This is a genomic window from Ruegeria sp. BHSB172, from assembly GCF_059613165.1.
This window is the reverse complement of record NZ_JBXWRZ010000028.1, coordinates 1-40,823: the sequence shown is the minus strand read 5'-3', so window position 1 is coordinate 40,823 and position 40,823 is coordinate 1. Positions and strand designations below refer to the sequence as shown.

Below are 40,823 nucleotides of genomic sequence, written 5' to 3'. Positions count from 1 at the left end.
CAAAAACACCGCCATTCCGGTCAGGTCCTCGGCCCGGCCCATCCGGCCGAAGGGCACCGCTTCGCCCACTTCCTTCTTCTTCTGTCCCGGCGCCTTGCCCTCGTATTTGGCAAAGAAGGCATCGACGCCGTCCCAGTGCTCGCCATCCACCACGCCGGGGGCGATGGCATTCACGTTGATCCCGTGTCGGATCAGGTTCAGCCCGGCCGATTGGGTCAGGCTGATCACTGCCGCCTTGCTGGCGCAATAGACCGCCACGAGCGGCTCGCCTCGGCGGCCGGCCTGGCTGGCCATGTTGATGATCTTGCCGCCGGTGCCCTGGTCGATCATGTGTCGCGCGACCGCCTGCAAGGTGAACAGGGTACCGGCGACGTTGATGTCGAACACGCGCTGGTAATCCGCGCGGGTGATTTCCACGATCGGGGCTGCGGTGAAGATCGCGGCGTTGTTGATCAGGATGTCGATCCCGCCCATCCGCGCCACGGCGTCGGCCACGCCCGCCTCGATGCTGTCCTGCTGCGAGACATCCATTTCGACCGCAATCGCCTGCGGCCCGATTTCCCGCGCGGCCTTGCGCGCCTGCGGCACGTCGATATCGGCCAGCGCCACCTGCGCGCCCTCGGCGGCATAGGCCCGGGCAAAGGCCAGCCCGATACCCCGCGCCGCCCCGGTGATCAGGGCCCGTTTTCCAACCAGCCGGTTCATGCGATCCGTAGCCCCGCCGCGTCGAACCGGTGGATCTTGTCCTCCTCCGGCGTCAGATGGATCGTGTCGCCGTGGCGCAGGCCGACCTCGCCGCCGGCGCGCACGGTCATCGGCTCGGCGAAGCCGTCCACATGCACGTGAAAGAACGTGTCCGAGCCCAAATGTTCGGACACCCCGACCGTGCCCTTCCACAGGCCCTCGCTGGGTGAGGCGGCAATGTGTTCGGGGCGTACCCCGATCGTGTGGGCGCCATGCTTTTCGGCCTCGGAGCCTTCGATGAAATTCATCTTGGGCGAGCCGATGAAGCCGGCCACGAACTTGTTGCGCGGCGCGCGGTACAGTTCGAGCGGCGAGCCCACCTGTTCGATCACCCCCGCCTGCAGGACCACGATCTTGTCGGCCATGGTCATGGCCTCGACCTGGTCATGAGTGACGTAGATCATCGTGGTTTCCAGCCGGTTGTGCAGCTCGGATATCTCCAGCCGCATGCCCACGCGCAGCGCTGCGTCCAGGTTCGACAGCGGTTCGTCGAACAGGAACGCCGCCGGTTCGCGCACGATGGCGCGGCCGATGGCGACCCGCTGGCGCTGGCCGCCCGACAACTGGCCGGGGCGGCGGTCCAGATAGTCGGTCAGGTTCAGCACCTCGGCCGCCTGTTCCACGCGGCGGTCCTGCTCGGCCTTGTCCAGCCCGGCCATGCGCAGCGGAAAGGCGATGTTCTTGCGCACGGTCATGTGCGGATACAGCGCATAGGACTGGAACACCATGGCCAGGCCCCGCTTGGCCGGCGGCACCGCGGTGGCGTCCTGATCGTCGATCAGGATGCGGCCGCCGCTGACGTCCTCCAGCCCCGCGATCAGGCGCAGCAGGGTGGACTTCCCGCAGCCCGAGGGGCCCACGAACACCACGAATTCGCCGTCGTTGATTTCCAGATCCAGCGGCGGAATGACTTCCACGTCGCCAAAGCTCTTGCTGACTTTCTCAAGTACGATGCGTCCCATGTGTCTTTCCTTACTTCACGGCGCCGAAGGTCAGGCCGCGGACCAGTTGTTTCTGACTGAACCACCCAAGGATCAGGATCGGGGCGATGGCCATGGTCGATGCCGCGCTGAGCTTGGCGAAAAACAGGCCCTCGGGGCTGGAATAGCTGGCGATGAACGCGGTCAGCGGGGCCGCGTCGACGGCGGTCAGGTTCAGGGTCCAGAACGCTTCGTTCCAGGCCAGGATGAAGTTCAGCAGCACGGTCGAGGCGATGCCCGGCACCGCCATCGGCGTCAGGATGTAAAGGATTTCCTCTTTCAGCGTGGCGCCGTCCATGCGCGCGGCTTCCAGGATGTCGCCGGGGATTTCGCGGAAATAGGTGTATAGCATCCAGACGATGATCGGCAGGTTGATCAGCATCAGCACCACCACCAAGCCGGCGCGGCTGTCCAGCAGGCCCAGTTGGATGAAAAGCAGGTAGATCGGGTACAGCACCCCCACCGCCGGCAGCATCTTGGTGGACAGCATCCACAGCAGAATGTCCTTGGTGCGCGCCGAGGGCACGAAGGCCATGGCCCAGGCGGCGGGAACCGCGACGATCACGCCCAGCAGGGTGGACCCGCCCGCGATGATGATCGAGTTCCACAAAAACCGCGTGTAGTTCGAGCGTTCCTGAACCACCGCGTAGTTTTCCAGCGTCCAGTCGAAGTTCAGAAAGATCGGCGGGCTGGCGATGGCCTGGGCCTCGGTCTTGAAGCTGGTCAGGATCGTCCAGAGGATCGGAAAGAAGATCAGCAGGCCGACAGCCCAGGCAAAGGCGGTGTTGATCAGCTTGCGTTGTGTGGTGACGGTACGGGCCATGTCGTCGTCCTCCTCACGCGTCCAGGTTTTTGCCGACGATGCGCATCAGGAAGATGGCGACGATATTGGCAAGGATGATGGCATAGACCCCGCCGGCCGAGCCCAGCCCGACATTCTGGCTTTCCAGCACACGCTGGTAGATCAGGTAGGTCAGGGTTCGGGTGCCGAAAGCACCGCCGGTGGTCACGAAGATCTCGGCGAAGATCGACAGAAGGAAGATCGTCTGGATGAGGATGACGATCGTGATCGCGCGGCTCAGATGCGGCAGTATGATGAAAAAGAAGCGTTTCAGCGGCGGCGCACCATCCATTTCGGCGGCCTCCAGCTGTTCGCTGTCCAGCGACTGGATCGCGGTCAGCAGGATCAGGGTGGCAAAGGGCAGCCATTGCCAGGACACGATCATGACGATCGATGGCATCGACGCCTCGGACAGCCACGAGATCGGCTCGGCCCCGAAGAACCGCCACAGATGGGCGAACAGGCCGTTGACCGGGTCCATGAACATGTTCTTCCATACCAGCGCCGAAACGGTGGGCATCACGAAAAACGGGGCGATTACCAGAATGCGCACGACGCCCTGACCCCACATCGGCTGATCCAGCAGCAGAGCCAGCAGGATGCCCAGAACTACGGTAATGGCCAGCACGCCACCCACGATCACGAGCGTCGCTTGAACGGCGGGCCAGAATGAACTTGAAGTCACGAAGCGGACGTAGTTGTCGAACCCCACCCAACCCAGGTCGCCGCCGCGCAGCGGCAGGTATTTCTTGAAGGAAAAATACAGCGTCATCGTCAGCGGAACCAGCATCCAGCCCAGCAACAGGACCACGGCGGGGGCCATCATCAGGCGTGCGACGGATCGGGAGTGTTGAGTTGCCATGACGCAAGACCTCTCTGTTCAGGCGGCTTGTTGCCTGCGAGACTAACACGGGTTGTGGAAGGGGGAGAGCGGGGGACAGAAACCTGCCCACCCGCCGGGAGGAGGCCTCAGTACCCTGCGGCTTCCATTTCTTCGGCCGTGAAGGCCTGCGCCTTGGCCAGAGCTTCGTCAACCGACTGCTGTCCGGCATAGACCGCCGAGAATTCCTGGCTCACCTGGGTGGCGATGCCCGCGAATTCGGGGATGGCGACGAACTGGATCCCGGTATACGGCGTCGGCTTGACGCAGCAGTTTTCCGGATCGGCCGCAAGGATCGACTTCAGCGTCATCTGCGCGAAGGGGATGTCCTTGTAGTCGGGGTTCTCGTACAGCGAGGTGCGCGCACCCGGCGGAACGTTGGCCCAGCCCTCGTTCTCGGCGACCAGCTCGATATAGTCTTTCGAGGTGGCCCATTCGATGAACTGCTTGGCGGCGTCCTCTTTCTGGGTGCCGGCGGGGATGGCCAGAGCCCAAGCCCACAACCAGTTGGCGCGTTTGTCAACGCCTTCCGAGTTCGGCGCCAGCGCAAAGCCAACCTTGTCGGCCACGGTCGAGTCGTTGGGGTTGGTCACAAAAGACGCCGCAACGGTGGCGTCGATCCACATGCCGCATTTGCCCTGCTGGAACAACGACAGGTTCTCGTTGAAGCCGTTGGTAGCATACCCGGCGGGGCCGGATTCGCTCATCATGTCGACGAAGAAGGTCAGCGCCTCTTTCCACTCGGGCTGATCGAACTGGGGTTTCCAGTCTTCGTCGAACCAGCGCGCGCCGAACGAGTTCGCGGTCACGGTGATGAAGGCGCCACCCTCACCCCAGCCGGCCTTGCCGCGCAGGCAGATCCCGTTGATGTCGTTCTCGCGGTCGGTCATCTTGGCCGCCGCCTCGCGGATGAACTGCCAAGTCGGCGCCTCGGGCATCTCCAGACCGGCCTTCTCCATCAGGTCGGTGCGGTACATGATCATCGAGCTTTCGCCGTAGAACGGTGCCGCATACAGCGTGCCGTCGTGGCTGAGGCCGCCGCGCATCGCGGGCAGGATGTCGTCCACGTCATATTCTGCCGACATGCCGTCCAGCGGCACAAGCCAGCCGTTCGCGCCCCAGATCGGCGTTTCGTACATGCCGATGGTCATGATGTCGAACTGGCCGCCCTTCGTCGAGATGTCGGTGGTTACACGCTGGCGCAGAACGTTTTCTTCCAGCGTGACCCATTCCACTTCGTGGCCGGTCGCTTCGGTGAACTTGTCGGTGTATTTCTGCATGCGGATCATGTCGCCGTTGTTGACGGTGGCGATCGTGATCGTTTCGGCAGACGCCACGCCGGCGGTCAACGCCGCGGCACTTGCCGCCCATAGAACGGATTTCAGGTACATTCTTTCCTCCCTGGTGTCGAATTACCTAAACGAAAGCATCGTGAATTAATTGTCGCGCGTCAACTAAAATTTTACGCGCGTAAAATAATGTCGAAAATCAGGCCGAACTCCGCAATATCAGGCGCGCGGGAAACAGCGTTTCGGTGCGCGCGCTCAGCCGTCCGCCGCCCTCGACCAGTTGCGTCAGCGTCTCAACGGTGCGATTCGAAACCGCGTTGTAGTCATGCGCCGCGGTGGTCAGCGACGGGCAGGTGAACTTGGAAAACGGATGGTCGTCATGCGACGCGACGCGCAGGTCGCAGTCGTCGCCCAACCCGACCCGCAGGCCCTTTTCATAGCAGGCAGACAGGAACCCGATGGCCAGCCGGTCATTGCTGCACAGAATGGTGCGCGAGGGCAGGCTAGGCTGTTCCAACAGTTTGAATGCGCCTTGGCGTCCGATTTCCTCGAATCCCCAGCCGCGACCGTCGACCTTGATCACCTGCGGCTCGAAGCCCAGGCTCTCCATCTTCTTGACATAGGCGATGCGGCGCTTGTTGGCGTTGGGGTTGGCGGGGTGCCGCATCTCGAAGAACGCGGGCGGCTCGCCGCTGCGGCACAGGTAATCGACGGTCTGTTCGATGAAGCTCGCGTTGTCCGACCCGACAAACGCGGCGCCCATGCCTTCCAGGTTGCTGTCGAACAGGATGGTGGGGATGTCCTTGCAGAATTTCTCGATGAACGACCGGTCGGAGTCGCGCCCCAGCGGCGCCAGCAGCACGCCCGCCGGCTTCAGCGCGCGCAGGCTGTCGAGAATCTCAGTCTCCTGCACTGGGTCGCCATAGGCGCTGTAGAGCGTCGGACGGAACCCGGCCTCGATGCATTTTTCCTCGATGTTGCGGGCGATCTCGGCAAAGAACGGGTCGGCTAGGTAGGGCACTACAATGCCGACATTCTTGGTCAGCTTGCGGTTCTGGTTCATGGCAAAGATGTTGGGGCGATAGTCGAAACGTTCCAGCGCCTGTTCGATCCGTTCCCGGGTCGACCGCCGGACGCTGTCGGGATCGTTGAAATATTTCGAAACCGTCGGGCGCGATATCCCGCTGACCGCCGCAAACTCCTCCATGTTCCGGATTTTTCTGGGTGCCATGCCTTGCCTCTGGCGCGGGGCCAGGCCCGCGCCACTGTGAATTTGTCGGTGTTTTACCTTTTCTTATCGCGCGACAAATTTCAACGGCAGAGTTCCGGGACGGCCATTCGGGTCAGATCAGCATCTCGAGCCGGGCGCCGGGGAAGCGTTGCAGAGCCGATGCGATCCGGTCCGCAGACAGCAGGCACAGCGCGGTCGACAGCCCGTCGGTGCGGCTGTCGATGGCGGCGATTTCGCCCATGTCGACCAGCTCATCGGTCAGCCCCTGCGACCTGCGCGACGCCATTCAGCGTCAGCGCCGCGCGGCCCGGATGGGGCAGGCGAATCGCCTCGGCCGAGACCGAAACCCCATGCCAGCCGACCAGCGCCCGCGCCCGTTCCACCTCGGCATCCGGTGCGCCGGCGGCCAGCGCCATCCACAGCGGTTGAACGGTCGGGTCGAATGCGCCGCCGGTCGCGTCATGTAGGGCGGCGCTTTGGGTCAGCACCTGTAGCAGTTCCGGCGCCGGGGTGGGCAGGGTGCCGTCGCGGTTCAGGCGGCTTAGGTGCGAGTCGGGACGGTACAGGCTGAAGATGTTATCCAGCCGGTCCAGTTCGGCCTCGAGCGCGGCAATGATCGGCGCGGCTTGCGTGTCATTCAGTCCGACCAATTGCAGGCCGGCGGGCGGCTCCAGAGCGGTACCGCGCCAGCGGGCAACCGGTGCGGCGCGCGCCACGGTCGGCAAGGCCGCACAGGCGGCCGAGATGGTCAGGAAACAGCTGCGGGACAGGCGGGTCGTGCGCTGGTGTCCCAGCTGGAACAGCTCAAGGTCCAGACCGGGGCACAACGGGTGGCCGAGTTCCTTTTGAACCTGTGTGACTGCGACGAGGGCGCCTGCGTCGTGGAATCGCTTTATGACAAGATGCTGATCGCCGGTCGTCTGGGCATGAATCCCGACAGCGTGGGCCGTGCGTTTTCACGGCTCAAGGCGGTGGGGTGAAGATCAACCGCAACCACGCGGAAATCTCGGATATTCCGCTGCTGCGCGACTATGCCGACAGCGATCCGGCCGAGAACTGGGCGCGCTAGGTCACTGCGTTGCGACCCGGCCCGAAGGCGCGCCGGTTCGGCGCGTCTTATTTTCTGCAAGATTTTATTGTACACAAATTGTATTCTATTGTAGCGTCCCGGAAAAGCGCCATGCACAAGGGACGACGATGACACCCGTGTTCAGATTTCAGGGGATCTATGCCCCGGTGGTGACGCCCTATGCGGATGATTTCAGCGTCGATTGGGATGCGCTGGCCGAGGTGATCGAATACCTGGTCGAGAATGGCGTGCACGGGATGATCTCGGGCGGGTCCACGGGCGAAAACTATGCCCAGACCGTTGATGAAAGGCTGGAACTGGCGCGTTTTACCCACCAGCGTCTGAAGGGTCGTCTGCCTTTGGTGGTCGGGACCGGCGCGATGTTGACGCCGGATTCGATCGCGTTGGCCCAAGGCGCGCGCCAGATCGGGGCCGATGCCATCCTGCTGGCCAGCCCGCCCTATTCGGTGCCGACAGGCCGGGAAAACGCTCTGAATGCGCTGGCCATTGACAAGGCGGCCGATCTGCCGGTGATGCTGTATAATTATCCGCATCGCACCGGCACGATGATGGGGGCCGAGTTCCTCGACCGTGTGGGGCGCAGCCGCAATTTTTGCGGCATCAAGGAAAGCTCGGGCGACATCAACCGCGTACATATGCTTGCGCGGGACTATCCGCATATTCAGCTGGGCTGCGGCATGGACGATCAGGCGCTGGAATTCTTCGCCTGGGGTGCGCCCTTCTGGGTCTGTGGCGGGTCGAACTTTCTGCCGCGCGAGCATGTGGCGCTGTATGAGGCCTGCGTGCTGCAGGGCGATTTCACCAAGGGCCGCCGGATCATGTCGGCGCTGATGCCGTTGATGCGGGTGCTCGAACAGGGCGGCAAGTTCATCCAGACCATCAAGCATGGGGTCACGATGAACGGCATCCCGGCAGGCGCGGTACGGCCGCCTCTGAAGGGGCTGAACAAGGATGACAAGCGCGCGCTGGAACAGGTGACCCGCGTGCTGAAACGCAAGATCGCAGACATCATGGCGGAGGGCTGAGGCATGGGCTTGCTGACACGGGACGAATACGCATCCATCGCCGCCGGGCTGGACCTGCCCACCGGTGCCTTCATCGATGGTGGCTATCGCCCGGCGATCTCGGGCGCGGTGTTTCCGACGGTGAACCCGGCTACCGGCGCGGTGCTGACCGAGGTCGCGGCCTGCGACGCCGCCGATGTGGACCTGGCCGTGGAAAAGGCGCGCGAGTCCTTCGATGACGGCCGCTGGTCGCGCCTGCATCCGTCCGCGCGCAAGGATGTGTTGATCCGCCTGGCCAAGCTGATGACCCGTAATGCCCGCGAACTGGCGGTCATGGAAAGCATCGACAGCGGCAAGACCATCTTTGACTGCGAAACGGTGGATGTGCCCGAGGCGATCCACTGCCTGAAATGGCATGCCGAGGCGATTGACAAGATTTACGATCAAGTCGCGCCTGCCAGCGACGACCACATCGCGATGATCCTGCGCGAACCGATCGGGGTGGTGGGGCTGGTTCTGCCATGGAACTTCCCCTTGTTGATGCTGGCCTGGAAGATCAGCCCGGCGCTGGCGGCCGGGTGCTCGGTGGTGGTGAAGCCGGCGATGGAAACCCCGCTGACTGCCCTGCGTCTGGCCGAACTGGCCGTCGAGGCCGGGCTGCCGCGCGGTGTTCTGAACGTGGTTCCGGGTGGCGGCGCCGAGGTGGGCGAACCCATCGGGCGGCATATGGATATCGACATGGTGTCCTTCACCGGCTCGACGGTAACGGGTAAGAAATTCCTGTCCTATGCGGCCGAAAGCAACGCCAAGGAGGTAGTGCTGGAAATGGGCGGCAAGAACCCGGCCATCGTCATGGAGGATGCCGAGAACCTCGATCGGGTTGCCGCCCATGTGGTGAACGGGGCGTTCTGGAACATGGGCGAGAATTGCTCGGCCACGTCGCGCCTGATCGTGCACCGCGCGGTCAAGGCCGACCTACTGGAGCGCATCGCCCACCACGCCCGCCAGTGGACTGTGGGCGATCCGCTGGACCCTGCAACCCGGCTGGGCGCGCTGGTCAGCAAAGACCATTTCAACAAGGTCTGCGGCTATCTGGACAAGGCGCCTTCAGTCCTTCTGGGCGGCAAGGCTGAAAATGGGTTCGTCGAGGCAACCGTGGTCGAGCTGCCGGACAATGACGCGCCGCTGGCGCGCGAGGAAATCTTTGGGCCCGTTCTGTCGGTGATCGAGGTCGCGGGGTTCGACGAGGCCATCGCGATGGCCAATGACACGCCATATGGGCTCTGCGCGTCGCTTTTCACCGCCAACGCCAAGCGCGCGCTGCGCGGCGCCCGCGCGATCCGGGCCGGGACCGTGACGGTGAACAGTTTTGGCGAGGGCGACATCTCGACCCCGTTCGGCGGCTACAAGCAGTCGGGTTTTGGCGGTCGGGACAACGGGCTGCACGCGCATGACCAGTACTCGCAGCTGAAGACGCTGTGGATCGACCTGTCGGATGATGCCGACGAGGCGGTGGATTGACGCGGTTCACCGCTTGCCGCCTGCCGGTGCAGCGCGGACCGGCTGCGTGGAATGCCCTGCTGGGCCCGCAACCTCCCGCGCGGCAGCTTTCGGGCAATATCACCGCAGATTTCACCGTCGTGGGCGCAGGCTTTGCCGGCCTGTCTGCGGCGCGGCGTCTGCGGCAGCTGGTGCCCGATGCGCGGATCGTGGTGCTTGAAGCCGGGCGCGTGGCGGAAGGCGCGGCGGGGCGCAACTCGGGCTTCATGATCGATCTGCCGCATGATCTGGCCTCGGACGACTATGCCGGGGCGGGCGATGACCGGGCGATGATCGGGTTGAACCGGCAGGCAATCGCTTTCGCTCACGCGGCGGTCGAGGAGTACGGCATCGACCCCAACTATTTCGATCCAGCGGGCAAAGTGAACGGCGCGGCCAGCCCGGCGGGACATGCGCACAACCAAAGCTATGCCCGCCATCTGGACAGCCTCGGCGAGCGGTCCGAGATGCTGGATCGGCATCAGATGCAGGAACTCACCGGGTCCGGGCACTATGTATCGGGGCTGTTTACGCCGGGCACGGTCATGCTGCAGCCGGCGGGCTATGTGCGCGGTTTGGCGGCGGGGCTGGCGGCCGATGGGGTGCAGATTTTTGAACACGGCGCGGTCACGGGGTTCCAGCGCGACGGGGCGGGCTGGCGCGTGCAGACCGCGCGCGGGCAGGTCTCGACCGGCCGGCTGATCTTGTCGGTGAACGGTCACCTGGAAAGTTTCGGTGTCGAACGTGGTCGTCTGATGCAGCTGTTTCTGTTCGCGGCGATGACGCGAGAACTGGACGCTGATGCACTGGCCCGGCTGGGTGGTCAACCGCGCTGGGGCGTGACCCCGTCCGATCCGATGGGCACCACCATGCGCCGGATCGACACCGGGCAGGGTGGCAACCGGATCATTGCCCGCACCTGTGCGGTGCTGCGTCCGGGCATGGAGGCGCGGGCATCGGACCTGCGGCGCGCGGCTGCGGTGATGCGGCGCAAATTCGACCGGCGCTTCCCGCCGTTGCGCGGCGTCGCGATGGAGTACGAATGGGCCGGTCATCTGTGCCTGAGCCTGAACGGAGTCTCGGTCACCCGCGAGATCGAGACCGGCGTTTATTCAGCCTGCGTCCAGAACGGGTTGGGCACCGCGCGCGGCACATTGACCGGGATCGCCGCGGCCGAAATGGCCTGCGCCGTGCGGTCCGGGATCAGCGAGCATTTCGGAGCCGAGGATCGGCCTAGACGCCTGCCGCCCCGGCCGTTGTCTGAGATCGGGGCCAACATGGTGCTGCGCTGGAAGGAATGGCGCGCGCGCGACGAATGAAAAAGGCCAGCCTGACAGGCAGGCGGGCACGTGGTGTGTTTCCTAATAGTACTGGTTCAATTCGTCGGCGGCGGGAATTTCCCGCTCGCGCCGGGCAATGTAATCGCTTAGCGCCTCGTCGATGGCCGGGTCCAGCCGGGGCTCTTGATACTCGGCCAGCAGCTTGCGGGCGTGGTTCAGGGCGCGCTCGGTGATCTCGACCTCGCCCTCGGCCACCCATTGCTCGATCGAGTTGTTGTCGAACAGTTCGGGCATGAAGAACGCCTCCTGGAAGTTCTCCTGCGTGTGCGGATGCCCCAGATAGTGCCCGCCCGGGCCGATATCCGACACCGCCGCGACGGCCTGGTCGAAATCGTCCCATTTCGGCCCCTCGGCCATCCGATGGGCCATGGCGCATTGTTCGGCATCCACCACGAACTTGGCCACGGAACAATGCATCCCGGCCTCGTTCCAGCCCGCCGAATGCCAGATGTAGTTTGCCCCGGCATGGATCACCGCCGACAGCGTGGTCGCGGATTCGTACCCCGCCTGCGCATCGAATGTCTTGGCCCCGCCCAGCGTGTTCGAGCTGCGCCACGGCACGCCGTAATGCCGCGCCATCTGGCCGATCATGAAGTTCATCAGGCTGATTTCGGGTGTGCCCGCCATCGGCGCGCCGGATTTCATGCTGACGGTCGACAGGTAATGGCCGTAGATCGCCGGACAGCCGCGCCGGATCACCTGCGTGTAGGCCAGCGCGCTCAGCGCCTCGGCGTTCAACTGGGCGACGGTGGCGGGCACGCTGGCGGGCGTGTTTGCCCCGCCCAGCACGAAGGGCGAGCACAGCACCGGTTGATTGCGGCGACAGAAGGCGCGCATCGCCCCCAGCATGGTCTCGTCCCAGACCAGCGGCGAGTTGCCGTTGCAGTTGCCGGTGGTGACCGGGTGATCCTCCATGAACTCCTCGCCGAACAGGATGGCGCACATCTCCATCACGTCTTCGGCGTTCTTGGGCGAGGTGGTCATGCCCATGAAGGTCTTGTCGGAATATTTCATCGACGAATGGGTGATGCGCAGATGGCGCTGACTGATCGGGTGGTCATAGGGCTCGACGATGTGGTGGGCCGAGGAATGCAGCGCCGGCAGCATGTGGCTGAGCTTGTGGAACATCGCCAGATCGTCCAGCGTCGGGTTGCGCCGCACGTCATCCAGATCCCGCAGGAAGGGCGCCCCGGTCATCGGCACGAAGATAGCGTGCGGTCCGCCCAGCCGCACATTCTTGCGCGGGTCGCGGGCGTGATAGGTGAAATCCAAGGGGATCGTCGCGATCAATTCGCGGACCAGCCCGCGATCAAGATACACCCGCTCGCCGTCGACTTTGGCACCAGCCGCCTTCCAGTCGGCCAGCGCGATCGGGTCGCGGAACTGCACGCCCACGTTTTCGAGGATATCCATAGAGGCCGCGTCGATCCGCTCGACCTGTGATCCGTCCATCACTTCGCACAGCGGGATGTTGCGGGTCAGGCCCGGCAACATGTCAAAGCTGGGTGCGGTGCGCAGGGCGCGGCGGGCGGCGCGGCCTCCGTTGCGGACGCGGGTTGCGGTCTGGGTCATTCTGGGCCTCCTTTGATACCAGTCTGACCGCCGACCGGGGGCGCGACCTGCAGGATTGCGAAATACTGTTGCGGAATGCGACATCTGACCCGTGCATTGCCTGCAACAGCTGCTAAGCTGCGCTCCGCAGGATCAGGAACAATGCACAGAGCAGACCGAGAATGAATTCCGCCACATCTGAAACCGCCCGGCTTGAGGGTGAATACGACTATATCATCATAGGCGCGGGTACCGCGGGCTGCGTGCTGGCCAACCGGCTGACCGAGGACCCCAAAACACGGGTTCTGCTGCTCGAGGCGGGCAAGTCGGACAATTACCATTGGGTCCACATCCCGGTGGGGTATCTGTACTGCATCGGAAATCCGCGCACCGACTGGATGATGAAAACCGCGCCCGAGCCGGGTCTGAACGGACGGTCGCTGGTCTATCCGCGGGGCAAGGTGCTGGGCGGGTGCAGCTCGGTCAACGGGATGATCTACATGCGCGGGCAGGCGGCCGACTATGACCATTGGCGGCAACTGGGCAATGCGGGCTGGGGCTGGGACGACGTGCTGCCCTATTTCCTGAAATCAGAAGATCACCACGCCGGCGATAGCGAAATGCACCGGGCCGGCGGCGAATGGAAGGTTCAGAAACAGCGGCTGAGCTGGGAGATCCTGAAGGCCGTGCAGGACGGCGCGCGCGAGATCGGCATCCAGCCGCGCGCCGATTTCAATGACGGCAACAACGAAGGCTCGGGGTTTTTCGAGGTCAACCAGAAGAACGGCGTGCGCTGGAACACGGCCAAGGGATTTCTGCGCCCCGCGATGAAACGGCCCAACCTGCGGGTCCTGACCGAGGCCGAGACGCTGGGCCTGATCCTCGAGGGCAAGACCGTGCGCGGCGTACGATTTGCCCGTGGCGGCACCGAATACCGGGCCTTGGCCAGGGCAGAGGTTCTGTTGGCGGCGGGGTCGATCAACTCGCCCAAGCTGCTGGAACTGTCGGGGATCGGCGACCCCCAGGTGCTGGCGGCGCACGGAATCGCGGTCCAGCATGAAAGCCCGGGCGTGGGGGCGAACCTGCAGGACCATCTGCAGATCCGTACCGTGTTCAAGGTGCAGAACGCCAAAACTCTGAACACCATGGCCAATAGCCTGTGGGGCAAGGCGCGCATCGCAGCGCAATACGCCCTGACCCGGTCGGGTCCGATGGCGATGGCGCCCAGCCAGTTCGGCATGTTCACCAAATCCGACCCGATGCTGGCCACGCCGGATCTGGAATATCACGTGCAGCCGCTGTCGACCGACCGGCTGGGCGATCCGCTGCATCCGTTTCCCGCGATCACCGTCTCGGTCTGCAATCTGCGGCCCGAAAGCCGGGGGCACTGCCACATCACCACGCCCGATCCGAAGGCCCAGCCCGAGATCAGGTTGAATTACCTCTCGGCCGAGCGTGACCGGCAGGTGGCCGTCAAATCCGTGCAGCAGGCACGGCAGGTGATGGCGGCGCGGGCTCTGGCACCCTATAATCCGCAAGAGGTTCTGCCCGGCCCCGAGATCAACGACCAACAGGGTCTGCTCGATGCGGTGGGCGACATCGCCACCACGATCTTTCACCCGGTCGGCACCTGCCGCATGGGCAGTGACGCCGCCGCGGTGGTCGATCCACAGTTGCGCGTTCGGGGGCTGGAGGGGCTGCGGGTGATCGATGCCTCTGTCATGCCGAAGATCGTGTCGGGCAATACCGCCTCGCCCGTGATCATGATCGCGGAAAAGGCTGCCGACATGATCCGCGGACGGGCATGATAAAGGTACATGGGGAATGCGCCACGGCTCGCCGGACATAAATGAGCGCCTGCCTCATCAACCGGAAATGCTGAACCGACGCAGGGCACATTGATTTTTGAACGCCGCTCGCAGAACGCAGAAAAATGGGCCAGCCTGTTCATGGCAGGCGCAGGGGGTGCGGCCGGGTTGCTGGCAAACTCCGACGCGTTGTTGCTGGACGGGCTGTTCTCGGGGCTCAATTTCGCAACGGCTCTGGTGGCGGGATGGGTCGCCGCCCCGATCCGGCGCGCCCCGGACCAGAACCGCGCCTTCGGATACGAGATCGACGAGTCCGTCTACGTGATGTTCCGCAGCCTGTTGTTATTCGGGATCATCGTGATGGCGGCCGGTTCGGCGGTGAATCGTCTGCTGGCCTATGCCAAGACGGGCGAAGCCGCGCCGGTGGTTCTGGAATGGATCCTGATCTATGCCGGGGCGATGGCGGCGATCTGCCTGGCGTTGTTCGCCTATCAGCGCTGGAACTGGCGCCGCACCGGCAAGACCAGCGATCTGCTGCGGGTCGAGGCCCGGGCCGCGATGGTCGACGGAGTGCTGAGCCTTGGGGCCGGGTTGCGTTGACATTGGCCTCTGACCCGCACCTTGGCCCGGCCCCGCGCGCTCAGTAATCGGCGACCAGCAGGAATTCGGGCGCGGTGTCTTCCTCGATCGTGGCAAAGCGCGGTATGGGCTGTTCGAACACGTTGTCGGTGCGGTCGTCATTGACGGTCGAGACCTCGCCGATCAGACAATCGCCCTTTTCCGCCCAGAAGGCGTGCCAGATGCCGGGCATCAGCGTGACGCTTTCGCCCGGCTTCAGGCGCAGATGCTCGCCCGGCTGGATGGTCACCGGGCAGGCGTCGCTGGGTACGGTAACAGGGGTGTCGCGGTCGATGCTGCCATCGGGGGCCGAGGCGTAGATCTCCATCACCAGATCGCCGCCGCCGCGGTTGATGATGTCCTCGGCCTTGACGATGTGGCGATGCATCGGCGACAGCTGTTTGTCACGCGAAATCAAAAGCTTCTCGGCATAGAGCATGCCCCGTCCTGCGCTCAGGTCCTTTTCGTCGCCATTGCGCAGGGTGAACAGGAACAGGCCCAGCTCGTCGAACTTGCCCTGGCCGTAATCGGTGATGTCCCAGCCAAGGCCGCGGGCGCGGATGCCGGCGGCCTGCGGGCTGCGCATCTGCTCGGGCGTCCAGTCGGCAAAAGGCGGCAGGGCAAAGCCGAACGAATTGATGAAGTCCTGTGCCTCTGCCTTGATGCGGTTGATCTCGGATCGTTTCATATCGGTGCTTTCGATGACTTACAGCTCGTGCGCCCAAGGCGGGTTGGCCCCGGCGCGGGATACGGTGACGGCGGCGACCTTGCCGCCCAGTTCCAGCGCGGCGCGCAGGTCGTCGGGCGAGATCGCGCGGAGCGCCTGTTTGGTCAGCAGCCCGGCGCGGTGCAGTTGCGCCAACACCCCGGCGTTGAACGTGTCGCCCGCGCCCACCGTATCGACGACCTGAACCGGCGTGACCGGCGCCGTAACCGTGCGGCCATCGGCCAGATACCCGGTCGCGCCCTGGCTGCCGCGCGTGACGATCACCACGGCGGGGCCGGCCTGCAGCAGCAGCGGCACCTTTTCTTCCAGCGTTTCGGGGCCTGGGACGATCCAGTCCAGATCTTCGTCCGAGACCTTGACGATATCGGCCTGCGCGATCATCCGGTTCAGCCGGGTGCGATAGCGGGTCTGATCTTGGATGAAGCCGGGGCGGATGTTGGGGTCGATCATCACTGCGCGCTCGGCCCCGTGGCGGTCCAGCAGGGCGGCATAGGCATCGGCGCAGGGCTCGCAGGCCAGGCTGATGCCGCCGAAATACAGCGCCGAGGTCGCGGTCAACTGGTCCGGCATATCCTCGGGGCGCAGCATCCGCCCGGCCGAGTTTTCATCGACGAAGGAATAGGTGGCGTGCCCGTCCTGCAGTTGCACGAAGGCCAGCGTGGTCGGACGATCCGAAAGAACAACCTGCGAGCCATCCACATGACTGTCTTTCAGAGCCTGCGCCAATTGCTGGCCGAACATGTCGCTCGACAGCCCGGTCAGCATTCCGGCAGGCGCACCCAGCCGGCCCAGGGCGATGGCGGTGTTGAACACCGCGCCACCCGAATGCGGCACGAAACCTTGCGCGCCCGAAACCGTCGGCTCCGCGATCATGTCGATCAGGGCTTCGCCACAGCACAGGATCATGTCCCGGCTCCTTCCTTCTGCAAAGATCAGGCGGTGAATTTACCGCGCGAGCGCATTTTTGCAGAAGTTGTTAGCGCCAACAATGCCAAATTCGGCCTGTTTCGAGACATAAATGCCAAAGCCCTGCCGCAGCGCGTCGAACCGGCCTCCGGCGTTGAAGGTCGTCAGGAAGTCGTCACCGAACAGCCAGCGGTTCTTGTCGGCCACGCCGCCCACCAGGAAGACGCCGCCGGTGGGCATCACGGTCACGGCCATGTCGCCCATTACAGCGCCCAGATGGGTGGTGAACATCTGCGCGGCGCGCGCGGCCAGCGGGTCGGATCCGTCGCGCGCGGCCTGCAGGATGTCCTTGGCGGGCAGGACGGGCGTTTCGGGCTGGCCTGCGGCCATGCCCACAGCGCGATACAGGATCGGCAGGCCGGTGCCGCTGAGGAACATCTCGGCCTCGAGCGTCAGGCTGTCGCCAAAGAAACACTCGGGCGCGATCCGGCGGGCGGCTTCGAACACGTCCACTTCATCGCGGGTGCGGGGCGACAGCCCGACATGGCCACCCTCGCCCGAGACGGTGTGATAGTGGCCTTCGGAATACAAAAGTGCGCCGACGCCCAGCCCGGTGCCGGGGCCGACCACCAATCGGGTGCCCTTGGGCGGGGTCGGTTCGCCCTGCAGGGCCTGCACGTCATCGCCCGTGATCTCGGCCACCGACCACGCGGCGGCAGTAAAGTCGTTGATGACAAAGGTGTGGTCCGCGCCGGTGGCCGTGGCGATGTCGGCCTCGGACAGGTCCAGATTGGCATTGGTCAGACGGATCGTGCCATTGCGCACCGGGCCCGCGCCCGCGGCGACCACGGCGCGCGGCGGCGTTCCGATCTCGGCGCACAGGTCGTGCAGGGCGGCCAGAAACTCGGGCAGGGTGCCGGTGGGCGATTTGCGCAGATCGGTGAGCGTGCCATTGGTGACGACCCCCAGCCGCGTGTTGGTGCCGCCGATATCGGCCACGAGGTTCCAGTGGTCGTGCATTGCGCCCCTGGGCTGCGCCATCGGAACCGAGACCGGATCGCCCTGGGCCAAAGCGGCCTGCATCGCCCGGAACGACGCCTTGGGGCGCCGTTCCAGCGTTTCGAAATCGACATCGACCAGGCCGAACCGCTTTTCGTATCCTAGCGCCCATTCGTAGTTGTCCAGCAGTGACCAGATGAAATAGCCCTTGACCGGAACGCCCTGATCCAGCGCGTCCTGCACCGCAGCCAGATGCTGATTCAGATAGTCGATGCGGTCGTCATCCTGCTGCCGCTCGGGGCTGGCCATGCCGTTTTCGGTGACATAGATCGGCAGATCGCCTGTGTAGTCCCGGGCCGTACGGGTCAGGAACCGGGTCAGCGCGCTTGGCTCGATCTCCCACCCCATCTGCGTCTTGGGCAGGGGGCCGGGCACTTCTTGCAGGCTGGGCCAGGGCGTGTCGGCGGGTGCGATCAGCTTGCGGGTATAGTAGTTCAACCCGCACCAGTCGACCGGCGTGCCGATCGTGTCGAAATCATCCTGCCACCCGTCGGGCAGGTGGGCCTGCAGCCCCTGCAGGACGTTCTCGGGGTAGGCCTTGTTGAACACGCCGCCCAGGAAGAACCGGTTGTAGATGCTGTCATACAGATCGGCGGCTTCTCGGGCCTCGGGGGTTTCATCGGCGGGTTCGGCCCACTCCAGGTTGAACACCGCGCCCAGGTTCGACATGCCAAGGCCCCGCATCGTCTGAATCGCGCGGCCATGGGCCAGAAGGACGTGATGCATGGCGCGGGCCGTGGCGCGGATGTCGCGCAGGCCGGGGGCGTGGTGGCCTTCGAAATGGCTCAGCCAACTGACGCACCAGGGCTCGTTGATCGGCGCGACGCTGTACATGCGGTCGCCGATGCGGCCCATGATGATCTCGGTGAAATCGGCGAACCAGTTGGCGATGTCGCGGTTGCGCCAGCCGCCCAGGTCGGCCAGGGCTGAGGGCAGCTCCCAATGATACAGCGTGGCGCAGGGGCGGATGCCGCGTTCCAGCAGGGCGTCGGCCAGACGGTCATAATAGTCCAGCCCGGCCTGGTTCACCGGCCCGCGCCCTTCGGGCAGCACGCGCGCCCAGCTGGTGGAAAAGCGATAGCAGTCGAACCCGGCCTCGCGGATCAGGTCGAAATCCTGTTCGAACCGGTGCAGGTGGTCGCAGGCCAGATCGCCGTTTTCGGCGCGCACCACGTTGCCGGGCGTGGCCGCGAAACTGTCCCAATGGGTCGGGCCGGCGCCGCCCTGTGCGTGGCCTTCGATCTGATAGGCCGAGGTTGCGACACCAAAGAGGAAGTCTTTGGGGAAATCAGCGCGGGTGTATTTCATGTTCAGAACCTGTTGGGGGCGGGACCAGTCGAGCCGCCGACTACCAGTTCGGCCTCGAGCAATCTAGTCTTGGTCGGGTCGTGGGGCGCGCGGATGCGCTCGATCAGCATCTCGGCGGCCAGTTCGCCAGCGTGGCGCACCGAAGACCGGGTGGCGGTAAAGATCGGAACGTCCTGCCCGTTCTTCAGATAGGACAGGTCGTCGTCATGGGCGATCACCGATACGTCGCGGCCCATCTTCAGCCCGGCCTCGTCCAGCGCGCGCCGCACCCCGATCGCCGAAATCATCGATGAGGTCAGGATCGCGGTCGGCGGATCGTCCAGCCGCAGCATGTCTCGGGTTTCGTGGTGGCCATAGACTTCGGTCATCTCGGCGCTGCGCATCAGGGCCGGGTCGGGCGACAGGCCGGCCTGTTTCAGCGCCTCGAGATACCCGTCGCGGCGCCTTTGGGCAAAATCCATGTCCTCCAGCCCGTTGATCAGCGCGATCCGCCGGTGGCCCAGGTCGATCAGAAAGCGGGTCGCGCGCTGGAACGAACTTTTGTTGTTCACGTCGATCCAGTCATAGGGCAGGCTGACGCCGGTCGAGCGGCCATGCACGATGAACGGCACCTGCATCCGGGTCAGAACCTCGATCCGCGGTTCGTCCACTTTGGGGCCCTGCAGCACCACGCCATCGACCGCGCCGCGCTGGAAGAGGCTGCGATAGGCGTCCTCGATCGAGGTGTCGTCGGCATTTGTGAACATCATGTCATAGCCGTGCTCGGCATACTTCTTGACCGCGCCGGCGACGAAATCGCCGAAGATCGGGTTTACCATCTCGTGCCGGGCCGAGCTGGGAATCACGTGGCCGATCACCATCGACCGACCCGTCGCCAGCCCCTTGGCGCGCGCGTTCGGACGATAGCCGTGCCTGGCCGCCGCCGCCTGAACCCGCAGGCGTGTTGCCTCGCTCACCTCTGGGTAGCCGTTCAGCGCGCGGCTGACCGTCGTCTGTGACAGGCCCAGGATCTGAGAGAGCTGTTTGAGGTTCATAGCGGCTGTCAAAGCGCCTTAAATCTGCGGTTCAGTCCCTGTTGTGTGGCCAATTTTTGCTTGCGTCAAGCTGTTTCATTTTTTCTGCGACTGCATCAATAAAACATGGGGCTTACAGAAAACAGACGATTGACAGCCGCATTCCGTTAGCGGATAACAGCGGGCATCCAAAGCGCTTTGAAAACCGAGTCTCACATGCGCCAGATACAGTTGGGAGGAAAATCAATGCAACACTCGCTTTTGGCAGGTGCGGCCACGTTTGCCCTGATGGCGGGCGCGGCCCAGGCCGAAAAGGTAACCGTGTTCGGCCCTTGGCTTGGCCCGGACCAGGAAAATGTCGAAAAGGTGCTGGACGGCTTTGCCGCTGCCACCGGGCATGAATATGCCTATGTCGGCTCGGACAGCTTCGAACAGCAGATCCGCATCGACGCCGAGGCCGGTTCGGCACCGAACATCGCCGTGTTCCCTCAGCCGGGACTGGCGGCCGACATGGCCAAGGCCGGGTTCCTGACGCCGCTGGCGGACGGAACGGCGGATTGGGTGCGCGACAACTATGCCGCGGGCCAGTCCTGGGTCGATCTGGGCACCTATGCCGGCCCGGACGGTCAGGAGCATCTCTACGGCTTCTTCTACAAGGTCGATGTGAAATCGCTGGTCTGGTACGTGCCCGAGAATTTCGAGGACGCGGGTTATGAGGTCCCGACCACGATGGAAGAGCTCAAGGCCCTGACCGACCAGATCGTCGCCGATGGCGGCACGCCTTGGTGCATCGGTCTGGGGTCGGGCGGCGCGACCGGATGGCCGGCGACCGACTGGGTTGAGGACATGATGCTGCGCACCCTGTCCCCGGCGGACTACGACGCCTGGGTTACCAACGACCTGAAGTTCAACGCCCCCAAGGTCTTGGCCGCAATCGAGGAATTCGGTGCATTCGCCCGCAATGACGACTATGTGGCCGGTGGGGCCGGGGCGGTTGCAACCACCGATTTCCGCGACAGCCCCAAGGGTCTGTTCAGCTCACCGCCGCAGTGCTACATGCACCGTCAGGCCTCGTTCATCCCGGCCTTCTTCCCCGAAGGTACGGTCGTGGGTGAAGATGCCGATTTCTTCTACTTCCCGGCCTATGAAAGCAAGGATCTGGGCAGCCCGGTTCTGGGCGCGGGCACGTTGTGGGCGATCACCAACGACAGCCCCGCCGCGCACGACCTGATCGCGTATCTGCAGACCCCCGAGGCGCATGAGACCTGGATGGCGCTCAGCGGTTTTTTGACCCCACACAAGGGTGTCGATACCTCGGCCTTCTCGGACCCGACGCTGAAGAAGATGAACGACATTCTTCTGGGCGCGACCACCTTCCGCTTTGACGGGTCCGACTTGATGCCGGGCGCGGTGGGCGCTGGTACGTTCTGGACCGGCATGGTCGATTATGTCGGTGGCAAATCCGCGCAAGAGGTCGCCGGCGAGATCCAGGCGTCCTGGGACGCGATCCAGTAAACCCGTGAACCAGGGGCAACCCGTGCATGCGGGTTGCCCGACCCATCGTCGCCACGGAGGGTGACATGCATCCCGCAATCCAAGGTCTGTTGACGATCGCCATCGGCGTATCCGCCTGCGTCGGCTATTTCTACCTGTCCAACCAGTTTCTGGACAAGGTTCTGTTCCCGCCGCGCGGCCCGAATGCCGGGCGCAACATCAACAGGGCCAACATGATCCGGCCCTGGCTGTTTCTGCTCCCCGCCCTGGCCGCGCTGGGGCTGTACCTCGCCTATCCGGTGGTGGAAACGTTGCGCCTGTCCCTGACCGACCGCGTGCCCGGCGGCGGGTACGAGTGGGTTGGTCTGGACAACTATGCCCAGATGGTCGCCGAGCCGAAATTCTGGGAAGCGATGCGCAACAACATGCTGTGGCTGATCGTGGTGCCGGCGCTGTCGACGGCATTCGGCCTGTTGGTGGCCCAGCTGACCGACCGCATCCGCTGGGGCAATATTGCCAAGTCGTTGATCTTCATGCCGATGGCGATCTCGTTCGTGGGCGCTTCGGTGATCTGGAAGCTGGTTTATGACACCCGCCCGATCGAGCAGGACCAGATCGGCATGCTAAATGCCCTGTATATCTTCTTTGGCGGAACCGAGCCGCAGACCTGGCTGACCATTCCGTTCTGGAACAATTTCTTCCTGATGATCGTTCTGATCTGGATCCAAACGGGCTTTGCCATGGTGATCCTGTCGGCGGCCCTTCGTGGAATTCCCGAAGAAACGGTCGAGGCCGCCATTCTGGATGGCGCCAGCCCGCTCCAGATCTTCTTCAAGATCAAGGTGCCGCAAATCAAGACGACGATCCTAGTGGTGTGGACAACGATCACCATCGTCGTGCTGAAGGTCTTCGACATCGTGTTCGCCATGACCAACGGCCAGTGGGAGACACAGGTGCTGGCCAACTACATGTTCGACAAGCTGTTCCGCGCCAACGACTGGGGCGTGGGCTCGGCCTCGGCCATGGTGATCATGCTGCTGGTGACGCCGATCCTCGTCTGGAACGTCCGCAACGCGCGCAAGGAAATGGAATAGGGGGTCCGCCATGAGTGAGATCGCAGGAACCCGCCCGGCGCTCAGATGGGCCGTACATGCCTCGGTTCTGTTTCTGGTGGTGCTATGGGTGGTGCCCACGCTGGGCCTGTTCATCTCGTCGTTTCGCACGGCGGACCAGATCGCAACCAGCGGCTGGTGGCGGGCGATTTTCCCGTCCGAGCAGAACCTGACGCTGCGCAGCGCCGCGCCCGATACCCAGGTGCAGGAAAATGGCCTGTATGTGATCGAGGGCAATCTGTTCGACGCCGGCACCAACGCGCGCATCTCGAAATGGGGCATCAGCTCGCGCGAGATCGATGCATTTGAGCCGGGCCAGACGGCCGAACTGCGCAAGGGCGGCACGATCACCGTTCAGGTCAATGGCGATTACCGGATGGAGAACACCGAGGAATTCACCGGCAGCAGGGGGTCGCGCGTCTTCGTGACCGCCGAACTGCCGCCCGAGTTCACTTTGGACAATTACCACAAGGTCCTGCTGGCCGAGGACAGCACCGACAGCATGGCCAAGGCGTTCTTTAACACGTTGACGGTCACGATTCCGGCCACGATCATCCCGATCCTGGTGGCGGCTTTTGCGGCCTATGCGCTGGCCTGGATGGACTTTCCGGGCCGTGCGCTGTTGATCGCCGCGGTGGTCGGTCTGCTGGTTGTGCCTTTGCAGTTGGCGCTGATCCCGCTGCTGAAATTCCATCTGAACATCGGCATCGGCAAAGGGTATCTGGGCGTCTGGCTGGCCCATACTGGCTTTGGCATGCCGCTGGCGATCTATCTTTTGCGCAATTACATGGCCGGTCTGCCCCGCGACCTGATCGAGAATGCGCGGGTCGACGGCGCCACCGAGTTTCAAATCTTCACCAAGCTGATCCTCCCGCTGAGCTTTCCGGCGCTGGCCTCGTTCGCGATCTTCCAGTTCCTGTGGACATGGAACGACCTGTTGGTGGCCAAGGTGTTCCTGATCGACGCATCCGGAGAAACCACCGTGATGACCAACAGTATCGTCGAGCTTCTGGGCACCCGTGGCGGAAATTGGGAAATCCTGGCGACGGCCGCATTCGTGTCGATCGCGGTGCCGCTGGTCGTCTTCTTTGCAATGCAGAAATACCTGGTCCGCGGATTGCTGGCCGGTTCAGTCAAATAAGGGCGTGTGATGAACGTGCAGAACAACGTGGACCTCAAGCACTCAACCAAGACGGCGTCCGACTGGTGGCGCGGCGGGGTGATCTATCAGATCTATCCGCGCAGCTTTCAGGACAGCAACGGCGACGGCATCGGAGACCTGCGGGGCATCACCCAGCGGCTGGACTACATCGCCGGTCTGGGGGTCGATGCGATCTGGATCTCGCCCTTCTTCAAGTCCCCGATGAAGGATTTCGGGTACGATGTCAGCGACTATCGCGCCATCGATCCTATGTTCGGCACGATGGAGGATTTCCAGACGTTGCTGGACCGCGCCCATGGTCTGGGTCTGCGAGTGATGATCGACCTGGTGCTGTCGCATACCTCGGACCAGCATCCGTGGTTCGTCGAAAGCCGCAGCAACCGCGAGAACCCCAAAGCCGACTGGTATGTCTGGGCCGGCCCCAAGCCCGACGGGACCCCGCCCAACAACTGGCTGTCGATCTTCGGCGGCTCGGCTTGGCAGTGGGATACGCGCCGGCAGCAGTATTACCTGCACAACTTCCTGACCTCGCAGCCGGACCTGAATTTCCACAACCCCGATGTGCAGGACGCGCTGCTGGACGTCGCGCGGTTCTGGCTGGACATGGGTGTTGACGGGTTCCGGCTGGACACGATCAACTTCTACTTCCACGACGCGCAACTGCGCGACAACCCGGCGCTGCCTCTGGATCAGCGCAACGCCACCATCGCGCCGATGGTCAACCCCTACAACCATCAGGACCACCTGTATTCCAAGAGCCAACCAGAAAACATCGCCTTTCTGGAACGGCTGCGCGCCCTGACCGATCAATATGACGGCCGCGCCTGTCTGGGTGAGGTGGGCGACGCACAGCGCGGGCTTGAGATCATGGGCGAATACACCCGTGGCGACAAGCGCATGCACATGTGCTATGCCTTTGAATTTCTAGAGAAACGCCGCCTGACGGCAGAATACACCAAGCATGTGTTCGACCAGCTTCTGTCCAAGGCCGGCGACGCCTGGCCGTGCTGGGCGTTCTCCAACCACGACGTGCAGCGTCACGCCTCGCGCTGGGATCTGAACGAGGCCGGCATCCGGCAGCACGCGGTTCTGATGATGTGCCTGCGCGGCTCGGCCTGCCTGTATCAGGGCGAAGAGCTGGGCCTGCCCGAGGCAGACGTGGCCTTTGAGCACCTGCAGGACCCCTATGGCATCGAATTCTGGCCTGAATACAAGGGCCGCGACGGCTGCCGCACGCCCATGGTCTGGGCCGCGCAGGCCGAACAGTCGGGCTTTACCACAGGTGCGCCATGGCTGCCCGTCAGTACCGCGCAGGCTGAACGCGCCGTGGACCGGATGGAAGCCGACACGCAGTCGGTGCTGAACCACTATCGCCGCGCCATCGCTCTGCGCCATGAGTATCCGGCGCTGATGTCGGGCACCCAGTCGCACATGCGCGAAACCGGCCCAATCCTGAGCTTCCTGCGTGAGGATGATACCCAGCAGGTGTTCTGTGCCTTCAACCTGGGCGATGACACCGCGGAAATCGACCTGCCCGAGGGCAACTGGCGCTGCATCGGTCAGGATCTTGGCGCAGTCGACGCGCAGGCAAGCGCCACGCTGGCGCCGTCGCAATTCTGCCTGATGGTCCGAGAGAAAGGGTAACCCATGTCCGAACTCAAGCTGACCGATGTCGCCAAGACCTATGGCAATGTCGATGTCCTGAAGGATATCAACCTTGAGATCGAGCGCGGCGAGTTGATCGTGTTCGTCGGCCCCTCGGGCTGCGGCAAGTCCACCCTGCTGCGGATGATCGCGGGTCTGGAACGCATTTCGGGCGGGACGCTGGAGATCGAGGGGCAGGTGATGAACGACGTGCCCCCGGCACAGCGCGGCATCGCCATGGTGTTCCAAAGCTACGCGCTGTATCCGCACATGACCGTGCGCGAGAACATGGCCTTTGCCCTGAAAATCGCCAAGATGCCCGCCGATCAGATCGACGCGGCGGTGAACCGCGCGGCGCAGATCCTGCAGCTGGAACCGTTTCTGGACCGGCTGCCCAAGGCTCTGTCGGGCGGTCAGCGTCAGCGGGTCGCCATCGGCCGGGCCATCGTGCGCGACCCCAAGGTCTATCTGTTCGACGAGCCGCTGTCGAACCTGGATGCTGCGCTGCGGGTGGCCACGCGGATCGAGATCGCGCGCCTGAAAGAGGCGATGCCCGACAGCACGATGATCTATGTCACCCACGACCAGGTCGAGGCAATGACCCTGGCCAGCCGGATCGTGGTTCTGGCCAACAAGGGCATCGCACAGGTCGGCACGCCGCTGGAACTGTACGAGACGCCCGACAACGAATTCGTGGCCCAGTTCATCGGCTCGCCCGCCATGAACCTGCTGCCCGGAACGATCACCGGCACCGGTGCCATCACGACCGTCGCGCTGGATTCCGGCGGCACGGCGGTTTCGGCCATCCCGACCCAAGACGCGGACGTCGGCAAGAAAGTCAATGTGGGCGTCCGGCCCGAGGACCTGGTGGTTGCCGATGGCGCGCCCCTGCTGACCGGTGTCGTGGATTTCACCGAAGCCTTGGGCGAGGTGACGCTGCTCTATTTCGCCAAGGCCCCGGGGGCCGAGTCGGTGATCGGCAAATTGCCGGGCATTCATCGCGGTTTGCGTGGGCAGACGGTCTCGGTCACGGCGGCGCCCGAAAAAGTGCACCTGTTCCATGACGGGCTGTCGATGCGCCCGCGCGCCTGACGCTTCTGATTCTGCACAAAAAGGCTGCATCCGGCCCCATGGCGGGGCAGGTGCGGCCTTTTTCTTGTAAACTATTCACGCGGGTCGAGACACAGGGGTTCGCTGATCCGGTTGGGCAGGCGCAGCCGATGTCTGCGGGGAAGTATGATCTGAAGCCTGATTTGCGGGCGAATGAAGAGAAATTTCCGACTGCGGTGAGCCGCCGTCGCCTGTCGCGGTCGTCAATCTGGACCTATGAATTTCGCAATCTGTCGCTTTTTGGACTGACGCAGCGGCCGCAAAACTCTAACGTGACGCACATACAACAACAAAACTCAGTCCAAACACGGGAGAAAACCAATGGCGAAATCGTCGAATGTGAACCGTCGTACGGTGTTGAAAGGGGCCGGTGCGGCCGCTCTGGCAGCGCCGCTCTACAGCAAAAGCGCGCTGGCATCCTCGGGCGAGGTCAACATCCTGATGTGGTCGGATTACCTGCCGCCCAGCTTCCTTGAGGCATTTGAGGCCAAGACCGGCATCAAGGTGAATTATACCGGCATCGGCTCGAACGAGGAAATCATCAACAAGATGAAGGCGACCAAAGGCCAGGGCTTCGACATCGTGTCGCCCACCAACAACCGGTCGCTGCAGTGGGAGCCGCTGGAACTTCTGCAACCGTTTGACATGAGCCGCGTGCCGATCGACAAGGTGAACCCGGCCATGGCCAAGATCGGCACCGATGCCTGGAACTTCGGCGGCAAAGGCGTGCACTGGCTGCCGCATATCTGGGGCACCGAGGGCATCGCCTATCGCACCGACCTGTGGCTGCCGGATGGCGACGCGCCGTCCTATGGCGATGTCTGGTCCGAGGAGAACGCCGGCAAGACCATGGGCCGCGCGCATTCGATGATGCTGGGCGCGGGCCTGTACATGGAGCGTGTGGGCGAGATGGAGCCCGGCTCGGTCTGGTCGGCCTACAATGACGAAGAAACGATGCGCAAGGTCTGGGGCCAGATCACCGATTGGTGCATCGCCCGCAAGGACCGCATCAAGCTGCTGTGGAACGATGCCGACACCCAAAAGAATGGCCTGCTGAACGAAGGTGTGGTCGTCGGCCAGACCTGGGACGGTCCGCCGCTGGCGCTAAAATCTGCCGGCGAGCCGGTGCATTACCAGGCGCCGGTCGAAGGCGCGATGGCCTGGGTCGATGGCATGTCGGTGCCCGTGGGCGCGCAGAACATCGACCAGATCTATGCGTTCATCGAATTCGCCTATCAACCCGAGCCCGCGGGCGTGGCGATCGACAGCCACGGCTACAACTCGCCGGTACTGGGCGCCGACCAATATTCCGGCGACACCTACAAGAAGAACTTTGCCGAGGCCTATCCGGGCGACTCGCTGGCCAACCTGAACCCCTGGCCGGCCGAGGCCCCCTGGTACGCCGAAACCCGGACCGAGTTCGTCAACAAGTTCAAGAGCGCCTGATTGCAACTCGATCGCGCCCCCCGCAACACAGCGGGGGGCCACAGGACTCCGCGCGCGCTCCGCGTGACGGACAATGATTCGGTGCGGCCAAAGGCTGTGTCACAGGGAGAAAATAAACATGAGTGCAGGGATCGGAGTTGATCTGGAAAACCTGTGGATTCGCTTCGGCGATTTCGTCGCCGTACGCGATGCGAACGTTCACATAAACGGCGGCGACTTCTTTTCGTTCCTTGGGCCTTCGGGCTGCGGCAAGACCACGATCCTGCGGGCGGTCTCTGGGTTCCTCGAGCCCAGCGAAGGCAATGTCCTGATCGGCGGCAAGAACATGAAGGGCATCGGGCCGAACAAGCGTCCGACCGCGCTGATCTTTCAGAACCTCGCGCTGTTTCCGCTCATGAAGGTGTGGGAGAACATCACCTTTTCGATGGAGATAAAAGGCGCCACCGCCGCCGAACGGCGCAAACGCGCGGACGAACTGCTGGACATGATTGCGCTGCCGGGTCAGGGCGACAAGCTGCCCAGCGAATTGTCGGGAGGCCAGCGCCAGCGGGTGGCCATCGCGCGCGCCTTGTGCGCCGAGCCGGACGTGCTGCTGCTGGACGAACCGCTGTCGGCGCTGGACCTCAAGCTGCGCCAGCACATGCGCACCGAGCTGCGCGAAATTCAGCAGCGGGTGGGCATCACCTTCATCTACATCACCCATGACCAGGGCGAGGCTCTGACCATGTCGGACAACATCGCCGTGATGCGCGCCGGGGTGATCGACCAGATCGCCGATGGCAAGACCATCTACAACGATCCAGCCACGGCGTTTGCCGCCTCTTTCGTGGGCGAAAACAACGTGTTCCGCGGCAAGGTCAAGCGGGTGATGGGGGATGAGGCGCTGATCGCAACCAACCGTTCGGGTGAGCTGGTGGCGCGTATTTCCACGGCCAACCGGGGCAAGTTGGCCGAGGGCGACGACGCCATGATGTTCATCCGGCCCGAGGCGTTCTCGATCGCGCCCGAGGGCGCCAGCGGCGATCACTTCGTGACCGCGCGCGTGACCCATGAGGAATTCGAGGGCAACGTCTTCAACATCTTCACCGAAGGCGATGGCGGGAAAGAGATCAAGGTCTCGATCCCGAACCACGGCCAGTCGTTCAAGGATCACACGGGACAGTACATCACGCTGGAATACGACACCCGCAACGCGGTCGTGGTTCCGGCCGGTGAACTGGCCGCGGAATAGGGAGGCCCGAGACATGCCCTCCTTTCTGAAGGATTTCTTCAACCGCAACGGCACCGGCATGGGGCTGACGATCCTGGGTCTGGTCCTGTTTTGGACGATCGGCCTGATCATCCTGCCGCAGCTGTCGATGCTGGACTTCTCCTTCCGTCCCAACCTGCCGCCCCCGGAAATCGGCGGCCCCAAGGACGTGTACACGCTGGAGAACTACAAATACCTGATCTACGGCCCCGAGGGCGGCAGTCAGGACTACAACACCGTCGATCTACGGGTGTTCTTCCGCACACTGGTGGCGGCGGTCTGCGTGACGATCTTCAACCTGATCCTCTGCTATCCGATCGCCTATTACCTGGGCCAGTCCAAGGGCAGTCACATTCGCATCTTCGCAGTCATGTTGATCATCCCCTATTGGATCAACGAGATCCTGCGCGCCTTTGCGCTGCGTATCATCTTTGGCGAAACTGGCGTTCTGAACACGCTGTTCGTAGGCCTGGGCATCTGGGACACGCCCTTCGATTTCATCCGCAACGACATCGCGCTCTATGCCGGTCTGGGCTATGCCTATATCCTGCTGATGATCTTTCCGATCTACAACGTGATCGAAAGCCTCGACCGGAACCAGATCGAGGCGGCGCGGGATCTGGGGGCGCCCTGGTGGCGGATCCACTGGCGGGTGGTCATCCCATACGCCAAGCCGGGGATCAGCTCGGGCTGTACCATGGTGTTCATGCTGTCGGCCGGTGCGCTCGCCGCGCCGCAGATCCTGGGAGGGCCGTCAAGCCTGTGGTTCACGCAGCTGATCTATCAGCAGTTCAACGACAACAATGACTGGCCCCAGGGCGCAGCCTATGCGGTGGTGCTGTTGGTGACCTGCATCCTGTTCGTGCTGGCGATGATGCGCCTGTTCAAGGTGAACATGGGGGATATCGGGAAATGAACAATTCCTTCCTCCGCATAAGCATCTGGGTCTATCTGGCGATCTTCTTCGCCTATCTGCTGGGTCCGCTGGTGATCATGTCGATCACCGCCTTCAACTCGTCCAGCTTCCCGCGGATGAGCCCGTGGGAATGCCTGACCTTCCAGTGGTTCACCGAACTGTTCCAAGATCAGCGCATCCTGAACGGGATCAAGAACTCGTTGATCATCGGGGCGGGAACGGTGGTTCTGTCGGTGGCGATGGGGCTGGCCGGCGCGCTGATGCTGACCCAGATCTGGCCCCGGCTACGCGCCACCTACTATACGATCATCATCGCGCCGATCCTGATCCCGGGCGTGGTGCTGGGCATCTCGACCCTGGTGTTCTGGGACCGGATCAACCGGATGCTGGGGCTGGGCGCGGACAGCGTCCTGTCGAACGGGGTGTTCCTGACGGTGATCGGCCAATCGACCTTCATCGCCAGCTATTGCATGCTGGTGCTGGTGGCGCGGTTGCAGCGCTATGACACGGCGCTGACCGAGGCCGCGCTGGATCTGGGTGCGACCCATGCGCAGGCGTTTCGCAAGATCCTGCTGCCGTTCATGCGCCCGGCGATCGCGTCGGCGGCGGTGCTGGCGTTTCTGGCCTCGTTCGAGAACTACAACACCACCACCTTCACCTTCGGTGAGTATCCGACGCTGACCATCGAGCTGGCGCAGAAGGTGCGGTACGGCATCACGCCCTCGATCTCGGCGTTGGCCTTCATCATCGTGGCGCTGACGGTGTTCTTTGCCCTTCTGAACGAGGCCAAGCTGCGCCGGCAGGAGCTGGTCGCCGCCGCCCGCCGCAACGCGACGGTGCAGGACCTGGGCGGCAAGATCCGCCTGCCCAGCTTCTTTGCCGGGAACATGGCGGCGGTGTTGCTGGTGGTCTTTGCGGTGGCGACGATCACGGTGGTGGGCACGGCGGCGGTCTACAGCCCCGACCAGTGCATCGCCAACGTGAAAGAGCAGAAACGCCTGGAGGCCGAACGCCGTATCCAGGAGCTGCGCAAGCAGCGCGAGGAGCAGCGCAAGCAGCGCGAAGCCCAGGAGGCCGAGCAGGGCGGAGCCACGCAATCGGCGCCCAAACCCTCGAACAACAGCGGCTTTGGCGGTGTGTTCGCGCCCGGCACTCTGGGTGGCGGCAGCGACGCCGAGCCCGAAGCCGAAGCACCGCCCAAGGGCAATAGCGGCTTTGGGAACGTGTTCGATCCCAACAGCCTGAGCGGCGACCAATAGGCGCGCCGGTCAAGGCTTCCGCCCGGCCTGAGGTCAGCCCCAGCCGGGCGGATTGCGTTTCAGAATGGCCACGTCGCAGGCCGCGATCGTGTGGCCGTTCCATTCGACGGAATGAGCGTTGTAGTTGATCAGGAACTGATGGGTCGCGGTCTCGCGCTGCCGCAGGCCGGGCAGCATCGGATGCAGGGTCAGCCCGACCTTCTGCGCGGCCATTTCAACGATCCGGTCCCACAGGTCTTCGTCCGGGAATCCGGCCAGATACCAAAGCTGGTCACTGCCCTTGAGCGCCGGGGTCCCGTCCGCAAACGTCAACAGATCGGGCGCGTTGCCGGTCAGCCGCTCGACCCAGTGTTGCGCGGCGCCGCCGCCCTGAACCGGGCGGGTGATCTCGGGCGGCAGAGATTCCACCAGCGCCACGTCGCAGTCCAGCGCTTGCAGGCCGGGGCGGCCTTGGGCCGGGATCTGGAAATCAGCCGTGATTGCACCTGTGCGCGGGCCCAGAACCGTCAGTTTGGTCGCCGCGCGCAACCGGTCGGCCAGCGCGTCGTCCAGCGTGGCCAGCCCGGGGGCGAGAATCAGATCATACTCGGCTTCGTCCATGCCCGTGGCCGGCACGACATCGACCGACAGCCCGGCGCGGCGCAGGGCGCGATAAGCGGAAAACACCAGCCGGAAATAGTTGAACCCCGCGCCCTGAGGCTGGGTCGCCCAGGCCCAGTCCGACGGGTAGTCGAACAGGATGGCCACCCGCGCCTGCACCGGTTCGACCGGCCCCAGCGCGGCCAAATCCGCGACCGTCTGCTGCGCCTCGGTCAGACCGGGGGCAGGGCGGTTGTTCGGCGTCAGCAAGCCCGCGTGCATTTGTTCCTGCGCAAAAGGCGCCTGCCGCCAGCGGAAATAGCTGACCACCTCGGCCCCGTGGGCCACAGCCTCAAGCGACCAAAGCCGCACCATGCCCGGCAGGGGGGCCGGGTTGTAGGGCGCCCAGTTCACCGGTCCGGGCTGTTGTTCCATCACCCACCAGCGGCCGCGCCCGACGGCGCGGTACAGATCGTGGTGAAAGGCCTGCATGTCGGGATCGCCCTGTTGCAGAAAGGCTGTCTTGTGCGCCGCGTCGGCCTCGAGCCGGTCGGACAGGAACCCGATCGGGTAGCTGTCCCAAGTGGCGATATCCAGATCGGCGCCCACCTCGAAATGGTCGAAATCCAGAATCCGACCCATGTAGTTGTGCAGCAGCGGCGCGTCGGTCAGAGGCCGCAGCGCCTGAACCTGTGCCCGGTTGAAGGCCACCACCTGGTCCGAGCTGAACCGGCGGAAGGCCAGAACATGCGCCGGGTTGGGTTCGGTTACGGTCAGGTTGGGCAGGTCGATCTGATCGAAATCGCTGTATTCCATAGACCAGAACACGTTGCCCCAGGCCGCGTTCAGCGCCTCGACCGAGCCATAGCGTTCGGCCAGCCAGCGGCGGAAGGCCTCCCGGGCAGGCTCGCTGTAGCTGACGGTGGTGTCGTGGCAGCCATATTCATTGTCGATCTGCCAGGCGGCGACGTACGGGTTTCGGCCATAGCGTTCGCCCATGATCCGGGCGATGCGGACGCACTCATCGATATATCCGGGATGGCTGAAACAGTAGTGACGGCGCGAGCCGAACTTGCGCGGCTGCCCGTTTTCGTCCACCGCCAGCATGTCCGGGTGCCGGTCCAGCATCCAGCGCGGCGGCGTGGCGGTTGGGGTTCCCAGCACCACTTTCAGCCCGGCCGCACCAAGGGTCTCGATGGCCTGATCCAGCCAGTCGAATGTCAGCCGGCCCGGTTCCGGCTCCATCCGGCTCCATCCGAATTCGCCGATCCGGACCCAGCGCAGACCGGCCTCGACCATGCGCGCGGCATCTTCGGCCCACATTTCTTGCGGCCAGTGTTCAGGGTAATAGCAAACGCCAAGTTCGGGGGTCATAGGATGACTCTGTGTTCCGCCTGACCTTGGCCCGCGTTTTCGGCGGCAAAGGTCATTCCGTTAGTGGGGTGTGACGCGATGGTGTCCGCATCCAGCCCTTCGCGGGCCGAGGTGCAAAACAGCGTCGTCAGATCCGGCCCGCCGAAAGCGGGGCATGAGGTATGGGTTGCCGCGAAGGACACCGCGCGCAGGAAGGTTCCGCCGGCGTCATAGGTCGCAACCCGCGCCGCGCCCCATTGTGCGAGCCACAGGTTACCCGCGGCGTCGACGACCGCGCCATCGGGGTTCAGACCCTCGGCGCGCAGGTCCAGAAACACCGCGCTGTCGCCCTCGGGCCAGCCGGTTTCGGGGTTCAGACCCCAGCGCCGCACCTGCCCGGTGGCCGTGTCGCAGAAATAGGCGCAGGACCGGTCGGGCGCGAAACTGATCGCGTTCGAGATGGTTACGTCCGGCACCAGCTGCCGCAGCTCACCCCGCCACAAGCGATAGATCGCCCCCGCGCCCTGTTCCGCGCGCTTGCCCATGGTGCCGATCCAGAATCCGCCCCACGGATCAGCCCGCCCGTCATTCGAGCGGGTCACCGGGTTGTCGGCCTCGAGCGCGATGATGCGTTCCTTGCGACCGCTCTCCAGCCCGAACGTCCACAGCCCGGTTTCCGACGCGATCAGCAGCGTGTCGCGGTCGATCCAGCCTGCGGCCGAGACGTGCTCGGCAAAATCCCAGCTTTGCGGACCATCCGCGTCGCGGGTCATCAGGCGCTTGTTGACGATGTCGAACCAGAACAGCTGTTGCCGTTCGGGGTGCCACAGCGGGCCCTCGCCCAACTCGCACGGGCGGTCGTCAAAGACCTGGCTCATCTCGCGGCCTCGTCATAGGCGGCTACGATCCTGCGGGCGTTTTCGGCGATCTGGTCCACGGACATGCCGGGTTTGAACAGGGCCGAGCCAATGCCGAACCCGTCAGCCCCGACCTTGAGCCAGTCGTCGAAATTCTCGGGCCCCGCGCCGCCCACGGCATAGACCTGCGTACCCTTGGGCAGGATCGGGCGCATGGCAGCCAGCCCCGCCGGTCCGGCCATCACACCGGGAAACAGTTTCAACCCGGTGGCCCCGGCCCGCAGGGCGACGAAGGCCTCGGTTGGGGTATAGATACCGGGCCAGCTTTGCAGGCCCAGATCCACCGTGCGCGCGATCACCTCGGCATCGCAATTGGGCGACACGATCAGCTTGCCGCCCACGGCAGCCACCTGTTCGACCTCGTCCACGGTCAGGACGGTTCCGGCCCCGACCAGCGCGCGGTCGCCGATCGAACGGGCCAGACGGCCGATGCTGTCCAGCGGGTCGGGCGAGTTCAGCGGTACCTCGATCCGGTCGATCCCTGCGTCCAGAATGGCCTGGCCGACGGCCTCGGCCTGCGCCGGGTCAAGCCCGCGCAGAATGGCGATGATGGGGCGGCTCATGCGGTTTGCCTCGTGAGGGTGCGGGCCTGTAGCAGACCGGCCAGCGTGGCCTGGGTCGCGTCGGCGGTTTCGACGAACGCGCCCTGTTGCTGCAGCGCCGCGGCATAGATGTGCGACAAGGCCTCGGCGCCGACGATGGCCAGTTGCTGACCCAGCCAATAGGGGCGGGTGGCGGCCAGTTCGGCACCGATCAGGGCACCGGACAGGCGGGACCGTGCGGTGGCCGGGTCCTGGCCGTGCAGCAGGTCGGCCGCACGCAGCCCGAACAGCCGCCCGGCCAGTTGCTCGGGCTTTGACAGCGTGTCCGCCACGGCCGTGGCGAAGGCGTCCTCGTCCCAGCCTTCGCCCACCGAGTGTTTCAGTACCGAGTGCTGGCCCAGCAGATCGAAAAGTTCACCCGTCATGAAGGTGCGGAAGCTGACGACCTCGCCCGCGCTGACCTGCACCCATTTGGTGTGGGTGCCGGGCAGGCAGATCACGCCATCCCAATGCGGGCGCGTGGACAGGTAGCCGGCGATCTGGGTTTCCTCGCCGCGCATCACGTCCGCGGGGTCGTCCTGTTTCAGGCCTGGCACCACGAAGGCGCGGATGCGTGGATCGGTGCCGGGCACGCGCACCGGAACGGTCGAGATCGGCTTGGCGGGAACAGCCACATAGGGCGCCTCGACCCAGCCCTGGCGGGCACCGACCATGCCGCAGGCGATCACATCGACGGGCGCCGTGCCCAGCCAGCCCTGGACCAGCGTCAGCAGCGCGTCCTGGAACTGATCCCGGCCCAGCGTCGCCATGCCCCGGTCGCATTGGGCGTGGTCCAGCACCGTATCGCCCTGCATCGCCCAGGCGCGCAGATGCGAGGTGCCCCAGTCTACTGCGATCCACTCGGTGTTCATGTCCTCACCCCGTTGTGACAACGCCGCCATCGACGACCATGCATTGCCCGGTCATGGCGCGGCTGGCCGTTGATGCCAGAAACAGCGTCGGCGCGATCATGTCGTCCGGACGCAGATGTTCCTTCAGGCATTGGCGATCCATATGCGCGGCCAGATCTTCGGGCGTGGCCCACATGTCCAGTTGTTTCTGCGTCAGCACCCAGCCGGGCGCCAGCGCGTTGACGCGGATGTTCTTCGGTCCCAGCTCGCGCGCGAGCGAACGGGTCATACCGGTGATTCCGGCATTGGCCGTCGTATAGATCGGATAGCCCGCATTGCCCATCATGTAGCTGATCGAACTGAAGTTGATGATCGACCCGCCGGTTTCGGCCATCTGCCGCGCGGCCTGCTGGCAGGCAAAGTAATAGGCCTTGAGGTTGACCGCGATCATCCAGTCCCAGAACTCGGGCGTGGTTTCCTCGAGGCTGTGGCGCTTGTCGTTCGCGGCATTGTTGACCAGCACGTTCAGCGGACCGTGGGCCTCGGCGGCCTTGGTCATGGTTTCGTGCAGCAGCGCAGTGTCGGTCATGTCGCCCTGCAGGAACAAGGGCGCGCGGCCGTGTTTGACGCGCATCTCTTCGACGAACGCGCTGGCGTCGGACCGGCCGATAAAGGCGACCTTGGCGCCCTGGGCCAGGAACCCGTCGGTCAAGGCCGCGCCCACGCCGGACCCGCCGCCGGTTATGAAGACAGACGCGCCGTTCAGGTCATGGAAGGTGGCAGGCTGGCTCATCAATGGCTCTCTCGGGTCACAAGGCGGGTGTCCTTGCCCACCAGGAAATCAAGGTCGGCCCCCTGATCGGCCTGCAGGACATGGTCGATATACAGTTTGGCATAGCCGCGGGTGTAATGCGGGTCGTCGGGCTGCCAGGCCGCGCGGCGGGCCGCCAGTTCCTGTTCGTCGACCAGCAATTCCAACTCGCCCTTGCTGGCGGACACGCGGATGCGATCGCCGGTTTTCACCAGCGCCAATGGGCCGCCCGCCTGCGCCTCGGGGCTGACATGCAGGATCACTGTGCCGAAGGCGGTGCCCGACATGCGTGCGTCGGAAACGCGGATCATGTCACGCACGCCCTGTTTCACCAGCTTGGCGGGGATCGGCATGTTGCCGACCTCGGGCATGCCCGGATAGCCCTTTGGCCCGCAGCCCTTGAGCACCAGGATGGTCTCGGGCGTCACCGGCAGGTCATCGCGGTCGATATTGGCCTTCAGGTCCTCGATGCTGTCGAAGACATAGGCCTCACCTTCGGTTTCCAGCAGGCTGTCGGTGGCGGCCGAGGGTTTCACGATCGCCCCGTTCGGCGCGAGGTTGCCGCGCAGAACGCGCAGCCCGGCGGCCGGTTTCACCGGATCGTCGAAGGAATGGATCACGTCGCGGTTGAAGCATTCCGCGCCCTCATAGTGGGCCGAGATGTCCTTGTTCAGAACGGTGCGGGCCGGGCGCAGATGCGATTTCAACTCGGACAGGACCACCGGCATCCCGCCGGCATAGCAGAAATCCTCCATCAGGTATTTGCCCGAGGGCATGCAGTTGACCAGCAGCGGAATGTCCGAGCCGATCTCGAAATCCTGCAGGGTCAGGTCCACGCCCACCCGACCGGCCAGCGCCAGCAGGTGCACCACGGCGTTGGTGGATCCACCCACCGCGGCATTGGCCAGGATGGCGTTCTCAAACGCCGCCTTGGTCAGAATGTCCGAAGGTTTGAGGTCTTCGTCCACCATCTCGACGATGCGCTTGCCGGTCATGTGCGCCAGCGCCATGCGACGGGCATCGACGGCGGGCAGGGCGGCGTTTGTGGGCAGGCTCATGCCCATCGCCTCGACCAGCGACGCCATGGTCGAGGCCGTACCCATGGTCATGCAGACGCCCTTGGACCGGCTCATGCCGGATTCGGCGTTCATGAAATCCTGCAAGGTCATCTCGCCGGCGCGCACGGCTTCCGAGAACTTCCATACATCGGTGCCCGAGCCGATATCCTTGCCGCGATACTTGCCGTTCAGCATCGGCCCGGAACTGACCACGATCGTAGGCAGATCGACCGAGGCCGCGCCCATCAGCTGGCCCGGCGTGGTCTTGTCGCAACCACCCAGCAGCACCACGCCGTCGATGCCATAGGCGCGGATCGATTCTTCGACATCCATGGCCAGCAGGTTGCGGAACAGCATGGCGGTGGGCTTCATCTGGGTTTCGCCCAGCGACATCACCGGGAATTCGACGGGAAAGCCGCCGGCCTCCCACACGCCGCGCTTGACGCCTTCGGCCAGGTCGCGCAGGCCTGAATTGCAGGGCGTCAGCTCGGACCAGGTGTTGCAGATGCCGATGATCGGGCGCCCGTCGAACGCATGATCGGGAAAGCCCTGGTTCTTCATCCACGACCGATGGATGAACCCGTCCTTGTCGAGCTTGCCATACCAATGCTGTGAGCGGCGTTTCTTGGTCATTTGCGGGGCCCTTTCAAGCGGCTTTGGCGGGCTGGCACCAGTCGGGCAGCCAGTCGGCATGGGCGGTCAGCAGGTCACTGACCAAGTTGCGGATCTGGCGCAGGTCCAGTTCGGCGGCGGTGTGCGGGTCCATCATGGCGGCGTGATAGATGTGTTCGGGGTTTTCCTCGACCAAGGCGCGCACGGTAAGTTCCTGCACGTTGATCTGGGTGCGCATCAGGGCGACCAGCTGCGGCGGAATGTCGGTGACGACCGAGGGCTGCACGCCGTTGCTGTCGACCAGACAGGGCGTTTCGACCGCGGCGCCCGGCGGAAGCTGCGGGATCTGCCCGGTATTGGGCAGGTTGCCATAGGCGACGTACGGCGTGTCGGTGACGATTGCGTTCATCAGGTCGGCAGCGAACTCGTGGCTGCGGATCACCTCGATGTCGCGCCCGTCGGTCAGGGTCTTGGCCTGTTCTTTCCAGTTGGCGACCTGCTCTTCGCATCGGGTGGGATATTCGTCCAGCGGGATCTGGAACTGGTCGATCAGGTCCTGACGCCCATCCTTGATGAACCACGGGACGTACTCGGCCAGGTGTTCCGAGCTTTCGGTGCAGAAATAGCCCAGGTGATCCATCACCTCGTACCGCACCTTGTTCGGGCAGCGCGGCATCAGCAGCGGCGCCTTGGGCAATTGGCCCGCGTGATAGCCCCGGCGCAGCGCCGGATACAGGTCGCGGCCCTGATGTTCGAGCCGCAGGAAGAAGGCCACGTGGTTCACGCCGGCAACGCGATAGCGGATTTCATCCTTGGGCAGGTCGAGGTCATGGGCCAGTTCCTCGACCGTGTTCTGGACCGAGTGGCACAGACCGACCTGTTTCAGCGCCGGGAACCGTTCGGCCAGCGCCCAGGTGTTGATGGCCATCGGGTTGACGTATTGCAGCAGCGTGGCATCCGGGCACAGCTGCGCCATGTCGCGGGCCACATCCCACAGGACAGGCACGGTGCGCAGGCCGCGCATGATGCCGCCTACGCCCAGCGTGTCGGCTATGGTCTGGCGCAAGCCATATTGCTTGGGGATCTCGAAATCGGTGACGGTGCAGGGTCTGTAGCCGCCGATCTGGAAAGCCGTGATGACGAAATCAGCCCCGTCCAGCGCCGTGCGGCGGTCGGTGTGGGTGGACACGGTCGCGCCGGTCCCGACCGAGCGGATCATGGCGCGTGCGACGGTTTCGCTCTCGGCCAGACGCTCGGGGTCGATGTCCATCAGGGCAAAATGGCTGTCGGCCAGCGATGGGGTCAGCAGGGCGTCGCCCACGATGTTCTGCATGAAAATCGTGGAACCTGCACCGATGAAGGTGATCTTGGTCATGACTGTAAACCTTGACTAGGCGTTATTTTACGGCACCGAGGGTCAGACCCGCGATGAAGTGTTTCTGCATCAGAAAGAACATGGCCACCGGCGGCAGGGCCGCGACGATCGAGCCGGCACTCATCAAGTGATAGGCGGCGCGGAACTGCGCGTTGAAGCTGGTGATGCCGGCGGTGACGGGTTGGCTCTCGGCCCCCTGGGTCAGCACGACGGCCCAGAAATAGTCGTTCCAGATGAAGGTGAAGATCAGCACGCTGAGCGCGGCGATCGCGGGCTTCATCAGCGGCAGGACGACGTACCAGAAGATGCGCCATTCGCTGATGCCCTCGACCCGGGCGGCCTCGATCAGCTCGAACGGCAGGGCGCGGATGAAGTTGCGCATGAACAGGGTGCAGAACCCCGTCTGGAACGCGATGTGGAACAGCACCAGGCCGGTTTTCGTGTTGTAGAGCCCCAAGTCCAGCGTCAGGTCGCGCACCGGCACCATAAGGATCTGGAAGGGTACGAAGTTGCCCGCCACGAACATGAAGAAGATCCACAGGTTCGACTTGAACTTGTAAATCCCCAGCGCAAACCCGGTCATGCAGCTGAGCGCCACCGCGCCGATCACCGTGGGAACCGTGATTAGGAACGAGTTCAGCAGATAGCGCGGCATGTCCGAGTTGAAGAACACCTGACCGTAGTTCCTGGCGCCTTCAAAGCTGGAGGGCAGGCCCCAGTAGTTGGCGTTGGTGAAATCCGCCTCGGGCTTGATTGAGAACAGGGCCACGGCCAGCAGCGGGCCGAGCCACAGCAGAAGGGCGATCGGCAGCATCGCCTGATAGGAAATCTGCGCCGCGCGGGGTTGTTTTTCGATCGGTTTGGGAAACATCTCAGTAACCCTTTTCTTCGCGGTACATCGACCACAGGAAGTAGGCGATGAAGCACAGCATGATCAGGAACAGGATCACGGCGATGGCCGCGCCATAACCCATGCGGAACCCGTATTCCGACAAGGCGACCTCGAACATGTAATAGGCCAGCACGCGCGAGGATCCGAACGGCCCGCCCTGTGTCATGATCGAGATCAGGTCGAACGACCGCAGCGCGCCGATGATGGTCACGACAAAGGCGATGAAGGTCGCGGGGCGCAGTTGCGGCAGGATGATATGCCACAGCATCCGCCCGCCCTTGGCGCCGTCCAGCCGGCCGGCCTCGATCTGTTCGGGGTCCACGGCGTTCAGGCCGGTCAGGTACAGGATCATGCAATAGGCGGTCTGCGGCCAGAGTCCCGCGAAAATTATGCCGTAGGTGACGAAGCGCTCATCCCCCAGGATGTTCACAGGGCCCAGCCCGAACCAGCTGAGAAACTCGTTGAGCAGGCCGA

37 protein-coding genes and 1 pseudogene are annotated in these 40,823 nt (G+C 64.0%); 15 read left to right on the top strand and 23 right to left on the bottom strand.

The features are described from left to right. The 8 genes from AC2FM3_RS12890 to AC2FM3_RS12855 all read right to left on the bottom strand — a co-directional run. Nucleotides 1-705 (bottom strand): L-iditol 2-dehydrogenase (locus AC2FM3_RS12890; RefSeq protein ID WP_496682428.1); only part of this gene is annotated, 705 nt, incomplete at its 3' end. Then, nucleotides 702-1,706 (bottom strand): ABC transporter ATP-binding protein, encoded by a 1,005-nt coding sequence (locus AC2FM3_RS12885; RefSeq protein ID WP_496682425.1) that lies wholly within the window; start codon nt 1,704-1,706, stop codon nt 702-704. The genes AC2FM3_RS12885 and AC2FM3_RS12890, both read right to left, overlap by 4 nt. A 10-nt stretch (nt 1,707-1,716) precedes the next feature. Then, nucleotides 1,717-2,547 carry a carbohydrate ABC transporter permease gene (locus tag AC2FM3_RS12880; protein ID WP_093963212.1) on the bottom strand — a complete coding sequence of 277 codons (831 nt, stop codon included), beginning with the start codon at nt 2,545-2,547 and terminating at the stop codon, nt 1,717-1,719. Between the two features lie 13 nt (nt 2,548-2,560). Next, on the bottom strand, nt 2,561-3,427 hold the full coding sequence (locus AC2FM3_RS12875; RefSeq protein WP_149775359.1) for a carbohydrate ABC transporter permease: 867 nt from the start codon (nt 3,425-3,427) through the stop codon (nt 2,561-2,563). Nucleotides 3,428-3,534: 107 nt separating this feature from the next. Beyond that, nucleotides 3,535-4,836 (bottom strand): ABC transporter substrate-binding protein, encoded by a 1,302-nt coding sequence (locus tag AC2FM3_RS12870; RefSeq protein WP_496682424.1) that lies wholly within the window; start codon nt 4,834-4,836, stop codon nt 3,535-3,537. Nucleotides 4,837-4,933: 97 nt separating this feature from the next. Continuing rightward, entirely contained in the window at nt 4,934-5,965 is a 1,032-nt protein-coding gene (locus AC2FM3_RS12865; RefSeq protein WP_496682422.1) for a LacI family DNA-binding transcriptional regulator, read from the bottom strand. Nucleotides 5,966-6,077: 112 nt separating this feature from the next. Continuing rightward, nucleotides 6,078-6,251, bottom strand: coding sequence for a hypothetical protein (locus AC2FM3_RS12860; RefSeq protein ID WP_496682420.1), 174 nt, complete (start codon nt 6,249-6,251; stop codon nt 6,078-6,080). Continuing rightward, the gene (locus AC2FM3_RS12855; protein WP_496682417.1) at nt 6,217-6,681 is read right to left on the bottom strand and encodes an FAD:protein FMN transferase; all 465 of its coding nucleotides are present in this window, start codon (nt 6,679-6,681) and stop codon (nt 6,217-6,219) included. Before AC2FM3_RS12855 ends, AC2FM3_RS12860 begins: the two co-directional genes overlap by 35 nt. Nucleotides 6,682-6,750: 69 nt before the next feature. Between AC2FM3_RS12855 and AC2FM3_RS12850 the strand changes: the two genes are divergently transcribed. The 4 genes from AC2FM3_RS12850 to AC2FM3_RS12835 all read left to right on the top strand — a co-directional run bounded on the left by AC2FM3_RS12850 (nt 6,751) and on the right by AC2FM3_RS12835 (nt 10,917). Next, nucleotides 6,751-6,945: a hypothetical protein gene (locus tag AC2FM3_RS12850; protein ID WP_496682415.1), complete on the top strand. Its 195-nt coding sequence runs from the start codon at nt 6,751-6,753 to the stop codon at nt 6,943-6,945. 217 nt (nt 6,946-7,162) lie between these two features. Next, complete coding sequence (locus tag AC2FM3_RS12845; RefSeq protein ID WP_496682413.1) at nt 7,163-8,080, top strand: dihydrodipicolinate synthase family protein; 918 nt, start codon at nt 7,163-7,165, stop codon at nt 8,078-8,080. A 3-nt stretch (nt 8,081-8,083) separates the two neighbouring features. Continuing rightward, nucleotides 8,084-9,580 carry an aldehyde dehydrogenase gene (locus AC2FM3_RS12840; RefSeq protein ID WP_496682410.1) on the top strand — a complete coding sequence of 499 codons (1,497 nt, stop codon included), beginning with the start codon at nt 8,084-8,086 and terminating at the stop codon, nt 9,578-9,580. Beyond that, nucleotides 9,577-10,917, top strand: a complete 1,341-nt coding sequence (locus AC2FM3_RS12835; RefSeq protein WP_496682407.1) for an NAD(P)/FAD-dependent oxidoreductase — start codon at nt 9,577-9,579, stop codon at nt 10,915-10,917. The genes AC2FM3_RS12840 and AC2FM3_RS12835 overlap by 4 nt, the downstream gene beginning before the upstream one ends. Nucleotides 10,918-10,959: 42 nt before the next feature. Here the strand turns inward: AC2FM3_RS12835 and AC2FM3_RS12830 are convergent, their stop codons facing one another. Beyond that, on the bottom strand, nt 10,960-12,510 hold the full coding sequence (locus tag AC2FM3_RS12830; protein ID WP_496682405.1) for a trimethylamine methyltransferase family protein: 1,551 nt from the start codon (nt 12,508-12,510) through the stop codon (nt 10,960-10,962). A 161-nt stretch (nt 12,511-12,671) separates the two neighbouring features. Between AC2FM3_RS12830 and AC2FM3_RS12825 the strand changes: the two genes are divergently transcribed. Both AC2FM3_RS12825 and AC2FM3_RS12820 read left to right on the top strand, forming a co-directional pair. Continuing rightward, entirely contained in the window at nt 12,672-14,297 is a 1,626-nt protein-coding gene (locus AC2FM3_RS12825; protein ID WP_496682403.1) for a GMC family oxidoreductase, read from the top strand. A 141-nt stretch (nt 14,298-14,438) separates the two neighbouring features. Then, nucleotides 14,439-14,897 carry a cation efflux transmembrane domain-containing protein gene (locus AC2FM3_RS12820; protein WP_496682400.1) on the top strand — a complete coding sequence of 153 codons (459 nt, stop codon included), beginning with the start codon at nt 14,439-14,441 and terminating at the stop codon, nt 14,895-14,897. Nucleotides 14,898-14,937: 40 nt separating this feature from the next. Here the strand turns inward: AC2FM3_RS12820 and AC2FM3_RS12815 are convergent, their stop codons facing one another. The 5 genes and pseudogenes from AC2FM3_RS12815 to AC2FM3_RS12795 all read right to left on the bottom strand — a co-directional run bounded on the left by AC2FM3_RS12815 (nt 14,938) and on the right by AC2FM3_RS12795 (nt 19,949). After that, entirely contained in the window at nt 14,938-15,603 is a 666-nt protein-coding gene (locus AC2FM3_RS12815; RefSeq protein ID WP_496682398.1) for a D-lyxose/D-mannose family sugar isomerase, read from the bottom strand. Nucleotides 15,604-15,621: 18 nt separating this feature from the next. Next, a complete protein-coding gene (locus AC2FM3_RS12810) occupies nt 15,622-16,548 on the bottom strand; it encodes a carbohydrate kinase family protein (RefSeq protein WP_496682396.1) in 927 nt (308 codons plus the stop codon). A gap of 39 nt (nt 16,549-16,587) precedes the next feature. Then, nucleotides 16,588-17,568 carry a glucokinase gene (locus AC2FM3_RS12805; RefSeq protein WP_496682430.1) on the bottom strand — a complete coding sequence of 327 codons (981 nt, stop codon included), beginning with the start codon at nt 17,566-17,568 and terminating at the stop codon, nt 16,588-16,590. Between the two features lie 48 nt (nt 17,569-17,616). Further along, nucleotides 17,617-18,915, bottom strand: a pseudogene (locus AC2FM3_RS12800) (GH1 family beta-glucosidase); the annotation flags it as partial. 2 nt (nt 18,916-18,917) lie between these two features. Beyond that, complete coding sequence (locus AC2FM3_RS12795; protein ID WP_496682393.1) at nt 18,918-19,949, bottom strand: LacI family DNA-binding transcriptional regulator; 1,032 nt, start codon at nt 19,947-19,949, stop codon at nt 18,918-18,920. A 225-nt stretch (nt 19,950-20,174) separates the two neighbouring features. Here AC2FM3_RS12795 and AC2FM3_RS12790 point away from each other — a divergent pair, with 225 nt between their 5' ends. From AC2FM3_RS12790 to AC2FM3_RS12750, 9 genes are all read left to right on the top strand, one after another. Further along, complete coding sequence (locus AC2FM3_RS12790) at nt 20,175-21,443, top strand: ABC transporter substrate-binding protein (protein WP_496682390.1); 1,269 nt, start codon at nt 20,175-20,177, stop codon at nt 21,441-21,443. A gap of 65 nt (nt 21,444-21,508) precedes the next feature. After that, nucleotides 21,509-22,516 carry a carbohydrate ABC transporter permease gene (locus tag AC2FM3_RS12785; RefSeq protein WP_496682388.1) on the top strand — a complete coding sequence of 336 codons (1,008 nt, stop codon included), beginning with the start codon at nt 21,509-21,511 and terminating at the stop codon, nt 22,514-22,516. A 10-nt stretch (nt 22,517-22,526) separates the two neighbouring features. Then, nucleotides 22,527-23,675, top strand: coding sequence for a carbohydrate ABC transporter permease (locus tag AC2FM3_RS12780; RefSeq protein WP_496682385.1), 1,149 nt, complete (start codon nt 22,527-22,529; stop codon nt 23,673-23,675). Nucleotides 23,676-23,684: 9 nt separating this feature from the next. Then, complete coding sequence (locus tag AC2FM3_RS12775; RefSeq protein ID WP_496682383.1) at nt 23,685-25,340, top strand: alpha-glucosidase; 1,656 nt, start codon at nt 23,685-23,687, stop codon at nt 25,338-25,340. A gap of 3 nt (nt 25,341-25,343) precedes the next feature. Further along, nucleotides 25,344-26,432, top strand: a complete 1,089-nt coding sequence (locus tag AC2FM3_RS12770) for an ABC transporter ATP-binding protein (RefSeq protein WP_496682381.1) — start codon at nt 25,344-25,346, stop codon at nt 26,430-26,432. 339 nt (nt 26,433-26,771) lie between these two features. Beyond that, a complete protein-coding gene (locus AC2FM3_RS12765) occupies nt 26,772-27,896 on the top strand; it encodes an extracellular solute-binding protein (protein ID WP_496682379.1) in 1,125 nt (374 codons plus the stop codon). A gap of 118 nt (nt 27,897-28,014) precedes the next feature. Further along, entirely contained in the window at nt 28,015-29,127 is a 1,113-nt protein-coding gene (locus tag AC2FM3_RS12760) for an ABC transporter ATP-binding protein (protein WP_496682378.1), read from the top strand. A gap of 13 nt (nt 29,128-29,140) precedes the next feature. Next, nucleotides 29,141-30,061 (top strand): ABC transporter permease, encoded by a 921-nt coding sequence (locus AC2FM3_RS12755; protein ID WP_496682376.1) that lies wholly within the window; start codon nt 29,141-29,143, stop codon nt 30,059-30,061. Next, nucleotides 30,058-31,320, top strand: a complete 1,263-nt coding sequence (locus AC2FM3_RS12750; protein WP_496682373.1) for an ABC transporter permease — start codon at nt 30,058-30,060, stop codon at nt 31,318-31,320. The genes AC2FM3_RS12755 and AC2FM3_RS12750 overlap by 4 nt, the downstream gene beginning before the upstream one ends. Nucleotides 31,321-31,353: 33 nt before the next feature. Here the strand turns inward: AC2FM3_RS12750 and AC2FM3_RS12745 are convergent, their stop codons facing one another. From AC2FM3_RS12745 to AC2FM3_RS12705, 9 genes are all read right to left on the bottom strand, one after another. After that, nucleotides 31,354-33,273 carry a beta-galactosidase gene (locus AC2FM3_RS12745; RefSeq protein ID WP_496682370.1) on the bottom strand — a complete coding sequence of 640 codons (1,920 nt, stop codon included), beginning with the start codon at nt 33,271-33,273 and terminating at the stop codon, nt 31,354-31,356. Beyond that, on the bottom strand, nt 33,270-34,130 hold the full coding sequence (locus tag AC2FM3_RS12740; RefSeq protein WP_496682368.1) for an SMP-30/gluconolactonase/LRE family protein: 861 nt from the start codon (nt 34,128-34,130) through the stop codon (nt 33,270-33,272). The genes AC2FM3_RS12745 and AC2FM3_RS12740 overlap by 4 nt, the downstream gene beginning before the upstream one ends. Next, nucleotides 34,127-34,732, bottom strand: a complete 606-nt coding sequence (locus AC2FM3_RS12735; protein WP_496682364.1) for a 2-dehydro-3-deoxy-6-phosphogalactonate aldolase — start codon at nt 34,730-34,732, stop codon at nt 34,127-34,129. Before AC2FM3_RS12735 ends, AC2FM3_RS12740 begins: the two co-directional genes overlap by 4 nt. Continuing rightward, nucleotides 34,729-35,622 carry a 2-dehydro-3-deoxygalactonokinase gene (locus AC2FM3_RS12730; protein ID WP_496682363.1) on the bottom strand — a complete coding sequence of 298 codons (894 nt, stop codon included), beginning with the start codon at nt 35,620-35,622 and terminating at the stop codon, nt 34,729-34,731. The genes AC2FM3_RS12735 and AC2FM3_RS12730 overlap by 4 nt, the downstream gene beginning before the upstream one ends. A 4-nt stretch (nt 35,623-35,626) precedes the next feature. Further along, nucleotides 35,627-36,394, bottom strand: coding sequence for an SDR family NAD(P)-dependent oxidoreductase (locus AC2FM3_RS12725; RefSeq protein WP_496682361.1), 768 nt, complete (start codon nt 36,392-36,394; stop codon nt 35,627-35,629). Further along, complete coding sequence (locus tag AC2FM3_RS12720; protein ID WP_496682359.1) at nt 36,394-38,103, bottom strand: IlvD/Edd family dehydratase; 1,710 nt, start codon at nt 38,101-38,103, stop codon at nt 36,394-36,396. Before AC2FM3_RS12720 ends, AC2FM3_RS12725 begins: the two co-directional genes overlap by 1 nt. Nucleotides 38,104-38,116: 13 nt before the next feature. Next, nucleotides 38,117-39,457: an alpha-glucosidase/alpha-galactosidase gene (locus AC2FM3_RS12715; protein ID WP_496682357.1), complete on the bottom strand. Its 1,341-nt coding sequence runs from the start codon at nt 39,455-39,457 to the stop codon at nt 38,117-38,119. A 22-nt stretch (nt 39,458-39,479) separates the two neighbouring features. Further along, nucleotides 39,480-40,328, bottom strand: a complete 849-nt coding sequence (locus tag AC2FM3_RS12710; protein WP_496682354.1) for a carbohydrate ABC transporter permease — start codon at nt 40,326-40,328, stop codon at nt 39,480-39,482. A 1-nt stretch (nt 40,329) separates the two neighbouring features. Further along, a partial coding sequence (locus tag AC2FM3_RS12705) for a carbohydrate ABC transporter permease (RefSeq protein WP_496682353.1) occupies nt 40,330-40,823 on the bottom strand: 494 nt, incomplete at its 5' end.

Coding starts and splice junctions, on each gene's coding strand:
- AC2FM3_RS12885 (WP_496682425.1), bottom strand. CDS start 1,706: ATGGGACGCATCGTACTTGAGAAAGTCAGCAAGAGCTTTGGCGACGTG.
- AC2FM3_RS12880 (WP_093963212.1), bottom strand. CDS start 2,547: ATGGCCCGTACCGTCACCACACAACGCAAGCTGATCAACACCGCCTTT.
- AC2FM3_RS12875 (WP_149775359.1), bottom strand. CDS start 3,427: ATGGCAACTCAACACTCCCGATCCGTCGCACGCCTGATGATGGCCCCC.
- AC2FM3_RS12870 (WP_496682424.1), bottom strand. CDS start 4,836: ATGTACCTGAAATCCGTTCTATGGGCGGCAAGTGCCGCGGCGTTGACC.
- AC2FM3_RS12865 (WP_496682422.1), bottom strand. CDS start 5,965: ATGGCACCCAGAAAAATCCGGAACATGGAGGAGTTTGCGGCGGTCAGC.
- AC2FM3_RS12860 (WP_496682420.1), bottom strand. CDS start 6,251: ATGGCGTCGCGCAGGTCGCAGGGGCTGACCGATGAGCTGGTCGACATG.
- AC2FM3_RS12845 (WP_496682413.1), top strand. CDS start 7,163: ATGACACCCGTGTTCAGATTTCAGGGGATCTATGCCCCGGTGGTGACG.
- AC2FM3_RS12840 (WP_496682410.1), top strand. CDS start 8,084: ATGGGCTTGCTGACACGGGACGAATACGCATCCATCGCCGCCGGGCTG.
- AC2FM3_RS12830 (WP_496682405.1), bottom strand. CDS start 12,510: ATGACCCAGACCGCAACCCGCGTCCGCAACGGAGGCCGCGCCGCCCGC.
- AC2FM3_RS12825 (WP_496682403.1), top strand. CDS start 12,672: ATGAATTCCGCCACATCTGAAACCGCCCGGCTTGAGGGTGAATACGAC.
- AC2FM3_RS12820 (WP_496682400.1), top strand. CDS start 14,439: ATGGCAGGCGCAGGGGGTGCGGCCGGGTTGCTGGCAAACTCCGACGCG.
- AC2FM3_RS12815 (WP_496682398.1), bottom strand. CDS start 15,603: ATGAAACGATCCGAGATCAACCGCATCAAGGCAGAGGCACAGGACTTC.
- AC2FM3_RS12810 (WP_496682396.1), bottom strand. CDS start 16,548: ATGATCCTGTGCTGTGGCGAAGCCCTGATCGACATGATCGCGGAGCCG.
- AC2FM3_RS12805 (WP_496682430.1), bottom strand. CDS start 17,568: ATGCACGACCACTGGAACCTCGTGGCCGATATCGGCGGCACCAACACG.
- AC2FM3_RS12795 (WP_496682393.1), bottom strand. CDS start 19,949: ATGAACCTCAAACAGCTCTCTCAGATCCTGGGCCTGTCACAGACGACG.
- AC2FM3_RS12790 (WP_496682390.1), top strand. CDS start 20,175: ATGCAACACTCGCTTTTGGCAGGTGCGGCCACGTTTGCCCTGATGGCG.
- AC2FM3_RS12785 (WP_496682388.1), top strand. CDS start 21,509: ATGCATCCCGCAATCCAAGGTCTGTTGACGATCGCCATCGGCGTATCC.
- AC2FM3_RS12780 (WP_496682385.1), top strand. CDS start 22,527: ATGAGTGAGATCGCAGGAACCCGCCCGGCGCTCAGATGGGCCGTACAT.
- AC2FM3_RS12775 (WP_496682383.1), top strand. CDS start 23,685: ATGAACGTGCAGAACAACGTGGACCTCAAGCACTCAACCAAGACGGCG.
- AC2FM3_RS12770 (WP_496682381.1), top strand. CDS start 25,344: ATGTCCGAACTCAAGCTGACCGATGTCGCCAAGACCTATGGCAATGTC.
- AC2FM3_RS12765 (WP_496682379.1), top strand. CDS start 26,772: ATGGCGAAATCGTCGAATGTGAACCGTCGTACGGTGTTGAAAGGGGCC.
- AC2FM3_RS12760 (WP_496682378.1), top strand. CDS start 28,015: ATGAGTGCAGGGATCGGAGTTGATCTGGAAAACCTGTGGATTCGCTTC.
- AC2FM3_RS12755 (WP_496682376.1), top strand. CDS start 29,141: ATGCCCTCCTTTCTGAAGGATTTCTTCAACCGCAACGGCACCGGCATG.
- AC2FM3_RS12750 (WP_496682373.1), top strand. CDS start 30,058: ATGAACAATTCCTTCCTCCGCATAAGCATCTGGGTCTATCTGGCGATC.
- AC2FM3_RS12745 (WP_496682370.1), bottom strand. CDS start 33,273: ATGACCCCCGAACTTGGCGTTTGCTATTACCCTGAACACTGGCCGCAA.
- AC2FM3_RS12740 (WP_496682368.1), bottom strand. CDS start 34,130: ATGAGCCAGGTCTTTGACGACCGCCCGTGCGAGTTGGGCGAGGGCCCG.
- AC2FM3_RS12735 (WP_496682364.1), bottom strand. CDS start 34,732: ATGAGCCGCCCCATCATCGCCATTCTGCGCGGGCTTGACCCGGCGCAG.
- AC2FM3_RS12730 (WP_496682363.1), bottom strand. CDS start 35,622: ATGAACACCGAGTGGATCGCAGTAGACTGGGGCACCTCGCATCTGCGC.
- AC2FM3_RS12725 (WP_496682361.1), bottom strand. CDS start 36,394: ATGAGCCAGCCTGCCACCTTCCATGACCTGAACGGCGCGTCTGTCTTC.
- AC2FM3_RS12720 (WP_496682359.1), bottom strand. CDS start 38,103: ATGACCAAGAAACGCCGCTCACAGCATTGGTATGGCAAGCTCGACAAG.
- AC2FM3_RS12715 (WP_496682357.1), bottom strand. CDS start 39,457: ATGACCAAGATCACCTTCATCGGTGCAGGTTCCACGATTTTCATGCAG.
- AC2FM3_RS12710 (WP_496682354.1), bottom strand. CDS start 40,328: ATGTTTCCCAAACCGATCGAAAAACAACCCCGCGCGGCGCAGATTTCC.